This is a genomic window from Streptomyces sp. Tu6071 (genome assembly GCF_000213055.1).
GTDB classification, from domain to species: domain Bacteria; phylum Actinomycetota; class Actinomycetes; order Streptomycetales; family Streptomycetaceae; genus Streptomyces; species Streptomyces evansiae.
Genome location: NZ_CM001165.1, coordinates 115,344 through 172,569, shown reverse-complemented (window position 1 = coordinate 172,569; position 57,226 = coordinate 115,344). Strand labels below are relative to the sequence as shown.

Annotated in this window: 49 protein-coding genes (1 of these 49 running past the window's edge); 25 read left to right on the top strand and 24 right to left on the bottom strand. The window is 74.4% G+C overall.

Annotation, left to right across the window (positions count from 1 at the left end; all coding sequences use genetic code 11):
• Window positions 1–210: 210 nt before the first annotated feature.
• The 4 genes from STTU_RS34815 to STTU_RS00675 all read left to right on the top strand — a co-directional run bounded on the left by STTU_RS34815 (window position 211) and on the right by STTU_RS00675 (window position 4,076).
• Window positions 211–579 (top strand): thioredoxin family protein, encoded by a 369-nt coding sequence (locus STTU_RS34815; protein WP_420713539.1) that lies wholly within the window; start codon window positions 211–213, stop codon window positions 577–579.
• 242 nt (window positions 580–821) lie between these two features.
• Window positions 822–1,607, top strand: a complete 786-nt coding sequence (locus STTU_RS00685) for an electron transfer flavoprotein subunit beta/FixA family protein (protein WP_043253652.1) — start codon at window positions 822–824, stop codon at window positions 1,605–1,607.
• Window positions 1,608–1,661: 54 nt separating this feature from the next.
• Window positions 1,662–2,624, top strand: a complete 963-nt coding sequence (locus STTU_RS00680; protein ID WP_043253650.1) for an electron transfer flavoprotein subunit alpha/FixB family protein — start codon at window positions 1,662–1,664, stop codon at window positions 2,622–2,624.
• 162 nt (window positions 2,625–2,786) lie between these two features.
• A complete protein-coding gene (locus STTU_RS00675) occupies window positions 2,787–4,076 on the top strand; it encodes a DUF6986 family protein (RefSeq protein ID WP_007818766.1) in 1,290 nt (429 codons plus the stop codon).
• Between the two features lie 31 nt (window positions 4,077–4,107).
• On the opposite strand, the gene STTU_RS00670 is transcribed toward STTU_RS00675, so the two are convergent.
• Window positions 4,108–5,145, bottom strand: a complete 1,038-nt coding sequence (locus STTU_RS00670; RefSeq protein ID WP_007818765.1) for a LacI family DNA-binding transcriptional regulator — start codon at window positions 5,143–5,145, stop codon at window positions 4,108–4,110.
• Window positions 5,146–5,284: 139 nt separating this feature from the next.
• Here STTU_RS00670 and STTU_RS00665 point away from each other — a divergent pair, with 139 nt between their 5' ends.
• Entirely contained in the window at window positions 5,285–6,229 is a 945-nt protein-coding gene (locus tag STTU_RS00665) for an ROK family protein (RefSeq protein WP_007818764.1), read from the top strand.
• A gap of 217 nt (window positions 6,230–6,446) precedes the next feature.
• Here STTU_RS00665 and STTU_RS00660 read toward each other — a convergent pair whose 3' ends face one another.
• Both STTU_RS00660 and STTU_RS00655 read right to left on the bottom strand, forming a co-directional pair.
• On the bottom strand, window positions 6,447–6,785 hold the full coding sequence (locus tag STTU_RS00660) for a hypothetical protein (RefSeq protein WP_009070967.1): 339 nt from the start codon (window positions 6,783–6,785) through the stop codon (window positions 6,447–6,449).
• 284 nt (window positions 6,786–7,069) lie between these two features.
• Window positions 7,070–7,255 (bottom strand): hypothetical protein, encoded by a 186-nt coding sequence (locus STTU_RS00655; RefSeq protein WP_007818759.1) that lies wholly within the window; start codon window positions 7,253–7,255, stop codon window positions 7,070–7,072.
• Between the two features lie 172 nt (window positions 7,256–7,427).
• Between STTU_RS00655 and STTU_RS00650 the strand changes: the two genes are divergently transcribed.
• Window positions 7,428–8,501 (top strand): NUDIX hydrolase, encoded by a 1,074-nt coding sequence (locus STTU_RS00650; RefSeq protein WP_007818757.1) that lies wholly within the window; start codon window positions 7,428–7,430, stop codon window positions 8,499–8,501.
• 24 nt (window positions 8,502–8,525) lie between these two features.
• Here STTU_RS00650 and STTU_RS00645 read toward each other — a convergent pair whose 3' ends face one another.
• Complete coding sequence (locus STTU_RS00645) at window positions 8,526–9,230, bottom strand: MBL fold metallo-hydrolase (protein WP_007818750.1); 705 nt, start codon at window positions 9,228–9,230, stop codon at window positions 8,526–8,528.
• Between the two features lie 163 nt (window positions 9,231–9,393).
• On the bottom strand, window positions 9,394–10,782 hold the full coding sequence (locus tag STTU_RS00640; RefSeq protein WP_007818749.1) for a dipeptidase: 1,389 nt from the start codon (window positions 10,780–10,782) through the stop codon (window positions 9,394–9,396).
• 226 nt (window positions 10,783–11,008) lie between these two features.
• Between STTU_RS00640 and STTU_RS00635 the strand changes: the two genes are divergently transcribed.
• Window positions 11,009–12,325, top strand: coding sequence for a geranylgeranyl reductase family protein (locus STTU_RS00635; protein ID WP_007818746.1), 1,317 nt, complete (start codon window positions 11,009–11,011; stop codon window positions 12,323–12,325).
• Window positions 12,326–12,409: 84 nt separating this feature from the next.
• On the opposite strand, the gene STTU_RS00630 is transcribed toward STTU_RS00635, so the two are convergent.
• Window positions 12,410–13,696: an MFS transporter gene (locus tag STTU_RS00630; protein ID WP_007818744.1), complete on the bottom strand. Its 1,287-nt coding sequence runs from the start codon at window positions 13,694–13,696 to the stop codon at window positions 12,410–12,412.
• Window positions 13,697–13,886: 190 nt separating this feature from the next.
• On the opposite strand from STTU_RS00630, the gene STTU_RS00625 reads away from it, so the two are divergent.
• Both STTU_RS00625 and STTU_RS00620 read left to right on the top strand, forming a co-directional pair.
• Window positions 13,887–14,546, top strand: a complete 660-nt coding sequence (locus STTU_RS00625; protein WP_043256939.1) for an alpha-ketoglutarate-dependent dioxygenase AlkB family protein — start codon at window positions 13,887–13,889, stop codon at window positions 14,544–14,546.
• A 66-nt stretch (window positions 14,547–14,612) separates the two neighbouring features.
• The gene (locus tag STTU_RS00620) at window positions 14,613–15,896 is read left to right on the top strand and encodes an ROK family protein (RefSeq protein ID WP_007818739.1); all 1,284 of its coding nucleotides are present in this window, start codon (window positions 14,613–14,615) and stop codon (window positions 15,894–15,896) included.
• Window positions 15,897–16,073: 177 nt separating this feature from the next.
• Here STTU_RS00620 and STTU_RS00615 read toward each other — a convergent pair whose 3' ends face one another.
• On the bottom strand, window positions 16,074–16,592 hold the full coding sequence (locus STTU_RS00615; protein WP_009070991.1) for an ATP-binding protein: 519 nt from the start codon (window positions 16,590–16,592) through the stop codon (window positions 16,074–16,076).
• 535 nt (window positions 16,593–17,127) lie between these two features.
• Between STTU_RS00615 and STTU_RS00610 the strand changes: the two genes are divergently transcribed.
• Window positions 17,128–18,315 carry a PLP-dependent cysteine synthase family protein gene (locus STTU_RS00610; RefSeq protein ID WP_043253647.1) on the top strand — a complete coding sequence of 396 codons (1,188 nt, stop codon included), beginning with the start codon at window positions 17,128–17,130 and terminating at the stop codon, window positions 18,313–18,315.
• 183 nt (window positions 18,316–18,498) lie between these two features.
• On the opposite strand, the gene STTU_RS00605 is transcribed toward STTU_RS00610, so the two are convergent.
• On the bottom strand, window positions 18,499–19,311 hold the full coding sequence (locus STTU_RS00605) for a DeoR/GlpR family DNA-binding transcription regulator (protein WP_007818735.1): 813 nt from the start codon (window positions 19,309–19,311) through the stop codon (window positions 18,499–18,501).
• A 403-nt stretch (window positions 19,312–19,714) separates the two neighbouring features.
• Between STTU_RS00605 and STTU_RS00600 the strand changes: the two genes are divergently transcribed.
• Window positions 19,715–22,183, top strand: coding sequence for a hypothetical protein (locus tag STTU_RS00600; protein ID WP_007818729.1), 2,469 nt, complete (start codon window positions 19,715–19,717; stop codon window positions 22,181–22,183).
• Window positions 22,184–22,364: 181 nt separating this feature from the next.
• Here the strand turns inward: STTU_RS00600 and STTU_RS00595 are convergent, their stop codons facing one another.
• The 5 genes from STTU_RS00595 to STTU_RS00575 all read right to left on the bottom strand — a co-directional run bounded on the left by STTU_RS00595 (window position 22,365) and on the right by STTU_RS00575 (window position 28,665).
• Window positions 22,365–24,812 carry a right-handed parallel beta-helix repeat-containing protein gene (locus STTU_RS00595; RefSeq protein ID WP_007818728.1) on the bottom strand — a complete coding sequence of 816 codons (2,448 nt, stop codon included), beginning with the start codon at window positions 24,810–24,812 and terminating at the stop codon, window positions 22,365–22,367.
• A 156-nt stretch (window positions 24,813–24,968) separates the two neighbouring features.
• A complete protein-coding gene (locus STTU_RS00590) occupies window positions 24,969–25,574 on the bottom strand; it encodes a hypothetical protein (protein ID WP_043253645.1) in 606 nt (201 codons plus the stop codon).
• A gap of 81 nt (window positions 25,575–25,655) precedes the next feature.
• A complete protein-coding gene (locus tag STTU_RS00585; protein WP_043253642.1) occupies window positions 25,656–26,504 on the bottom strand; it encodes an MOSC domain-containing protein in 849 nt (282 codons plus the stop codon).
• 211 nt (window positions 26,505–26,715) lie between these two features.
• Window positions 26,716–27,186 (bottom strand): DUF6643 family protein, encoded by a 471-nt coding sequence (locus STTU_RS00580; RefSeq protein ID WP_043253640.1) that lies wholly within the window; start codon window positions 27,184–27,186, stop codon window positions 26,716–26,718.
• Window positions 27,187–27,495: 309 nt separating this feature from the next.
• On the bottom strand, window positions 27,496–28,665 hold the full coding sequence (locus STTU_RS00575) for a glycosyltransferase (protein ID WP_007818723.1): 1,170 nt from the start codon (window positions 28,663–28,665) through the stop codon (window positions 27,496–27,498).
• A gap of 329 nt (window positions 28,666–28,994) precedes the next feature.
• Between STTU_RS00575 and STTU_RS00570 the strand changes: the two genes are divergently transcribed.
• The 7 genes from STTU_RS00570 to STTU_RS00535 all read left to right on the top strand — a co-directional run bounded on the left by STTU_RS00570 (window position 28,995) and on the right by STTU_RS00535 (window position 37,441).
• A complete protein-coding gene (locus STTU_RS00570) occupies window positions 28,995–29,777 on the top strand; it encodes a glutamate racemase (RefSeq protein ID WP_007818722.1) in 783 nt (260 codons plus the stop codon).
• Window positions 29,778–29,860: 83 nt separating this feature from the next.
• A complete protein-coding gene (locus STTU_RS00565) occupies window positions 29,861–30,448 on the top strand; it encodes a hypothetical protein (protein WP_007818721.1) in 588 nt (195 codons plus the stop codon).
• Between the two features lie 84 nt (window positions 30,449–30,532).
• Complete coding sequence (gene lnt / locus STTU_RS00560; protein ID WP_007818719.1) at window positions 30,533–32,131, top strand: apolipoprotein N-acyltransferase; 1,599 nt, start codon at window positions 30,533–30,535, stop codon at window positions 32,129–32,131.
• 99 nt (window positions 32,132–32,230) lie between these two features.
• Window positions 32,231–32,740 (top strand): NUDIX hydrolase, encoded by a 510-nt coding sequence (locus STTU_RS00555; RefSeq protein ID WP_007818718.1) that lies wholly within the window; start codon window positions 32,231–32,233, stop codon window positions 32,738–32,740.
• A gap of 4 nt (window positions 32,741–32,744) precedes the next feature.
• On the top strand, window positions 32,745–33,761 hold the full coding sequence (locus tag STTU_RS00550; RefSeq protein ID WP_007818717.1) for a helix-turn-helix transcriptional regulator: 1,017 nt from the start codon (window positions 32,745–32,747) through the stop codon (window positions 33,759–33,761).
• An 852-nt stretch (window positions 33,762–34,613) separates the two neighbouring features.
• Window positions 34,614–36,566, top strand: a complete 1,953-nt coding sequence (locus STTU_RS00540) for a S53 family peptidase (protein WP_043253638.1) — start codon at window positions 34,614–34,616, stop codon at window positions 36,564–36,566.
• Window positions 36,567–36,703: 137 nt separating this feature from the next.
• Window positions 36,704–37,441 carry an SDR family NAD(P)-dependent oxidoreductase gene (locus STTU_RS00535; protein WP_007818714.1) on the top strand — a complete coding sequence of 246 codons (738 nt, stop codon included), beginning with the start codon at window positions 36,704–36,706 and terminating at the stop codon, window positions 37,439–37,441.
• Window positions 37,442–37,574: 133 nt separating this feature from the next.
• Here the strand turns inward: STTU_RS00535 and STTU_RS00530 are convergent, their stop codons facing one another.
• Window positions 37,575–39,395 carry a hypothetical protein gene (locus STTU_RS00530; protein ID WP_043256933.1) on the bottom strand — a complete coding sequence of 607 codons (1,821 nt, stop codon included), beginning with the start codon at window positions 39,393–39,395 and terminating at the stop codon, window positions 37,575–37,577.
• A gap of 313 nt (window positions 39,396–39,708) precedes the next feature.
• On the opposite strand from STTU_RS00530, the gene STTU_RS32550 reads away from it, so the two are divergent.
• A complete protein-coding gene (locus tag STTU_RS32550; RefSeq protein ID WP_043253636.1) occupies window positions 39,709–40,122 on the top strand; it encodes a tyrosinase family oxidase copper chaperone in 414 nt (137 codons plus the stop codon).
• Window positions 40,123–40,158: 36 nt separating this feature from the next.
• Window positions 40,159–41,025: a tyrosinase family protein gene (locus STTU_RS00520; protein ID WP_007818708.1), complete on the top strand. Its 867-nt coding sequence runs from the start codon at window positions 40,159–40,161 to the stop codon at window positions 41,023–41,025.
• A 142-nt stretch (window positions 41,026–41,167) separates the two neighbouring features.
• Here STTU_RS00520 and STTU_RS00515 read toward each other — a convergent pair whose 3' ends face one another.
• The gene (locus STTU_RS00515) at window positions 41,168–41,455 is read right to left on the bottom strand and encodes a chaplin (protein ID WP_007818707.1); all 288 of its coding nucleotides are present in this window, start codon (window positions 41,453–41,455) and stop codon (window positions 41,168–41,170) included.
• Window positions 41,456–41,733: 278 nt separating this feature from the next.
• On the opposite strand from STTU_RS00515, the gene STTU_RS00510 reads away from it, so the two are divergent.
• From STTU_RS00510 to STTU_RS00500, 3 genes are read left to right on the top strand one after another with little or no spacing between them, the layout of a single operon-like run.
• Entirely contained in the window at window positions 41,734–42,300 is a 567-nt protein-coding gene (locus STTU_RS00510) for a (2Fe-2S)-binding protein (RefSeq protein WP_010270244.1), read from the top strand.
• Window positions 42,297–43,307, top strand: a complete 1,011-nt coding sequence (locus STTU_RS00505; RefSeq protein WP_007818705.1) for an FAD binding domain-containing protein — start codon at window positions 42,297–42,299, stop codon at window positions 43,305–43,307. The genes STTU_RS00510 and STTU_RS00505 overlap by 4 nt, the downstream gene beginning before the upstream one ends.
• Entirely contained in the window at window positions 43,304–45,412 is a 2,109-nt protein-coding gene (locus tag STTU_RS00500) for a xanthine dehydrogenase family protein molybdopterin-binding subunit (RefSeq protein ID WP_043253634.1), read from the top strand. Before STTU_RS00505 ends, STTU_RS00500 begins: the two co-directional genes overlap by 4 nt.
• Window positions 45,413–45,476: 64 nt before the next feature.
• Here the strand turns inward: STTU_RS00500 and STTU_RS00495 are convergent, their stop codons facing one another.
• The 8 genes from STTU_RS00495 to STTU_RS00460 form a co-directional block, all read right to left on the bottom strand.
• Window positions 45,477–46,874: an NADP-dependent succinic semialdehyde dehydrogenase gene (locus STTU_RS00495; RefSeq protein ID WP_007818702.1), complete on the bottom strand. Its 1,398-nt coding sequence runs from the start codon at window positions 46,872–46,874 to the stop codon at window positions 45,477–45,479.
• 115 nt (window positions 46,875–46,989) lie between these two features.
• Complete coding sequence (locus STTU_RS00490; protein ID WP_007818700.1) at window positions 46,990–47,457, bottom strand: NUDIX domain-containing protein; 468 nt, start codon at window positions 47,455–47,457, stop codon at window positions 46,990–46,992.
• A gap of 54 nt (window positions 47,458–47,511) precedes the next feature.
• Window positions 47,512–48,870: a hypothetical protein gene (locus tag STTU_RS00485; RefSeq protein ID WP_007818699.1), complete on the bottom strand. Its 1,359-nt coding sequence runs from the start codon at window positions 48,868–48,870 to the stop codon at window positions 47,512–47,514.
• Window positions 48,871–48,932: 62 nt separating this feature from the next.
• The gene (locus STTU_RS00480) at window positions 48,933–50,975 is read right to left on the bottom strand and encodes a TIM-barrel domain-containing protein (RefSeq protein WP_007818698.1); all 2,043 of its coding nucleotides are present in this window, start codon (window positions 50,973–50,975) and stop codon (window positions 48,933–48,935) included.
• 63 nt (window positions 50,976–51,038) lie between these two features.
• Entirely contained in the window at window positions 51,039–51,875 is an 837-nt protein-coding gene (locus tag STTU_RS00475) for a carbohydrate ABC transporter permease (RefSeq protein WP_007818696.1), read from the bottom strand.
• Window positions 51,876–51,878: 3 nt separating this feature from the next.
• Window positions 51,879–52,841 (bottom strand): carbohydrate ABC transporter permease, encoded by a 963-nt coding sequence (locus tag STTU_RS00470; RefSeq protein WP_007818695.1) that lies wholly within the window; start codon window positions 52,839–52,841, stop codon window positions 51,879–51,881.
• 44 nt (window positions 52,842–52,885) lie between these two features.
• On the bottom strand, window positions 52,886–54,004 hold the full coding sequence (locus STTU_RS00465; RefSeq protein WP_007818694.1) for an extracellular solute-binding protein: 1,119 nt from the start codon (window positions 54,002–54,004) through the stop codon (window positions 52,886–52,888).
• A 434-nt stretch (window positions 54,005–54,438) separates the two neighbouring features.
• Window positions 54,439–55,401, bottom strand: a complete 963-nt coding sequence (locus tag STTU_RS00460) for a LacI family DNA-binding transcriptional regulator (RefSeq protein ID WP_234019350.1) — start codon at window positions 55,399–55,401, stop codon at window positions 54,439–54,441.
• A gap of 361 nt (window positions 55,402–55,762) precedes the next feature.
• Here STTU_RS00460 and STTU_RS00455 point away from each other — a divergent pair, with 361 nt between their 5' ends.
• Window positions 55,763–56,038: a hypothetical protein gene (locus STTU_RS00455; protein ID WP_370684160.1), complete on the top strand. Its 276-nt coding sequence runs from the start codon at window positions 55,763–55,765 to the stop codon at window positions 56,036–56,038.
• 27 nt (window positions 56,039–56,065) lie between these two features.
• Here the strand turns inward: STTU_RS00455 and STTU_RS00450 are convergent, their stop codons facing one another.
• Window positions 56,066–56,722, bottom strand: coding sequence for a hypothetical protein (locus STTU_RS00450; RefSeq protein WP_010270271.1), 657 nt, complete (start codon window positions 56,720–56,722; stop codon window positions 56,066–56,068).
• Window positions 56,723–56,977: 255 nt separating this feature from the next.
• On the opposite strand from STTU_RS00450, the gene STTU_RS00445 reads away from it, so the two are divergent.
• A protein-coding gene (locus STTU_RS00445) for a type 1 glutamine amidotransferase domain-containing protein (protein WP_007818686.1) crosses the window boundary here: on the top strand, window positions 56,978–57,226 show its start. 447 nt of this gene lie beyond the right edge of the window; the window shows 249 of its 696 coding nt (coding positions 1–249); it begins with the start codon at window positions 56,978–56,980; its stop codon lies off the right edge, out of view.

Below are 57,226 nucleotides of genomic sequence, written 5' to 3'. Positions count from 1 at the left end.
CCATGCGCGACACGCGGGAGCGGACGCGTTCGAGGCCCCGGGAATCGGTCGCGGGTGACGCGTGCTGAGAAAGTGACAGGGCAGAACGGGGGCGGGGCCGATGACGAGGGAAGGCGGCGCGACGCACGTGCGGGAGCGGGACGGCGAGGGCGAGAGCGTGGGGGAGCCGGGGGCGGTGCGGCGGAGACCGGTGCTGGGGAGCCGGGTGCCGTGGAATCCGGTGCCGTGGGCTCGGGTGCCGTGGGGAACGGGCCCGCGCAGGACTGGGCGCGCGTGTTCGCGAGCGGCGCTCTGGGGGACGTACGGCTGGGGGAGCGGGCCACGCTCGTGCAGTTCTCGACCGCCTTCTGCCAGCCCTGCCGGGCGACGCGCCGCGTGCTCGATCAGGTCGCCGGGCTCGTTCCCGGCGTCGCGCACGTGGAGATCGACGCCGAGGACCACCTCGCCCTCGTCCGTACCGCCGGTATCGAGGCGACGCCCACCGTCCTCTTCCTGGACGCCTCGGGCCGCGAGGTGCGCCGCGCCGGCGGGGCCCCGCGCCGCGACCAGGTCCTCACAGCGCTCGCCCGGATGCTCTGAGGCGGGGTCTTCCCTTCGAGTGGCGTCGGTGTGGCGTGGGTACCGGATCGCTGCGAGACCCGCGCGGCGTTGGCAAGGTCACAGCACAAAGCGCTTGCTCAGCGGGCAGGCTCTTTGTGTACTACTGGTGAGTAATATTTCGGTCGGAGCGCCCGTCGCCCCAGCCGGGATTCGCCACTTCAGGCGCCTATGCTGCGGGCAGGACGCAGCCGAGTAACCGACGATGCAGTAGGAGAGCCGGCGTGAGCTTGAGGATCGTTGTCTGTGTGAAGTACGTGCCGGATGCGACGGGGGACCGGCATTTCGCTGGTGACCTGACGTTGGACCGTGAGGATGTGGACGGTCTGTTGTCGGAGTTGGACGAGTACGCGGTGGAGCAGGCGCTTCAGGTCGCGGATGCGGCTGATGAGGCGGAGATCACGGTGGTGACGGTGGGTCCGGAGGACGCGAAGGACGCGTTGCGCAAGGCGTTGTCGATGGGTGCGGACAAGGGCATTCATGTCGAGGACGACGGTCTGCACGGTTCGGATGTGTTCGGTACGTCGTTGGTGCTGGCGAAGGCGGTCGAGAAGGCCGGTTACGACCTGGTGGTGTGCGGGATGGCGTCGACGGACGGGACGATGGGTGTTCTTCCGGCGTTGCTCTCGGAGCGGCTGGGGGTGCCGCAGGTGACGTTGTTGTCCGAGGTGTCGGTCGACGGTGGTGTGGTGAGGGGGCGTCGTGATGGTGACGCGGCGTCGGAGATGTTGGAGGCGCGGCTTCCGGCGGTGGTCTCGGTGACGGACCAGTCGGGTGAGGCGCGGTATCCGTCGTTCAAGGGGATCATGGCGGCGAAGAAGAAGCCGGTGGAGTCCTGGGATCTGGAGGATCTGGGGATCGAGGCCGAGGAGGTCGGTCTCGGGGGTTCGTGGACGGCGGTGGAGGGTGCGGCGGCGCGTCCGGCGCGTACGGCGGGGACGATCGTGACGGATGAGGGGGAGGGCGGCAAGCAGCTGGCCGAGTTCCTCGCGGGCCAGAAGTTCATCTGAGCCCCTCTGTCGCTGAAATCCCTCTCTCTTCTCTCGCACGCAGGAGTGCATGTCATGGCTGAAGTACTTGTTTACGTCGATCACGTGGGCGGCGCAGTGCGCAAGCCCACGCTGGAGCTGCTGACCCTGGCCCGTCGCCTGGGCGAGCCGGTCGCCGTCGCCCTCGGTGCGGGCGCCGCGCAGACCGCTGCCACGCTGGGTGAGCACGGTGCGACCCGGGTGCTGACCTCCGAAGCGTCGGAGTACGCGGATTACCTGGTGGTCCCGAAGGTGGACGCGCTCCAGGCCGCCGTCGAAGCGGTCTCCCCGGCCGCCGTTCTCGTCTCCTCCTCCGCTGAGGGCAAGGAGATCGCCGCGCGCCTGGCGTTGCGTATCGGCTCCGGCCTGATCACGGACGCGGTGGATGTGGAGGCCGGTGTGGACGGGCCGGTGGCGACGCAGTCGGTGTTCGCGGCGTCGTTCACGACGAAGTCGAGGGTGTCCAGGGGCGTTCCGGTGATCACCGTGAAGCCGAACTCGGCCCCGGTGGAGCCGGCTGCGGGTGCGGGTGCGGTGGAGGAGCTGGCGGTGTCGTTCTCGGAGCAGGCGTCGGGGACGAAGGTGACGTCGCGGACGGCGCGTGAGTCCTCGGGTCGTCCGGAGCTGACGGAGGCGGCGATCGTGGTCTCGGGTGGTCGTGGTGTGAATGGTGCGGAGAATTTCGCGTTGATCGAGGCGTTGGCGGATTCGCTGGGTGCGGCGGTGGGTGCGTCGCGGGCGGCAGTGGACGCGGGCTGGTATCCGCACAGTAATCAGGTGGGGCAGACGGGTAAGACGGTGTCTCCGCAGCTGTATATCGCTTCGGGTATTTCGGGTGCGATTCAGCATCGTGCGGGGATGCAGACGTCGAAGACGATCGTGGCGATCAACAAGGACGAGGAGGCCCCGATCTTCGAGCTGGTCGACTACGGCGTGGTCGGTGACTTGTTCAACGTCGTCCCCCAGCTCACCGAAGAGGTCAACACCCGCAAGGGCTGAGTCCCACCGGGGTTCCACGGCCCCGCGTCCCGTCAGGCGGACGCGGGGCCGTCCCCGCACCACCACCGGAGGGGCGGCCGGACCCCCGGCGGGCGCCGTTGACTCCCTCGTACGGGCCCGCTTACCTTCCCTCAACAGATTGTTGAGGACGGGAGACGGCGCATGGACCCGCGGGAGCCGGTACGCAGCACGCTCGGGACGCACGCCGCGAAGGAGGTCGCGGACCTCCTCGCCCCCGTCGACGCCGAACTGGCACGGCGTTACCCCGGCGATCCGGGCACCCGGCAGCCTGTGCACACGGTGTACGTGCCCGCCGACGTATTCGGGGCGGGCACCGTCCGTACGTGGGGCGACGAGGCGCTCGCCGCGCTCGACGCCCACGCGCCCGACGCCGCCTCGCTCGCCGCCGCCGTGGGCCTCGCCCCCGCGCTCGCCGCCGAGGTGTACCCGCGCGTGCGCGCCAAGCTCCGCGCCGAGCCCGTCGAGGACCTGCGGATCGACTTCGAGGACGGGTACGGGGTGCGGCCCGACGCCGAGGAGGACGCCGACGCGCTGCGCGCCGCGCACCTCGTCGCCGCCGCGTGCGCCGCCCCCGACCCCGCCCGCGTCCCCGCCCGGATCGGCATCAGGATCAAGTGCATGGAAGCCGCCGTGCGCGAACGGGGCATCCGCACCCTCGACCTCTTCCTCACCGCGCTCCTCGACGCCGCGCCGCGCCTGCCCGCGCGCCTCGTCCTGACGCTGCCCAAGGTCACGTACGCCCCCCAGGTCACCGCCATGGCACGCCTCCTCGGCGCCTTCGAGGAGGCGCGGGGGCTCGCGCCGGGCGGCATCGGCTTCGAGATCCAGATCGAGACCGCGCAGTCCGTCCTCGGCCCGGACGGCGCCGCGACCGTCGCCCGCATGATCGACGCCGGGCAGGGCCGCGTCACCGCGCTGCACTACGGCACCTTCGACTACAGCGCCGCACTCGGCGTCAGCGCCGCGCACCAGTCGCCCGACCACCCCGCCGCCGACCACGCGAAGGCCGTCATGCAACTCGCGGCGGCGGGAACGGGTGTGCGGCTCTCGGACGGCTCCACCAACGTCCTGCCGGTCGGCCCCGCGGAACAGGTGCACGCCGCCTGGCGACTGCACCACCGCCTCGTCTCGCGCGCCCTCGCCCGCGCCTACTACCAGGGCTGGGACATGCACCCCGCCCACCTGCCGACCCGCTACGCGGCGGTCTACGCCTTCTACCGCGCCGACTGGGAGCGCACCGCGGACCGCCTGGCCGCCTACGCCGCCCGCGCGAGCGGCGACGTGCTCGACGAGCCCGCGACCGCCCGCGCGCTCGCCGGGCACCTCCTGCGCGGCGCCGACTGCGAAGCGCTCGGCATGGACGAGATCACCGCGCGCAGCGGACTGGGCAGGGAACGTCTCGAAGCGTTCGCGGGGCGCCGGGGAGCCTGAGTCTCACCCTTCACCGAAGGGTGAGACTTTCTCAGAGCGCCGGCGGCAGCTCGCCGGAACCGCGCGGGATGAGCCGCGTCGGCAGGACGAAGCGCTCCGCCTCGTGCGCCGCTCCGTCGAGGCGTCCGAAGAGCCGCTGCGCCGCCGTACGCCCCAGCTGGGCGGCGTCCTGCGCGACGACGGTGACCCCTGGATCGAGGAGGTCGGCGAGTTCGAAGTCGTCGAAACCGACGAGCGCCACCGGCCGCACGCGCTCCGCCAGCACCCGGACCACCGTCACCGTCACACGGTTGTTCCCCGCGAAGACCGCCGTCACGGGCTCGGGCCCCCCGAGCATCGCGTGTGCCGCGTCCCGTACCCGCTGCGGATCGGTCACGCCCAGCGAGACCCACTCCGGGTCCGGCGTGATGCCCGCCTCGGCGAGCGCGGCCCGGTAGCCGCGCAGACGCTCGGCGGCGGTGTGGATACGGGGCATGTCGCCGATGAAGCCGACGCGCCGGTGCCCGTGGGCCAGCAGGTGCCGCACCCCCTCGCGGGCGCCGCCGAAGCTGTCCGACAGCACGACGTCCGCCTCGATGCCGCCCGCCGGGCGGTCCACGAAGACCGCCGCCATCCCGGCCGCGATCTCCGGCTGGAGGTAACGGTGGTCGTCACCCGCGGGGATGACGACGAGCCCGTCCACGCGCCGCGCGCACAGCGCGAGCGCGAGTTCCCGCTCCCGCTCGGGGTCCTCGGCACTCGACCCGTTGATGAGCAGGGCGCCGTGCGCGCGCGCCACCTCCTCCACCGCGCGGCTCAGCGGCCCGTAGAAGGGGTCGGCGAGATCCTCCAGGATGAGACCGACGCTCGCCGTGCGGCCCTTGCGCAGCACCCGCGCGCTGTCGTTCCGGCGGAAACCGAGCGCCGCGATCGCCTCCCGCACCCGTCGCTCGGTGTCGGGGGTGACGCCCGGCTCGTCGTTCACCACCCGCGAGACCGTCTTGAGTCCCACGCCCGCCCGCGCCGCGACATCCTTCATCGTCGGGCGGTTGCCGTAGCGCGGGGCAGGTCGGCGGGTGGTCTGTGCCACGAGAGGGTCCTGTCTGGTCGGGAGTCCGTGGCGTTGAGCATAGAACCTAGACAACGTTGTCAGTCCGGGGAGAGAATGATCGGGGACAGAATGACCCTCGCCCTGTCTCCTCGCTTTCACCAGGAAGATACGGACTCCTATGCACACGGACCTCGTCGCCGCGCTCGACATCGGCGGCACCAAGATCGCCGGCGCCCTGATCGACGGGCGGGGAGGCATCCTCGCGCGCGCCCAGCGGCCGACGCCCGCCAAGGAGGACGGCGAGACGGTCATGGGTGCCGTGTCCGGGGTCCTCGGCGAACTCAGGAAGGCGTCCGACTGGGACGCCGTGCGGGCGGTCGGGATCGGCAGCGCGGGGCCCGTGGACGCGAGCGAGGGCACCGTCAGCCCGGTCAACGTCGCCGCCTGGCGCGGCTTCCCGCTCGTCGCGCGCGTGCGCGAGGCGACGGGGGACCTCCCGGTGACTCTCGTCGGGGACGGCGTCGCGATCGCCGCGGCCGAGCACTGGCAGGGGGCGGCGCGCGGCCACGACAACGCGCTGTGCATGGTCGTCTCGACCGGCGTCGGCGGCGGACTCGTCATCGGCGGCCAGGTGCACCCGGGGCCCACGGGCAACTCCGGGCACATCGGTCACATCAGCGTGGACCTCGACGGGGACCTGTGCCCGTGCGGGGGCCGGGGCTGCGTCGAGCGGATCGCGAGCGGCCCCAACATCGCCCGCCGCGCCCTCGCCGACGGCTGGGAGCCCGGGACGGACGGCGACGCGACCGCGGCCGGGGTCGCCGCCGCCGCGCGCGCGGGCGACCGGATCGCCCGCGCCTCCTTCGACCGCGCGGCGCAGGCGCTCGCCGCCTCGATCGCCGCGACGGCGACACTCGTCGAGATCGACATCGCCGTCATCGGCGGCGGCGTCGCGAAGGCGGGGGACCTCCTCTTCACGCCGCTGCGCGCCGCGCTCAAGGAGTACGCGACGCTCTCCTTCGTCCAGGGCCTGGAGGTCGTCCCCGCCCAGATGGGCACGGACGCGGGTCTCGTGGGCGCCGCGGCGGGCGCGCTGCGGCACTTCGGCGGCACGGGAGCCTGAGCGGCAGGGGCCGGAGCAGGAGGGGACCGAGCGGTACGGGGCCGAGCGGCCGGTACCGGGACGGGCGTAGGGCCGGGGCCCGTACCGGGACGGGCGTGGGGCGGGCCCGCCACGCCGCCGCACGTGGCTCGACCGGACGTCGAGGCATGACTCGACCGGACGGTGAGAGACGCTTCGACGGGAGGCCGGGACATCCGGCCCCGGCTCCCCGGTTCCGTCAGCGCGTGCTCGTCGGCAGCGCCTCCTCGGTGTCGTGACGGGCCGCCACCTCGTCCATGTCCACCGGCGCGGGCATCCCGAGTTCGGCGTGGACCCGCTGGTAGATGCCCTGTTCCAGGAGCGGGGTCTGGATGTGCTGATAAGGGGTCGGGCCGACGAGCGGCGTGATCCGCTTGATACGGCTCACGAGCCAGTCGCAGCGCATCGACCAGTAACCGTTCACTGCTCCGTGCCGCGCGTCGTCGAGGTCCCGCCACAGATGGGCGAGTTCCTCCTGAAGCGCTGCGCTGAGCGGGCCGGTGCCGATGCCAAGGGGCGCGTCGGGAACCTGAGACATGGTGCGTCCTCGCGTTGAAAGGGAACAGTCCGCGAGGGACAGATTGCCGTGCGTGAGGGCCGTTCGGGCGATATCGGAGAAAACATCCGCCTCCCGTGGGACACGCGGTACGGTCGTGACCGCCGCGCCGACCAGGGCACACGCCCGGAGCGCGACGCGCGCCCCGTGGCGTGCGCCGGTGCGCCCCCGCGCTTCCACTCGCGCCCCGCACACCGCTCCACGCCCCCTGGGGGCGCGCACATCCGGGTCGTGACCCCGCGCGCCCCTCCGGCCCGCGCCGTCCGTCAGGCCGCGAGCGTCCCGGCCGCCTCGCCCGTCTCGACCACCACGAGGTAGTCGTCAGAGGCGAGATCCATGACGACCGTCGCCGCCCTGCCCGCCGCCCGTTCCCGCGCCGCCCGCTCCTCCGCCGGCCAGCTGCCGCGCGGGCCGCCCGCCGGGAAGCGATCCAGTACCTGTGTGTGCGTCATGGCGCACCTCCGCCCGTGAGCCGTGCCCTTGTCCGTCCGTGCCAAGGCGTATGCCCCCGAAACGGGTCGTCACCCGCCGCCGCGTGCCCCCGCGCGGGTGGTTGCGCGCGCGGGGTTTTCGCTCCTATGCGGACCGGGCAAGCCACAGGGGGCCACGAAGAGAGGGGGGACCGTGATCGTCTGGATCAACGGGGCGTCGGGTGCGGCGGTGCGGGCGGTGGCCCGCGAGGTGTCCGCCGTCCTGGCGGACAGCACGCTCTTCGACCCGCGCGACCTCCTCGCGCGGCTCCCGGTGCCGCCGCCCGAGGGGAGCGATCCGCTCGACCTGCCGCTGTGGCGCCGTCTGTTCGTCGAGACGGCGGCGGCGCTGCTCGACGAGATGGGCGGCGTGCTCGTGGTGCCGCTGCCGCTGTACGCGCAGGAGCGGCGCGACCACCTCTTCGGCCGCCTCGCCTCGCGCGCGATCGCTGTGCACCATGTGCGGGTCGAGGCTGACGAAACGATCCTGCACGCGTGGGCGGAGCCGGTACGGACCGAGACGGTACGGGTCGAAGCGGCGCAGGGGGACCACCTCGCCACCACGGCGACGCGCACCCGCCCCGCGAGCGTCAACGGCACCGCGACACCGGCCCGTACGACTGCCTACGCGACGGCGCTCGCGGAGTGGCTCGCCGCCGACGCCCACCCCCTCCCCGCCGACCCGGGCGGCCCGCGCCCCACGGCCGAGGCGCTCGCCGGACTGCTCGCCTCCGGAGCCCTGCCCGCCTGCCCGATCGTGCAGACCGCCGAACCCACCGCCGAAACCCTCGCGGCGGGGGTGCTCCTCTTCGACGAGACCGGCCGCTTCCTCCTCGTCGACCCGACGTACAAGCCCGGCTGGGAGTTCCCCGGCGGCGTCGTCGAACGCGGGGAGGCGCCCTCGCTCGCGGGCCTGCGCGAGGTCGAGGAGGAGACGGGCATCAGGCTGCGCGGCACGCTCCACCTCCTCGTCGTCGACTGGGAACCCCCGGCGCCCCCCGGCTTCGGGGGCATGCGCCTCCTCTTCGACGGCGGACGCCTCCCCGAAGCGGCCCACGCCTCACTGGCCCTCCCGGGCCCGGAGCTGCGCGACTGGCGCTTCGTCACGGAGGAGGAGGCGGCGAAACTCCTCCCCCCGGTCCGCTACGCGCGGCTGCGCTGGGCGCTGCGGGCAAGGCGCACCGGGACGATCGCCTACCTGGAACGCGGAACCCCGCTGACGGACTGACCCAGGGCCCCCGCGATTCGCCCCCTACAACTCCCCGTCCCGCTGCGCCGCGCGCACCAGTGCCGCCGCCGCGCCCTCCGTCACCGTTTCGCCGTGCCCCGGGCACAGCACCTCCGGGGCCAGGACCGACAGGCGCCGGAGGGAGGAACGGGCCGCCTCGCGGTCGATGTGGAAGACGCCGAGGCGGACCCGGTCCGTCACCGCGACCGAGTCGCCCGTGAACAGGACGCCGTGCAGCGGCAGATGGACCGCGATGCTGCCCGGGGTGTGGCCGGGCGTGTGCACGATCCGCGCGCCGCCGCCGAAGGGGAGCGGGTCGCCGTCGTCCACCAGCCGGTCCACACGCGTCGGCGGGGCGGGCGGCAGACCGCGCGTCGCCTCCCAGATCGGCAGCTCCTCCTCGATCAGCACCGGTGGCGGCAGCGGCGTCTCGTGGCGTACGTACGGGGCCTCCCAGCGGTGCGCGACCACCTCGGCCCCGTACGCGCGGGCCAGCTCCGCCGCCCCGCCGCAGTGGTCCTCGTGCGCGTGCGTGAGCACGACGCGTTCGAGACGGGCGGGGTCGAGCCCCAGGCCCCGTATGCCCTCGGCGATCCGCTCGCCCGCGCCCACCGGGCCCGCGTCCACCAGGGTCAGCGCGCCGTCCCCGTCCCGCTCGTGCCACAGATACGCCTGCCCCACCGCGAAGCGGAAGACGTGCAGGCCGGGCCGTATCGTCAAGGTTTCCATGCCCCGAACGTGCGCCACCCGGCCCGGCTTCACACGCCGCTACGCTCAGGGCTGAGCGCCGGGCACGGGCACGGAACAGCCCCGCACCGCCCGCCCCACGCAGGCGAGGCGGCGCCGCCCGCCCCGTGGGCGCGCGGCGCCGCCTCGCCGCATACCCCTCAGCTCACCGCCCGTCCGTCGCGTACTCCGTCAGGAAGACCGCCTCCGCGACCGCCAGCCGCTCCAGCTCCCGCGGCGACACGCTCTCGTTCGGCGCGTGGATCTGCGCCTCGGGCTCGCTCAGCCCGATGAGCAGGATCTCCGCCTCCGGGTACAGCCCCGCCAGCGTGTTGCACAGCGGGATCGAGCCGCCCTGCCCCGCGTACTGCATCTCCTCGCCCGGGTACGCGACGGCCATCGCGCGCGCCATCGCCCCGTACGCCGGGCTCGTCGTGTCCGCGCGGAACGGCTGGCCCTGGCCGACCTGTTCCACCGTCACGCGCGCGCCCCACGGCGTGTGCCGCTCGATGTGCGCCGTCAGCAGCTCCGTCGCCTTCACCGCGTCCTGCCCCGGCGCCACCCGCAGACTGACGAGGGCGCGCGCCGCCGCCTGCACGGACGGCGTGGCACCCGAGACCGGCGGGCAGTCGATACCGAGCACCGTCACGGCGGGCCGCGCCCAGATCCGGTCGGAGACCGTTCCCGAACCGATCAGGTCGACGCCGTCGAGGACCTTCGCGTCCGCCCGGAAATCCGCCTCGGCGTACTGGAGTCCGTCCCACTCCGCGTCCGCGGCGAGCCCGTCGACGGCCGTCGAGCCGTCCTCGGCGCGCAGCGAGTCCAGGACGCGCACGAGCGCCGCGAGCGCGTCGGGCGCCGCACCGCCGAACTGGCCCGAGTGCAGGTTCCCCGCGAGCGTGTCGACCGAGACCCGCACCATCGTCATGCCGCGCAGCGTGGTCGTCACGGTCGGCAGGCCCACCCGGAAGTTGCCCGAGTCGCCGATGACGATCGTGTCGGCGCGCAGCAGTTCGGGGTGTTCCTCCGCGTACCGCTCCAGGCCGCCCGTGCCCTGCTCCTCGGAGCCCTCGGCGATGAACTTCACCGTGACGGGCACACCGCCGTTCGCCTTGAGGGCGCGCAGCGCGAGGAGGTGCATGAGGGCGCCGCCCTTGCAGTCGGCCGCACCGCGCCCGTACCAGCGCCCGTCGCGCTCCGTCAGTTCGAACGGCGGTGTCCGCCACGCCTCCTCGTCGAGCGGAGGCTGGACGTCGTAGTGCGCGTAGAGCAGCACCGTCGGCGCGCCCTCCGGGCCCGCGAGCCTGCCGTACACCGACTGGGTGCCGTCCGGCGTGTCGAGAAGGGCGACGTCCTCGAAGCCCTCCGCGCGCAGCGCGTCCGCGACCCAGCGCGCCGCGCCCTCGGACTCGGAGCGCGGGAACAGCTCGAAATCGGCGACGGAACGGAAGGCCACCAGCTCCGCCAGTTCCTCCTGGGCGTGCGGTATCAACGAGGCGACGGACTCCGCGAGCGGGTTCGCTGCGGCGGATTCGGCCGACGGATTCGGCGACATGGGCACCCTCCAGGGGACTGCGACGTTGTAGCGGTAGCACCGGGTTCTCCGTACAGTCCCGTAAGGGACTTCACGGACATCCCGACGGCTCGCGCGCGGGTGTGTGCACGGCGAACGATCTCTCGATACTCCCACAGCCGGACCACCTGCCGCCCGGCCGTAGGATGCCCGGGAAACCGGGGTCACGCACAGCAGTCAACAGCGGGATGGGGAGCGGAAGCACATCGTGAGCAGCGACAACACAGCTCAGGACTCGGCGGCCACCTCACGGGTGTGGGACGTGGTGGTGGTCGGCGCGGGTCCCGCCGGAGCCTCGGCGGCCTACGCGGCGGCCGTCACGGGGCGGCGCGTCCTGCTCCTCGAAAAGGCCGGGCTGCCGAGGTACAAGACGTGTGGCGGCGGCATCATCGGGCCCTCCAGGGACAGCCTGCCGCCCGGCTTCGACCTGCCGCTCCAGGACCGGGTGCACGCCGTCACCTTCAGCCTCGACGGCAAGTACCAGCGCACCCGCAAGGCCAGGCACATGCTCTTCGGCCTCGTCAACAGGCCCGAGTTCGACCTCGGGCTCGTCGAGGCCGCGCGGGAGGCGGGCGCCGAACTGCGCACCGGGGCCGTCGTGCAGCGCGTCGAGCAGCACGGCCCCGCGGTGCCCGACCGGCGCACGGTCGCGCTCGTCCTCCAGGGCGGTGAGACGCTGCTCGCGCGGGCGGTCGTCGGCGCGGACGGCAGCGCGGGCCGGATAGGAGCGCACGTCGGCGTCAAGCTCGACCAGGTCGACCTGGGCCTCGAACTGGAGATTCCCGTGCCCGAGACCGTCGCCGCCGACTGGAAGGGCCGCGTGCACATCGACTGGGGCCCGCTGCCGGGAAGCTACGGCTGGGTCTTCCCGAAGGGGGACACCCTCACGGTCGGCGTCATCTCCGCGCGCGGCGAGGGTGCGGCCACCAAGCGGTACCTGGAGGACTTCGTCGGCCGCCTCGGCCTCGCGGGCTTCGAACCGAAGGTCTCCAGCGGTCATCTGACGCGCTGCCGCACTGAGGACTCGCCGCTCTCGCGCGGCCGGGTCCTCGTCGCCGGTGACGCGGCGGGGCTCCTGGAGCCGTGGACCCGCGAGGGCATCTCCTTCGCGCTGCGCTCTGGCCGTCTCGCGGGCGAGTGGGCGGTACGGGTCTCCGAGGCGCACGACGCGGTCGACGCCCGCCGCCAGGCCCTCAACTACGCCTTCGCCATCAAGGCCGGGCTCGGCGTCGAGATGGCGGTCGGCCGCCGCCTGCTCGGCATCTTCGAGCGCCGCCCCGGCCTCTTCCACACCGCGCTCACCACCGTGCGCCCGGCGTGGAACGCCTTCGCGCGCATCACGCGCGGCTCCCTCACCCTCGCCGAACTCGTCCGCAACCACCCGCTCGCCAACCGCGCCCTCCAGCGTCTCGACCCGCAGCCGAGGAAGCGCGGCGCCTCCGCATCGGGCCGCGAGCCGAACCCTGCCGCCGACGCGGCACCGGAGGAGACCCCGGACGGGACGGGGGCGGGCGCGCGGGGCTGACGCGGGATGGGGCGACCCGGCTCGTCCCGCAGGAGGGCGGGCCGGGTCGCCCGCGGGGGCTCGTGGCACCCGGGCCCGCGGGGCTCAGGCCGTCTCCGCCGCCGCCTGTGGCGCGGGGGCCTCGCCCGCCCGCCGCGTCGTCCACGCGACGACACCCGCCAGCGCCGCGAGGACCGAGACGCTGAGGAGCGCGGTCGGCAGCGAGAACCAGTCGGCCATGAACCCGATGACCGGGGGGCCGAGGAGAAGACCGCCGTAGCCGAGCGTCGACGCGGTGGCCACGCCCGAGGGGCCGGCGATGGTGCCCGCGCGGCCGATCGTGGCCGGGAAGATGTTCGCGACGCCGAGGCCCATGACGGTGAAGCCGACGAGCGCGAGCCACAGCGTCGGCGCGAGCGCGGCGATCAGCATCCCCGCCGCGGAGACGAACGCGCCGCCCACGACCGTGGTGGTCGGGCCGATCCGTTCGAGGAGCGTCGTTCCCGAGAGCCGCCCGATCATCATGGCGAGCGCGAAGAGCGAGTACCCGGCCGAGGCCGTTCCGGCGCTCGCGTCGAGGTCCTGGTCGAGGTGGAGCGCCCCCCAGTCGGCCATCGCCCCTTCCCCGTACGAGGAGCAGAGCGCGACCACGCCGAGGATGACGACGACCCCGGTGATCTTGCCGTGCGCCGGGGCCTTCGCGGCCGTGCCGCCGGACGGCTCCGCCAGGCCGGCCTCCGGGGCGAGTTTGGCGGGGCGGGACGGGGCGGGGGTGCCGGGGGCGCGGTGCCGCAGCAGGGTCGGGGTGGTCGCGGCGGTCACGAGGAGGCCGATCACCGCGAGCATCGCGAGGTGCCAGGAGGGGGACAGGTGCGAGGCGACGAGACCGCCGAGACCCGCGCCGAGCATCCCGCCCAGGCTGAACGCCGCGTGGAAACTCGGCATGACGGGGCGTCCGAGGGCGTTCACGAGGTCCACGGCCGCGCTGTTCATCGCGACGTTGATACCGCCGTACCCGATCCCGAAGACGAGCAGCACCGCGCCGAGCGACCAGGCCGTGTGCATGTGCGGCGGCAGCGCGATCGCGAGCGAGACGAGCACGGCGCACACGGCCGTGACGGGGTGGTTCCCGAAGTGCCGGCACGCGCGCCCCACGAGCGCCATCGTCACGATCGCTCCGGCCGAGACCCCGAGCAGGGCGAGGCCGAGCGCGCTCGCCGACGCGTGCGTCTGCTCCTTGATGGCCGGGATGCGCACCACCCAGCCCGCGAAGACGAAACCGTCGAGCGCGAAGAAGACGGTGATCGCGGCGCGCAGCCGCAGGAGGGAGCCGGGGGAGCCGTCGGCGACGACGGTGCGCGCGCGGCCCGAGCGCGTACCTACTTTGTTCAATAGCGACACAAAATCAGCGTACGGGGGGTGCGGGCGGCTCACAAGGGGTGCAGAGGGGCGCATCGCGGGGGGCGTGCGGCGGTACGCGCCGGGGTGGGCCCGCTCCCGGACACCGCGCCACCCACCCGCCTCCCCCTCGGCCCATTGCGGAGCGGACCCGCTGTCGTACCCGGGTGCGAGCATGGAGTTCATGGCCACGCTCCTGCCGCGCTCCCGCACCACGCTCGCCCCGGGCGCCGTCCACGTCCCGGACTGGCTGCCGCCCGAGAGCCGTCGCGCGCTCGTCGAGGCGTGCCGGGACTGGGCGCGCGGACCCGTGCCGATGCGCAGGGCGCGGCTGCCGCGCGGTGGTGTCATGTCGGTGGACAGCCTGTGCCTCGGCCGCCACTGGCTCCCGTACCGCTACAGCCGCACCGCCGACGACGTCAACGGCGCCCCCGTCCTGGCACTGCCCGCCTGGCTCGCCGACCTCGGCCGCCGCGCGATCGCCGCCGCGTACGACGACGAGGAGGCCGCCGCGCGGTACGAGCCGGACGTCGCCCTCGTCAACCACTACGGACCCGGCGCCACGATGGGGATGCACCAGGACAAGGAGGAGCGCGCCTCCGCGCCCGTCGTCTCGCTGAGCATCGGTGACACGTGCGTCTTCCGCCTCGGCAACACCGAGACGCGGGGCAGGCCGTGGCAGGACATCGAGCTGGAGTCCGGGGACCTCCTCGTCTTCGGCGGCCCGTCCCGCTTCGTCTACCACGGTGTCCCCAAGGTCCGCCCCGGCACCGGGGACCCGGGCGACGGCCTGGCCCGGGGGCGGCTCAACCTCACGCTGCGCGTGACGGGCCTGCCCGGCTGAGCGCGGGGCGGTAGAGCACAGGTGGGGCGGGGTGCGCGGGTGACAGGGCATGACAGACTCGCCGACATGAACGGCAAGGAGGCAGCGGCCCGTACCCCGGACGACGCGCGGGTGGACGGCGCCGCCGCGGGACGTGCCCGGGGCGAGCGGACTCCGGGGGAGCGGACCCGGCTGGAGCGCGGACGCGGCGCGCTCGGCCCCGCGCTCGAACTGGTCCACACCGGTCGCGCCCCCACCCGCGCCGTCCTCACCTCCGCGCTGGGGGTCACGCGCGCCACCGCGGGCGCTGTGGCCGCCGAGCTGGAATCGCTCGGGCTGATCAGGGTCGACGCACGCCCCGCGGCCCCCGCGGGCTCGCACGGCCGCCCCTCCCACCGGCTCGCGCTCGACCCGGAGGGCCCTGTCGTCCTCGCCGCGCAGGTGCACGCGGACGGCTACCGCGCCGCCCTCGTCGGCCTGGGCGGGCGGCTCGTCGCGACCTCGCCCGGCTGCGAGATGGTCGGTGCCGATCCGGCGGACGTGCTCGGCTCCGTCGTCGCCGCGGGCCTCGCGCTGCTGCGCGACACCGGAAGACGCTGCGTGGGCGCCGGTCTCGCCGTGCCGTCCGCCGTCGCCGAACCCGAGGGCACGGCGCTCAACCCGCTGCACGTCGCCTGGCCCGCCGGTGCCCCCGTAGGCGACATCTTCGCCGCGCAGGTGCGCGCCGCGGGCCTCGACGTCCCCGCGTTCGCGGGCAACGACATCAACCTCATGGCGCTCGCCGAGCACCGCCACGGCGCCGGGCGCGGCGCCCGCCATCTGCTCGTCGTCGCGACCGGCCACCGCGGCGTCGGGGGCGCGCTCGTCGTGGACGGGCGCCCCCACACCGGCAGTTCGGGACTGGCCCTGGAAGTCGGGCACCTCGTCGTACGGCCCGGGGGACACCCCTGCTACTGCGGCTCGCGGGGCTGCCTCGACGTCGAGACCGATCCGCGCGCCTTCCTCCTCGCGCTCGGCCGCACCCCCGGCGACTCCCAGCTCCGCGAGGCGCAGGACCTCGTCACCGCGCACGGGGAGGACCCCGCCGTGCGCGCCGCCGTCGAAACGCTCACCGACCGCCTCGGCCTCGGTCTCGCGGGCCTCGTCAACATCCTCAACCCCGACCGCATCCTCCTCGGCGGCCTCCACCGCACACTCCTCGCGGTGGCACCCGAGCGCCTGCACGCCGTGATCGCGGACCGCAGCCTGTGGGGCCGCAGCGGCAGCGTCCCCGTCCTCGCCACCGCCCTCGACCGCGGCAGCCTCGTCGGCGCCGCCGAACTGGCGTGGCAACCGGTCCTGGACGATCCCCTGGCCGCGCTGAACGGCTGAACCGGAGCGCCCATGCCCTCGCGGGTGGCGGTCGGACGGGGCCGATGCGTGCGAGACCGGCTCCTGACCCGTCAGAACGGCGCGCGCGGCACGGAGTTGGTCCGGGCTCCGGCCTGTGCGCCGCGGTCGAGAGGCGGATCGCGGGGCACAGGTCCGGAACGGGCGGGCGGAACTCTCTCAGCCCACTCCCACCGCCCGCACCCCCCGCCGTCCCGCGCGCTCCTCCGCCCGCACCTCCGCGAACGGTTCCGCGCCCGCCCCGTACCGGCGGTGCGGCGTCACGGCGGGGGCCGGGGCCGCCTCCTCGGCGGCGGCGAGCGTGAACCACACGACCTTGCCGCGCTCGTCGGGGCGCACGCCCCAGCTCTCGCTGACCGCCGCGACGAGCGCGAGGCCGCGTCCGCACGTCTCCGTGTCCGGCGCCCGGCGCAACTCGGGGAACTTCGGGTCGCGGTCGCGCACCGAGACCGTGAGCACCCCGAGCAGGAACTCGATCTCGACGGAACAGGTCTTGTCCGGTTTCGCGTGCCGGTGCACGTTGGTGAGCAATTCGGTCACCCCGAGGGTCGCCTGGTCGATCAAGGCGTCGAGATGCCAGTAACGCAACTGGGCGGACACGATTCTGCGGACCTGACCGATCCGCGACGGCAGGGCCTGAAGCTCCACCGCGCAGTGCCTGCTGGGCTGGCTGATCACGGCTGTCACTCCCCGAGGTGAGTCCGGAAGAAGACGATGCTCGCGGCCGGCGGTTCGCACTCCCGCCGACGTACAGGGGGACCGGTACGGCGGCTGGTTCACAGCGTCATCGCCGGTGGACCCAGAGTGAGGTGTGTCCAGGGTGACCCGGGGCAACCGCCCCCGCAACTCGTCGCCACGACCCGTACCACCACTCGCCCCCTCGCAGAACGCGCGGCGAGCCCCGTCGGCTGTGGCCACGGGGCGCGCGTCCGTGGTGCAGTCTGCACGGGCCCGAGGCCCCGCACCAGGGCCCGGCACCCCCACCGGGAGCGCGCGCGGGCGCACCCGTACGCCCCTCGACGAGCCCCCGCGCGCACCGCCGACGTCCCCGTGAGCCCGTCGTGCTCCCACCCGCAGAGCGTGTGCCCCCAAGCTTGTGCTTCGGCCCCTCAAAGAGGTGTTTATGCAGGTGAGAAGTGGTGCGAGGAGGTCTAGAATCGGGCCTCATCAGCCCGCGCGCGGCCTCCCGCGCCCATTCCACTGGAGCGGCGTCGTGCCCACCCCCGAGCAGAACCGCCCCGGCCCCCCGGCGCACACCCCCGACGCCCCGGCGCGCACCCCCGAGGTCCCGGCCCGCACCCTCGACGCCGACCGGAGCGATCCCTCCTACCGGGCCTGGCTCAAGGAGGCCGTCCGGCAGGTGCAGGCCGACGCCAACCGCAGCGCAGACACCCACCTCCTCCGCTTCCCGCTCCCCGCCCACTGGGACGTGCATCTCTACCTCAAGGACGAGTCCACGCACCCCACCGGGAGCCTCAAGCACCGCCTCGCCCGCTCGCTCTTCCTCTACGCGCTGTGCAACGGCTGGATCAGGCCGGGGGCGCCCGTCGTCGAGGCGTCCAGCGGCTCCACCGCCGTCTCGGAGGCGTACTTCGCCCGCCTCATCGGGGTCCCCTTCATCGCCGTCATGCCCCGCTCCACGAGCCGCGAGAAGTGCCGGCTCATCGAGTTCCAGGGCGGGCGATGTCACTTCGTCGACGATCCCCGGACGGTCTACGCGGAGTCGGCCCGGCTCGCGGCGGAGACCGGCGGCCACTACATGGACCAGTTCACGTACGCGGAACGCGCCACCGACTGGCGCGGCAACAACAACATCGCCGAGTCGATCTACCAGCAGCTTCGCGAGGAGCGCTACCCCGAACCCGCCTGGATCGTCGCCACGGCGGGCACCGGCGGCACCTCGGCGACCCTCGGCCGCTACGTGCACTACATGCGCCACGACACCCGCGTCTGCGTCGCCGACCCCGACTTCTCCTGCTTCTACGAGGGCTGGACCCAGCACGACCCCGGGGCGGTGAGCGACCGCGCCTCGCGCATCGAGGGCATCGGACGCCCCCGGATGGAACCGAGCTTCGTGCCCGGCGCCGTGGACCGCATGATGAAGGTGCCCGACGCCGCGAGCATCGCCGCCGTGCGCCTCCTCGAACGCGTCCTCGGCCGGAAGGCGGGCGGCTCCACGGGGACCGGACTGTGGAGCGCCCTGCGCATCGTCGCCGAGATGGTCGCGCACGGCGAACGCGGCAGCGTCGTCACCCTCCTGTGCGACCCGGGCGAGCGGTACCTCGACAAGTACTACGCGGACGAATGGCTCGCCGCGCAGGGCCTCGACATCACCCCGTACACCGCGACCCTGGAGACCTTCCTCGCGAGCGGTACGTGGCCGAGCGGCCCGGCGAGCTGAGCCGAGCGATCTCCCGCAAGGGCCCCGGGAGGCGGTGACGGACTCGTGCGGCGCCCGTCTTCCGTTTGGACCCCGGGCCGCCCGCCTTCCGTCCGGGCCCCGGGCCGCCCGCCTTCCGTCCGGGCCCCGGGCCAGTCCGCGTCCGGGAGGGGGGCCGTGGGCCGTCGGCGCCGACTCCGTGGCTCAGACCACGGGCGGGGCGTCCGCCACCAGCACCGCTTCCACCCGCTCCGCCAGCTCCTCGCGTGCCTCCCGCGGCAGGCCCTCGTCCGTCACCACCGTGTCCACCGCGCTCAGCGGCGCGAAGGAACTCAGCCCCACCGTCCCCCACTTGGTGTGGTCCGCGACGACGATCACGCGCCGGGCCGCCGCCACGAGCCGCCGGTTCGTCTCCGCCTCCGCGAGGTTCGGCGTCGACAGTCCGGCGCGCGCGGATATGCCGTGCACCCCGAGGAAGAGCAGATCGAAGTGGAGCGAGGCGATCGCGGCGTCGGCCACCGGGCCCACGAGCGAGTCCGAGGGCGTGCGCACCCCACCCGTCAGCACGACCGTCGCCCGGCCCTGCCGCCCCTCGTGCGCCCGGTGGAAGACATCGGCCACCCGCACCGAGTTCGTCACCACCGTCAGCTCCGGCACCTCCACGAGCCGCTGGGCGAGCGCGTACGTCGTGGTGCCGCCCGAGAGCGCGATCGCCGTCCCTGGCGCGACGAGTTCGGCGGCCACGCGCGCGATGCTCTCCTTCGCGCCCTGCTCCCGGCCCGACTTCGCCTCGAAGCCCGGCTCGTGGCTGCTCGCCTCGGCGGGCGGCACCGCGCCGCCGTGCACCTTCTCCACCGCCCCCTGCCGGGCGAGCGCGTCGAGATCCCTGCGCACCGTCATGTCCGAGACACCGAGCCGCTTCGTCAGCTCGTTGACCCGCACGCCGCCGCGCCGCCGCACCTCGTCGAGGATGACGGCCCGGCGCTGCTCGGCGAGGAGGTTCAGGTTTTCGCTCACGTCCGCCCGGTCCTTCCGCTGCTGTGGTCCCCTGCCCCGTTCCGCACCGCGCGACGGAGCGTGGGGACACCCCCGCCGTGCTCCGGCGCTCCCGGCTCCCGCCGTGGCGCCCCCGTCATCCTCCCACGTCGGCGAGGCCGCCCCGGCGGGGCGGTTCCCGGCGCCGCGTCACCCGACCGGGGGACTCTGCGCCCGACCCCTTCCGGGCGGGCCCCCGCCCCGCCATGCTCGGAGGGGACATGACAGTCCCGTACGGGCCGGGACAGCCGTTCGCCGGTCACGCGGCGGGGGTACGGTACGCCGAGCGCACCCGCCCCACCCGTCCCGTACGCCACACCTTCGCCCGCCGCCCCCGTACGAGAACCCGCCCCGCCCGCCCGTCCGTTCACAGGGAGAACCGCGCGTGCAGTCCGCCCCGGGGGAGCAGCCCGCCCTCGAACTGCTGGTCCACGGAGTCGGGGGCACCACCCCCGCCGAGATGCTCGACGATCCGCACACGGTCCGCGTCGCAGGTGACGACACGGCCGCCCTCTACCGCCGCGCGAAGGACGCGCCACCGCGCGAGGAGGACGCGCCTCCCGGCGAGCACGTACCGCCACGTGCGGACGCAGCTCCACACGACGCCGCACCCCCACGCGAGGACGCCTCCCGGGCGCCCAGGCCCGAGGCGGACGCGCCCGTCCAGGAGGCGTACGTCTGGTGCAACCTCACCTCCGGAGACGCGAGCCGCGCCCTGTGGCTCCTCCTCCTTCCCTTCATGGTCGTCAACCTCGCCCACTGGATGCGCCCGCGCGCCCTGCGCCGCCCGCGTCTCGTGCGCCTGTACGGGGCGCTCGTCCGCCTCCTCGGCCTCAGCCTCACCGTCCTCCTGGTCGCCGCCGCCTGCGAGGTCGCCCTCGACCTCACCGCCTGGCAGTGCGCGGGCACCGCCGCCTGCGCCGAGGGCCGCGCCTGGCTCGGCTTCCTCTCCCCGCACACCTCACCTGGCGACTGGTGGACCCAGCCCGGCCGCCGCCTCGCCCTCGCCGCGCTCGTCCCCGCCGCGCTCGTCCTGCTCCTCTGGTTCCTCGCGCACAAGACCTGGAGCGCGTACGAGAACCAGCGACCGCTTCCCGCCGCGACGGACGACACCGGGTCCGCGCCCGACGCCGGGGCCACCGCGACGGCCCCCGCCCATGACGCGAAGGTCCCGCGCGACACGCCCGCCCTCGCCCGCCCCGGCTTCTGGTACGGCCGCCGCATCGTCGCCAGGCTGCGCGCCGCGCACACCGCCGCGGCGCTCCTCACCGTCGCCGCGGCTGTCGGCACGGCCGTCACCGCGCAGGACGCCGCGCACGACGGTCCCGTCCTCGCCGGGCGCCTCCTGTGCGGCCTCTGCGCCGTCCTCGGCGTGCTCGTCCTCGCCGCCGTCTGCCGCCGTGGCCGCAGCGAACGGCGCCTCGACCTCACCCTCGACCGCCTCACCGTCCGCGCCCTGCCACTCGCCTCCCTGGTCCTCCTCCTCGCGACCCTCGGCTACGCCCTCGCCGACCGCCCGGCCGACCGCTCCACCGGCACCCTCCCCGGGGACGCCCTCTTCCGCGTCCTCACCCTCACCCAAGGGCTCCTCGTCCTCGCCCTCGCGGCCGTCGCCGCCCTCCTGCACCGCAGCGCCCCCGACTTGCGCACAGCGCTGCGCGGCTACGGGGGCCCCGCGACCGCCCTCCTCGCCTGCGCTCTCGGCGGTGTCCTCACCGGCGGCCTCGCCCAGCGCGTCGCCGACTGGCTCGACGGCCCGGCGACCCCGGGCGAGGGTACGAGTCCGCTGCCGGGACCGCCGGTCCTGCTCTCCTGGCAGGCCGCCGTGCTCCCGCCGATGCTGCTCCTCCTGCTCCTGCTCGCCGCGAGGCTCGGCATCGCCACGTGGCGCCGCGCCCGCGCCGGAGCCGCGCGGGTCGAAGCGGACTACCCCGGCGTACGGCACGACGAGGCCCGTACCCGCGCCATCGCCCTCACCCGCGCCGCCGCCGCGCTCACCGACCGCGCGCCCGCCCTCCTCGGCCTCGGCGCGGCCGGGACCCTGCTCCTCGGCGCCGTGGCGCTCGTCGGGGCCTGGACGAGCGGCGAGGTGCCGGGGGAGGCGACGACCGGACTGCCCGCCGCCGTGCACGGTCTCGCGCAGACCTGCCAGGCGCTCGGCTCCTGGCTCACCGGACTCGCCGCGCTGCTCTTCCTCGCCTTCGGCCGCCGCGCCTACCGCGATCCGCACGCCCGCCGCACGATCGGCATCCTGTGGGACGTCGGTACGTTCTGGCCGCGCGCCGCGCACCCCTTCGCGCCGCCCTGCTACGCCGAGCGGGCCGTCCCCGACCTGACGTGGCGCATGGCGACGTGGACCGCGCGCACCGGGGGGAGGCTCGTCCTCTCCGGCCACTCCCAGGGCAGCGTGCTCGCCGCCGCCGCGGCCTGGCAACTGCCGCCGCAGGTCCGCGGCAGGATCGCCCTCCTCACCTACGGCTCCCCGCTCGAACGCCTCTACGGCCGCTGGTTCCCCGCCCACTTCGGCCCCACGGCCCTCACCGGCCTGCACACCGACGTCGACCGCTGGACCAACCTCTACCGCGCCACCGACCCCATCGGCGGCCCCGTCCGCGTCCCCGGCGTCGACCACGCCCCCCTCCGCGACCCCCTCGCCTACGGCCGCACCCCCGACGAGCCCCTCCCGCCGCCGATCCACGGCCACGGCGACTACCCCTGCGACCCCGCCTTCGCCACGGCCCGAGCCGCCCTCCTCCACCGCCTGCGCCCCACAGGCCCCGTCCCCCGCCAGCCCGACCGCGCAAGCACGGCACCGGAGGAGGCGGAGCCCACCGGAGGCGCGGCCGGCGCCTGACCGGCGGCCCGCCCGTAGGGGAGGGGGGGGAGCTACCGGGGAACGGGCACGAAGGCCGCCTGCTCGCGTGCCCCACGTGAGCCGTGCCGCACGTGAGCGATGGCTTCGGCAACACAGCCGGACCTTCAGGAAACCCCGGCCCCTCGGGAAACCCCGAACTCTCGGGAGAGCCCCGGCCCCCTCACCTCAACTCCGGCAGGTCCTCCGGGTACAGCAGCGTCAGGTCCGCCGTGTCCGGGCTCGGGAGCTGCGCCACCCGCCCCGCGTGGCGTTCGACCATCGCCTCGAAGGTCTGGCGGGCCGTGCGCCCGTTGCCGAAACCCGCGTCCTTCGGGATCGCCGTGAAGTACTTCAGGAGCGCTTCGCCGGTGCCCTCCGCCAGCTCGTACTCGTGCTCCTCGGCCTGCTGCTCCACGATGCGCAGCAGCTCTTCCGGGCCGTAGTCCCCGAAGGTGATGGTCCGTGAGAAGCGGGAGGCCACACCCGGGTTGACCGCGAGGAAGCGTTCCATCTCGGCCGTGTAGCCGGCGACGATGACGACGACCTCGTCGCGCTGGTCCTCCATGAGCTTGACCAGCGTGTCGATCGCCTCGCGCCCGAAGTCGCGCCCCGAGTCCTCGGGCGAGAGCGCGTACGCCTCGTCGATGAAGAGCACCCCGCCCTTCGCCCGCCCGAACGCCTCCTGCGTGCGGATCGCCGTCGAGCCGATGTGCTCGCCGACCAGGTCCACGCGCGAGACCTCGACGAGGTGCCCCTTCTCCAGGACCCCGAGCGCCACGAGGATCTCCGCGTACAGGCGCGCCACCGTCGTCTTGCCGGTACCGGGGGAGCCGGTGAAGACGAGGTGGCGGCGGGCCGATGCCGCCTTGAGCCCGGCGGCCTGGCGCCGTCTGCCCACCTCGATCATGTCCGTCATCGCGCGCACCTCGCGCTTGACGCTGTCGAGCCCCACGAGCGCGTCGAGCGCGGCGAGGACGTCCTCGGGCGTACGCGCGGGCCGTTCCTCCCCGGCCGTGCCCTCCGGAGCCGTCGTCCCCTGCCGAGGCGCGGGTACGCCGCCGAGCAGCCCGACCGGGGCCGTCTCGCGCACGAGCGTCTCGCCGCCCACCGGCGGCAGCACCGGGGCCGTCGCGGCGGGGGCGGCCGGGGCCGCCGCGCTCTCGTCGCTCGCGCAGTCCTCGACGACCGGACTGCCGCCGTTGCCCTCCGCGATCTCGTAACCGCCGCGCGCGCACCGCTCGGTGCGGCAGCGCCGCAGCGTCGTGCGGTCGCCGCCGATGAGGTGGAAGCCGTACCCCGCGCTGTCGCTCACCTTGCACGACGTGAACGTGCCGCGCCCGTCGGCCGACACGTAGAACCCCGACTCGGCGGCCCCCGTCACGGTGCACCGCTCCACCGCGGGATCGGCCCCCTTCGTGACGATGACGCCGGTCTGCACGTCCGCGACCGCGCAGCCGCTCAACGTGCCGCCGCTGCCGTGGTCGCGGAACCAGGCGCCCGTCGACGCCTTCGTGATCCGGCAGTCGTCGAGCTGGGCGATCGCCCCGTCGCTCACCGAGACCGCCGTGTTGCGCACCTGCGCGAGGTCGCTGTCGACGACGTCGACGCGCGAACCGCGGTCGAGGACGAAGAGCGCGTCCGGCACGTCGTGCACCCGGCAGGAGTCGAGCACCGCCGTCGCGCCGTCGCTCACCCACACCGCCGGGTAGTCACCGGTCGAGTCGTGGATCTCGCACTGGTTGGCGTCCACGCGCGTGCCCGGGTCCCACACCGACAGGCCGTTGCGCCCGAAACGGCTGACGGAGGAACGGGTGAGCGTCAGGACCGAGCGCGAGCGCAGGTCCACCGCGTTCTCCGGGATGTCGTGCAGGCGGCAGTCGGCGAGCGTGAGCACCGCGTCCGTGTCGAGCGTGACGCCGTTCGCCGTCGTACGGTGCAGCGCGCAGTCCGTCAGGTACGCGGTGCCGCGCTGGCTGAGCTGGAGCGCCGAGCCCTTGATCTCGTAGATCTCGCAGCCGATCGCCTCCAGGCCGCTGCCCTCGCCCGTCACGGCGAAACCGGCCCCCGAGGCGTGGTGCACCCGGCAGCGCTCCAGGCGCGGGTGCGCCCCGTCCCGCACCACGATCCCCGACTGCCCCGCCGCGACGACCTCGCAGTCCTCGAAGATGCCGCTCGCCCCGGCGAGCACGGCGATCCCGAGGCCGCCCGCGTTGTCGACCGTGACGGCCCGGACCGTGGGCCGTGCCCCGCCGCGCACCTCCAGCCCCACGGCGGACCGCGTCATGATCCGCAGGCCCTCCAGCTCGGGCGCGCTGTCCTCGACGAGGACGGCGGGCACCGCCGAGTCCTGCCCCTCGATGTGCAGTCCCTGGACGAGCGCGGCGCCGCGCACGGTGAGCGGGATGCCGTCCGTGGGCGCGATCCTGACCGGACCCGCCGCGTTGTCCACGGCGCGCAGCGTCACCGCCTGCCGTACCACGAGGTTCTCCCGGTACGTCCCCGGGCCGATGCTGAGGACGTCGCCGTCCCCCGCGGCCTCCAGGGCGGCGGAGAGCGAGGCGTACTCGCCCGTGCGGCGCCGCCACCGCGACGTACCGGTGTGCGTCACCTGGACCGTGCCCTGTGCCATGTGCTGCTGTGCCCCCACCTCGTGCGTACGCGGGAAGTATGACGCGTGTCCTGCGGACCGGCGCGCGGTCCACCGTAGCGTGTGAGGACAGCGGGAGTTGACCGTGTCCGGGCCCACGCCACCGGCACGTGCCCGGCCCGGCTCGGCGTGCGCCCGTCAGCTCCCCGTGCCCGCGCGCCCCCAGTCCGGGCCCGTGCGCCGCCACTCCCGTTCCCAGGCCACGAGCCGGGCCCGGCGCAGCCGCCACACCAGGACCCGCCGCCCGCCTTCCAGGAGCACGACCGCCGCCGTGCCCGCGCCGACTCCCGCGAGGAAGGCGTGCGCCTCGGCGCTGGCCACGTCGAGCGGACGGGGCATCAGGCGGCCTCGGGCGTCGGTCCACACGGGGAAGGTGTCGCCCCTGCGCGGCGCGGCCAGCGCGGCGTTCGCGAGACCGGCGCGGCGCACGCCGTCCGGGCCCGTCCACACGGCCCGTACCCGCACCTCGCCGACCCGCCCGGCGCCGGTCTCGGGGTCGGTGTCGAAGTGCGTGCCGCGCTCGGGGCCCAGCACCGTCGCGGTCACCCGTACCCGGTCGTGGCGCTGCTCCGCCACGGTCCGCAGGAGCGCGGTGCGCGTGTGCGAGGCCGCCTGCACCCCGGCGACGGGGACGAGGAGGAGGAGCAGCAGGGCCGTCACCAGGCCCGCCCAGCCCTCGATCCGGTCGCTCGCGCGCCGCAGCGGATTGTGCCGCCAGGTCCACAGCCCCAAGATGGCTCGCACGACGCGCCACCCCCTTTCCCGCAGGCGCCGCCCGGCGCCCGCGGTCCGCCCCCGCCGTACCCGTTCCCGGCGGGCAGCAGGCTATGCGACCGCCCCCGCGCCGCCCGCGCCGACCACCGTCAGCCGGTCACCGACTCGCACCGAACCGGCCGACTCCGGTACGAGGTTCATGCCGAACATCGCCTTGCCGTCCCGTCTGCGGTGCCGCGCCAGGGTCCGCAGCGGTTCCTTGCCGCGCACCGCCGTGGCCTGGTCGACGGTCGTCACGACGCAGCGCCCGCACGGCTTCGTCACCCGGAAGAGGACCTCGCCGATCCGCACCCGGCCCCAGCCGTCCTCGGCCCAGGGCGCGCTGCCCGAGACGACCAGATTGGGCCGGAACCTGCCCATCGGCACCGGGCCCTCGGCGCTCGGTCCGTCCGCGGCGATGAGGGAGTTGAGGGCGTCCAGCGAGGACAGGCTCGTGAGCAGCAGCGGGTAGCCGTCCGCGAGGCTCACGGTGTCGCCGGGGCGCGCGTACGCCGGGTCCACGGGGCGCGCCGACGCGGGCGCGCCGAGGTGCACGAGGCGCACGGGACGGCGGAGGTACGAGGTGCACCACGCGGACGCGGTGTCCGCCGCCGGGACGACCTCGACCTTGTTGCGGAACAGCTCCACGACGACGCTCTCCCCGGCGGGGACGGGCACGTGGCAGGGAGCGGGGCCGCCCGGACCGTTGAGCACGAGGCTCCCGTCGTCCCTCCTGCGCACGTCCAGCAGCGCGAGACGCGGTTCCTCACGCTGAGTCAGCTGACGCCCCTCGCCGTCCACGAGCATCCAGCGGCGGTCCCCGGCGAGACCCCAGGGCTCGACGACGGCCTCGGAGACGTCGAGGGCGCGGGCCGCCTTGAGCGGGTGGATGTGGACGGAGACGAGTGAGACTGCGGGCATGGGCGACATTTTCCCACCGCTCGCGCGCGGCCTTCCGGCCCGGGCGGGGCACGGTTCGCCGCCGCGCGGGGCACGGTTTCGCGGCGCGGGAGGCTTCCGCCGCCGCGGGGCTCGCCCCTGGCCCGTACGCGAGACGCCCGGCACCGCGCGCCGCGTGGGCGGCCCGGTGCCGGGCGTCCCGCTTCCCGGACGGATGCGGCCGGCGCCGCGCTCAGTACGGCCGGTAGGGGCCGCTCTGGTAGGGGTCCTGGTACGGGGCGGGCGCGGGTTGCTGCGGGCGCGGGGCCGTGGGGCGCATCGCCTCGTACCCCGTCGCGGGCTGCGGCGCGGGCCGGTAGCCGCCCTGTTGCGGGACCCCCGGGTAGCCGCCGCGCTGCGGCGCGGGCTGCTGCGGGATGTACGGCTGCGGCGCGGGCGGCATCGGTGCCATGGGCTGCTGCGGCGGCTGGCCGTAGTACGCCGTGGGAGGCGGGGACACGGGGGCGGGCGCGGCCGGCAGGGCGGGCAGCGCCGGGGGGAGCGCGGGCAGGGAGCTCCCGCTCGGCTCGTACAGGGACGGCACCCGGATCGGCGCGATCTGCGGTGTGCCCCGCTCCGCTACGAGCGAGTCGTAGATCGGAGTGTCCGGGAAAGACGGCGCGGAATAGTAGCCGCTGCCGTAGGTGGGGCGGGGGGAGGTCATGGCACATAAGTTAAGCCCACGATGTGCTGGTTGGGGAGACCGATAAGAAGGTTGTTTTGTGCGTCCCTGTCGGGTCCCCGCCCGCAATGCGATCGAAGGCGACCAAATCGGTCATCAGATTGCCTAAACTTCACGTGAATTGCATGTTCCCACGGCGTTACCCGGGGTTCGTCCGGCGCGTCGTGGAACCTCGCCGGGCCCTGGTTCCGCGGGGGCGTTCACCCTTCTGGAGACCGGGCGCCGACGTGCCCCGACCCGCCAGCGGGGCACGTACGACAAGAGCCCGACACCCCCGCCGCGAAGGGGAGTTCAGCCCTCTCCCGCCTCCACCGCCTCCGGCGCCGCGTACGTGCGGCCCTTCCATGCCGCGCCCCGGCCCCGGTAGTGCTCCACCGCCGAGTCCACCGTCATCAGCAGGTAGAGGAAGGCCGTCACGGGCAGCAGCGGCGCGAGCCACCACGGCTGCCGGTAGTAGCGCAGCATCGGCAGGTACGTGCCCGCCATGACGAGCCAGGCGAGGCCGCCCGCGAGCGCCGTCCCCGCGTGGCCCGCGAGCAGCCCGGCCGCCAGGGCGCACGGCGGGACGAGGTAGACGAGCGCGAGGCCGAGCACGGTGCCGAGCAGGACCAGCGGGTTGTGGCGCAGTTGCGCGTACGCGCTGCGCGAGATCATCCGCCACAGGTCGCGCAGCGCGGGGTAGGGCCGGATGCTGTCGACGTGGTCGGCGAGGCCGAGCCAGATACGGCCCCCCACGCGCTTGACCGCGCGCGACAGGGCGACGTCGTCGATGACGGACTGGCGGATCGCGTCGGGGATGTCCGCCGCCTCCGCCGTGCGCGTGCGCAGGAGCACACAGCCGCCCGCGGCCGCCGCCGTCCGCGAGGCGGCCTTGTTGACCCTGCGGAAGGGGTAGAGCTGCGAGAAGAAGTAGACGAATGCGGGGACCACCATCCGCTCCCACGCGCTCGCGACCCGCAGCCGTGCCATCTGCGAGACCATGTCGAGGCCCGCGCCGTCCGCCGCCGCCACGAGACGGCGCAGGCTGTCCGGCTCGTGCGCGATGTCGGCGTCCGTGAGGAGCAGGAACTCGGGCGCGCTCTCGCGGGCGAGCGCGATGCCGTGGCGCATCGCCCACAGCTTTCCCGTCCATCCGCGCGGCGGCTCGCCCGGCGAGACGACCCGCAACGGCAGCGCTCCCGGGCGTCGCCCCAGCTCGCGCGCCAGCTCGCCCGTCCCGTCCGTGCTGCCGTCGTCGACGAGCACGACCTCCGCGCGCCCCGGGTACTCCTGCGCGAGCAGCGAGGGCAGGCTCAGCGGCAGCACCTCCGCCTCGTCCCGCGCGGGGACGACGACCGCCACCGAGGGCCACCGCTCCGGTTCCCCGCCGGTCCTCGGCAGCCGGACGTCGGTGCGCCAGAAGAAGCCCTGGGCGAGCAGCATCCACACCCAGGACACGAGGGACAGAACGGCGATCCACATGACGGCACTCACGCGCGGCAGTCTGCCACCAGCGGGGGAGGGGCACGGGGCCGGACATGCGGGCGGAGGCAGGGAGCCCCGGGACGGCCCCGCGACGCGGTGTGCCGGGGGCGGGCGGCGCTTTCGCGGGAGCGGGTGGCAGTGCTTTCGCGGGAGCGGGAGAGAGCGCCTTGGCCGAAGGCCGCCCCGCAGCAGCGGCCGGTACCGTCCCCGACGGCCGCCCGCAGGAGCGGCATACGCCTCCGCCCACGCCCCGCGCGGCAACGCCGCCGCCGCCCCCGCCACCGTCGTCCGCGGGGAAGCGTCACCCCATGACATAAAGTGGCCGGGTGAAGATCGCGCTCCTCGATTCCGGTATCGGCCTGCTCCCCGCCGCCGCCGCGGTACGCGGCCTGCGGCCCGACGCGGACCTCGTGCTCTCCAGCGACCCGGCCTCGATGCCGTGGGGGCCGCGCACCTCCGAGGACATCACCCGCCTCGCGCTCGGTGCCGCCGAGGCCGCCGCCGCCCTTGAGCCCGACGCGCTCGTCATCGCGTGCAACACCGCCTCGACGCACGCGCTGCCCGCGCTCCGCGCCCGCTTCGAGGACACCTTCCCCGTCATCGGCACCGTCCCCGCGATCAAGCCCGCCGCCGCCTTCGGTGCCCCCGTCGCGATCTGGGCCACGCCCGCCACGACCGGCAGCGAGTACCAGCGCCGCCTCATCGCCGAATTCGCCCCCGGCGGCAATGTCACCGCGGTGGCCTGCCCCGGGCTCGCCGACGCCGTGCAGCACGCCGACGAGGCCGCGACGGAGGCCGCGATCGCCGACGCCGCCGCCCGCACCCCCGCCGGGGTCCGCGTCGTCGTCCTCGGCTGCACCCACTACGAACTCGTCGGGGCCCGTATCGCCGCCGCGCTCACCCGCCCCGGCGGGGCCGCGCCCACGCTCCTCGGCTCCGCCCCCGCCGTCGCCGCGCAGGCCCTGCGCCGCGCCGCGGGCGGCCCCCCGGACCTCACCCGAACGGGCGAGCTGACCGTCCTCCTCGGCGGCGTCGAGGAGCCCCTGCCGCCGGAGGCGCTCGCCTACGCCGAGGGCCGTCTCCTCGCCGGGGTCGGCGCCGCCCGCTGAATCCGCCCGGTGTGGCCGGTTCCACCGGACGCACCCCTGCGCGGGGGCCTCCCCGGGCGCGGATTCTGAGTACGCTCGGCGCCATGAGGCATCCACCCCATGACGACGCGCCCACGGGCCCGGCGGACGCCGGTGCCCACCCCGAGGTCTGGACGGGTACCGCGACGAACCGCGTGCAATGGGTACTCGCCCTCGCCGGTGTCGCCTGCGTCGCCCTCGGCATCGCCCTCGCGGTCAACTCCACCTGGACCTCCGGCGTCGCCGCACTCGCCATGTCGGTCGTCGGCTGCCTGCTCGCCGGGCTCCTCATCCTCTTCGGCACCCTCGCCTTCGTGAGCGTCGCCGTGCGTGTCGACCACGCGACCCTCGAAGTCCGCTGCGGGCACATCGGCGTACCCCGCCGCAGCATCCCCCTCGCCCACGTCGTCGAGGCCGACTTCGCGCCCGCCGTCACCCCGCGCCAGTGGGGCGGCTACGGCTACCGCTGGCGACCGGAACTCGGCACCGCCGTCGTCGTACGCCGCGGCGAGGGAGTCGTCCTGCGCCTCGGCGACGGCCGCACCTTCACCTTCACCGTCGACGACGCCGAATCCGCCGTCCACGAGATCCGCAGACGACTCCACCTCTACGGGACCCACGGCGGCCCCGGCCAGGCACCCGCCGGAGCGTGACCCGGGCGGACGCGCGACGCGCCCTCCCACCCGAGACCCACGCCACAGGGCCACCTCCCGCCCCCCGGCCGTAAACTCCGGAGCGTGACCGTCACCCTTTCCCCACCGGACGAAGCCTCGCCGCCCGCCCCCGCGTCCCGGGGCGGGCGGCGACTGCTGCGCCTCGTGCCCGCCGCCGGCGCCGTCCTCGCCGGCGTGCTCCTGTACCTGAGCTTCCCGCCCCGTACGGTGTGGTGGCTCGCGCTCCCCGCCTTCGCCCTGCTCGCCTGGGTCCTCCACGGCCGGAGCTGGAAGGCGGGACTCGGCCTCGGCTACCTCTTCGGTCTCGGCTACTTCCTCCCGCTCCTCGTCTGGACCGGCGTCGAGGTCGGCTCCGGACCCTGGCTCGCGCTCGCCGCCGCCGAAGCGGTCTTCGGCGCCCTCGTCGGCGCCGGGATCGCCCTCGTCTCACGGCTGCCCGCCGCGCCCCTGTGGGCCGCGGCGCTCTGGACGGCGGGCGAGGCCGCCCGCGCCCGGGTCCCCTTCGGCGGCTTCCCCTGGGGCAAGGTCGCCTTCGGCCAGGCCGACGGCGTCTTCCTGCCGCTCGCCGCGCTCGGCGGCACGCCCGTGCTCGGCTTCGCCGTCGTCCTGTGCGGCTTCGGCCTGTACGCGGCCGGGCGGGCGCTGTACGAGCGCCGCGCGCGCGGCGTGCTGCCCCGCGCCGCCGCGCTCACCGCCGGTCTCGCCGTCCTCCTGCCCCTCGCCGGCGCCCTCGCCTCGCGCGCGCTCGTCTCGGACGAGGCGGAGGCCGGCACGGCGCGGGTCGCCGTCATCCAGGGCAACGTGCCCCGCGCCGGCCTGGAGTTCAACGCCCAGCGCCGCGCCGTCCTCGACTACCACGTCAAGGAGACCAAGCGGCTCGCGGAGCGCGTGGACCGCGGCGAGGTCAAGCGACCCGACTTCGTGCTGTGGCCCGAGAACTCCTCCGACATCGACCCCTTCCGCAACCCCGACGCGAGCGCCGCGATCGACAGCGCGGCGCAGGCGATCAAGGCCCCGATCTCGGTCGGCGCCGTCGTCGAGAAGGACGACGGCAAGCTCTACAACGAGCAGGTCCTGTGGCTCCCGGGCAAGGGCCCCACGGCGACGTACGACAAGCGGCAGATCCAGCCCTTCGGCGAGTACCTGCCGATGCGTTCCCTGCTCCACAGGATCAACGACTCCTGGACGACGATGGTCGCCCAGGACTTCAGCCGCGGCACCGCCCCCGGCGTCTTCACCATCGACGGCACCCGCGTCGGCATCGCCACGTGCTACGAGGCCGCCTTCGACTGGGCCGTGCGCGACACCGTCACCCACGGTGCCGAGCTGATCTCCGTGCCGAGCAACAACGCGACGTTCGACCGCAGCGAGATGACCTACCAGCAGCTCGCCATGTCCCGCGTCCGCGCCGTCGAGCACAGCCGCAGCGTCACCGTGCCCGTCACCAGCGGGGTCAGCGCCGTCATCCGCCCGGACGGGGAGATCGTTCAGCGCACGGGCATGTTCGTGCCCGCGACGCTCGTCGACGACGTCCCGCTGCGCACCTCGGAGACCCCGGCGACCCGGATGGGCATCGCGCCCGAGACGGCACTCGTCGTCGTCGCGGCCGGTGGCCTCGCCTGGGCGATCACCCGCGGCGTGCGCGGGCGCCGCGCCGCCTGAGCCCCGGTCCGGGCGTCCCCCCGGCCCCGTCCGCGTCAGCGCGTGAGCCCCCGCCCGGTGCGCGGGCTCACGCGCGGCGCCTCCCGATAGGGTCGGGCCATGCCCACCCCGGAATTCATCCTCGGCCTGCGCCAGAAGATCGGCCAGGACCTTCTCCTCCTGCCCGGCGTCAGCGGTGTCGTCCTCGACGAGGCGGGACGCCTCCTCCTCGGACGCCGCGCCGACACCGGCAGATGGAACCTTCCCGCAGGGATCTGCGAACCGGACGAACAGCCCGCCGAGACCATCGTCCGCGAGGTCCAGGAGGAGACCGGGGTGCACTGCGAGGTCGAACGCCTCGTCCTCGTCGAGACCCTCAAGCCGATCGCCTACCCCAACGGCGACCGCTGCCAGTTCCTCGACCTCACCTTCCGCTGCCGTGCCACGGGCGGCGAGGCGTTCGCCGCCGACGAGGAGTCCCTGGAGGTCGGCTGGTTCGCGCTCGACGCCCTCCCGCCCCTGGAGCGCTTCTCCCTCCTCCGCATCGAGCGGGCGCTCGGCGAGGAGGAGTCCGCGTGGTTCGCGCGCACCCAGGCCGAGGTGGACGACCGGAACACCGCGGCGCTCTGAGCCGATGCGCGCCGCCCGCCTCCTGCGCATGGCCCTGCTCGTCCAGTCCTCGCCCGGCCTCACCGCCGCCGCGCTCGCGCGCGCCCTGGAGGTCTCCGAGCGCACCGTGATCCGCGACGCGCAGGCCCTCCGGGAGGCGGGCGTCCCGGTACGGGCGGAGCGCGGGCGGGCCGGCGGCTACCACCTCGCCCCCGGGCACCGCACGCGGCTCACGAGCCTGCACCCGACCGAGGCCGAGACTCTCTACCTCGGCGGACTGCCCACCGCGCTCGCCGACCTCGGCCTCGGCCAGGCCGCGGGCACCGCGCGCCTCAAGCTCGCCGCCACCCTGCTCCCCTCGCTGCGCGCCGCCGCCGAGTCCTCCGTGCGCCGCTTCCACCTCGACGCCCCCGCCTGGTTCAGCGAACCCGCCGCGCCCCCGCTCCTCCCCGCCCTCGCCCGCGCCGTGTGGGACGACCGCACGGTCCGCCTGCGCTACGCCCGCCCGGCGCGCGAGGACCGCCCCGCCCGCACCGTCGCCCGCGTCTACGAGCCGTACGGCCTCGTCCTCAAGGCCGGGGTCTGGTACGTGGTCGGGCGGGTCCCCGGCGAGGGCGCGCGGACCGCCGCGTGGCGCACGTACCGCGTCGAACGCGTCACCACGCTCGAACCGTGCGAGCCCTTCGTCCGCCTGGCCTCCTTCGACCTCGCCACGCACTGGCGCGCCGAGGCGGAGCGCTTCGCCCGCGCCCTGCTGCGCACCCCCGTCACGCTGTGCCTGACCCCCGAGGGCCTGCGCCGCCTCCCCACCGCGCTCGGCCCCGCGAGCACCGATGGACTGATACCCGGCCCACCGGCCCCGGACGGCCGCGTCACCGTCACGGTCCCCACCGAGTCCGAGGACGTCGCCTTCGAGCAGCTCGCCCCCCTCGGCGCCGACGCCGAGATCCTCGCCCCGCCCACCCTGCGCGCCCGCTGCGCGGCCCACGCCCGCGCCTCGGCGGAGCGCTACGGGACCGGCGCCGAGGCGTCCGCACCGTGACAGGGGCTCAGGACGCGGCGCCAGGGCGCCCGAAGAGCTCCCTCAAGTCCGTGGCGGTAAACCCCGGTGCCTCCCACGCCGCGAAGGGGCCACGCCGTGTGGCGCGCGAAGTCGAGGGCGCGGTCCGCCCAGCGGCGCGGCGGACGGTCAGGTCGGCCGGGGAGACGGCCACGGCGGCGGGGACACGCGTGACGCGGCGGGTCAAACCCCGGTCGTACTCCCAGGAGGGCAGGAACGAGGTGGAGTTCGTGTCCGTGAACCAGTGCAGCGACGCCTGCGTCAGGGCGTCGTCGTCGCTCGTCCGCGTCCGCGGCTCCCCGCCGCGGTCCGTCCAGGCGCGGTACTTCTCCACGATCCGGGCGAGCAGCCCGGCGGGGGAGTCCGCGAGAGCGGGGCTCGGCGTGAGCGGGCGCGTGCTCTGCTCGTGCCGGCAGCCGCCGTGAAGGCGTCGCGGGAGGTGCCGCCGTGGCCCGAGGGCTCGGCGAGGGGGCGAGCGCAGGTAGTGCGCCGGGGTGCCGTCGATATCGGCGAAGTGCGAGAGCGGTGAGTTGAGTTCGGCCTCGTGCGCGCGCCAGTCGAAGCCCTTCCGGCCGGGCCCGGGGCAGGCGGGCGGCGCGTGTACGGAGGGGCGTGCGGGGCGGGGTGAGGTGGGGTACCGGTGCTGGAAAGGGCGTCATGTCCCTTTGTGATGTGCCCACTTGGGGAGCGCTTTGGTGTTGCCGTGGTCCGCCTTTGGCACTTCCCAGACCAACGCATGGACCCCACGTGAACACTTGATCGACAGAGTGAACGGTGCGTGCGGCCGTGTCCTGGAAGACCGCACCTCATCCCTCCGTCACCCCAGGGGGTTTCATGAGACCTGTTCGTCCCCGTTCGCGCGCCGCGATGCTGCGGGCCGCCGCGCTGCCGCTGGCCGTCGGGTGCCTCGCACTCGCCGTTCCCGCGGCCTCCGCCGACTCCGGCCACGCCGTGAAGCGCCAGACGCTCGCCGGGCTCACCCCGCACTGGGCCACGGGCTCCGCCGACCGCGGCGCCCTGTCCGCGGGCAAGCAGCTCACCGTCCGGGTCTACCTGGCCGGGCGTGACGCGGCGGGCCTCGCCCGCTACGCCACCCAGGTCTCCGACCCCTCCTCGCCCGCCTACGGCAAGTACCTCACGCCGAAGCAGACGCGGGAGCGCTTCGGCGCCGACGCGCACCAGATCAGCGAGATCACCTCCTGGCTGCACGGCGCCGGGCTCCAGGTCGCCGACCGGGACCAGAACTACCTCACCGTCACCGGCCGGGCCTCCGCCGTCGAGCGCGCCTTCTCCACCAAGCTGCACAACTACGCGCGTAGCGGCCACACCTACCACGCGCCGCTCTCGACCCCGTCGGTGCCGGCCTCGCTCGACGGCGCCGTCCTCACCGTGACGGGCCTCGACAACGCCCCGCACAAGGCGCGCCACGACGAGACGCTGCCGCCGCCGGACGCCGTCTTCCGCAACGCCGGGCCCTTCTCGACGTACTTCGGCTCGAAGACGAACAAGAAGCTGCCCTCGGCCTTCGGCTCGAAGGCCCCGTACGCCGTCAAGGGGTACACGGGCAAGCAGCTCCGTGCCGCCTACGGCGCGGGCAAGGAGACCGGCAAGGGCGTCACCGTCGCGATCACCGACGCCTACGCCTCGCCCACCATCGCCGCCGACGCGAGCCAGTACGCCAAGCGCAACGGTGACAAGAAGTTCCGCAAGGGCCAGCTCACCCAGGTTCTGCCCACGGACTACGACAGCACCGAGGAATGCGGCGCCTCCGGCTGGTACGGCGAGGAGACCCTCGACGTCGAGGCCGTGCACGCCGTCGCCCCGGACGCCGACATCGTCTACGCCGGTGCCGCCTCCTGCTACGACGACGACCTGCTCGACTCGCTCAGCAAGGTCGTCGACGGGCGCCTCGCGGACATCGTCTCCAACTCCTGGGGCGACCTGGAGTCGAACGAGACGACGGCCAGTGCCGCCGCCTACGACCAGGTGTTCCAGCGCGGCGCGGTCGAGGGCATCGGCTTCTACTTCTCCTCCGGCGACAACGGCGACAACGTCGCGTCGAGCGGGACGAAGCAGGTCGACATGCCGACCAACTCCGCCTGGGTGACCGCGGTCGGCGGGACCTCGCTCGCGGTCGGCAAGGGCGACAAGTACCAGTGGGAGACGGGCTGGGGCACCCAGAACGCCCCGCTCTCCGCCGACGGCGACTCCTGGACCGGCTTCCCCGGCGCCTACACCTCGGGCGCGGGCGGCGGCACCAGCAAGCTCGTCGAGCAGCCGTTCTACCAGCGCGGTGTGGTGCCCGGGAAGCTCGCGAAGGCGAACGGCAAGCAGGCCATGCGAACCATCCCCGACATCGCGGCGGTCGCCGACCCGAACACCGGTTTCCTCGTGGGCCAGACGCAGACCTTCCCCGACGGCTCGCTCCAGTACGGCGAGTACCGCATCGGCGGGACCTCGCTGGCCGCGCCCGTCGTCGCCGGGGTGCAGGCCCTCGCGCAGCAGGCGCAGCACGGTGTCCCGATCGGCTTCGCCAACCCGGCGATCTACGACCGGTACGGCACCTCGGCCTACCACGACGTCACCGACTCCCCGCTCGGCAAGGGCAAGGGGCTCGCGGTCGTCCGCACCGACTACGTCAACAGCTACGACGACAGCGACGGGACGAGGACGACCCTGCGTGTCCTCGGCAAGGACGCCTCGCTCAAGGCGGTCCCCGGCTACGACGACGTCACCGGCGTCGGCACCCCGGCCGGCGGCTACCTGAAGTCCTTCCGCAGGCGCTGAACCCGCGCCGAGCCCCCTCCCCGGCTCGGTGCCCCCGCCCGGCCCCGGTACGCCCCGCGCGTGCCGGGGCCGGGCGTCTTGGCAGGTGGTGCCCCGTCTAGGGTGAGGGTCACAGCGAGCGAGCCCCTGGAGGAGCCATGTCCCGTCAGCAGGTCACCGTGGTCACCGGCGGCAGCCGGGGGATCGGCGCCGCCGTCGTGGCGCGGCTCGCCGACGAGGGCCACCACGTCGCGGTCGGTTACCACGCGGGCCGCGAGGAGGCCGAGGCCGTCGCCGAGGACGCGCGGGCGCGGGGCGTGAAGGCCGTCGCGATCGGCGGGGACACCGCCGACGAGGCCGACGTCGAGCGGCTCTTCGACGAGGCGGCCGGCGCGCTCGGCCCGGTCACCGGGCTCGTCAACAACGCGGGTGTCAGCGGCCCGATCGGCAGGCTCGCGGACGCCGACGCCGCCGGGATGCGCCGCGCACTCGACGTCAATGTCCTCGGCTGCCTGCTGTGCGCGCGCCGTGCCGTGCGCGACTGGGAGCGCGACGGCATCCAGGGCGCGATCGTCAACATCTCCTCCGGCGCCGCGACGCTCGGCTCGCCCGGCGAGTTCATTCACTACGCGGCGAGCAAGGCCGCCGTGGACGCGCTCACCATCGGCCTCTCCAAGGAGGTCGGCCCCTCCGGCATCCGGGTCAACTCCGTCGCCCCCGGCGCCGTGGTGACCGACTTCCACCCCGACCCGGAGCGCCCGGCGCGGATGGCCGCCGGGGTCCCGCTGCGGCGCATCGGTGAACTCTCCGAGATCGCCGCCGCCGTCGCCTGGTTCCTGTCGCCCGAGTCCTCGTACGCGACCGGGGCGATCCTGCGGGTGACGGGGGGCCGCTGAGCGCGGCCGGTACGCGCCGGATCGCTCGGGCCCCGTACCGCCGTCCCTGCCACGACACGGGCCGGGGCCCGGTCACCGTCCGGCGAAGGTGACCGGGCCCCGGCTGTCCTCGGGGCGGTGGGTGCCGGGCCGCTTATGGCCAGGACACCACCTGCGAGGGGATCGTGTCGGTGCCCGAGGTGGCGCCGCCGACATCGTTGATGACGTGGTTGTACTGGCCCATGCCGCCGAGCGAGACGACGAGCAGGTCGTGGAACTTCACGCCCGGGTTGGCCGGGGCCTGGAAGCCGTTGTCCTGCTGGATCGAGGGATCGGCGGTGAAGTTGCAGTAACTGCCGAGCCCCCAGCCCTCGTGGGTCCGCACCGAGTCCGCGACCTTGTACGCCGCGAAGCCCTTCGTGGCGCCGTCCTGGACCGCGGCCTGGTTCGGGGCGTCGTACGCCTTCTCGTTCTGGAAGAAGATCGTCCGGCCGCGCTCGCCGTTCCACAGCACGTCGTACTTGTTGAAGTGCTCGACGAACAGGCCCGTCGCGAGGACGTCGTCGCCGTTCACCGTGAACCCGTAGTCCGCGCGGTTGGTCTCCCAGCCGACCCCGTCGCCGTGGTCGGCCCGCCAGATCCAGGTGTGGTCGATGATCGTGTCGTCACTGTTGATCACCATGCCGTTGTCCGCCTTGCCGGGACCGGCGCCGCCGACCCGGATGAAGACGTCCTGGAGCGAGGTGGGGTTCGCCGCGTGGTCCGTGTGCGTCCCCTTCGTGCCGACCTCGACGAGCGTGTCCGACTTGGTGGTGCCCGCGTCCACGAGGAGACCGGCCACCTTCACGCCGTCCACGTCGCCGACGCGCAGCGCCGTCGCGCCGCCGTCCGGCACGATCGTCGCGTAGCCGAGGCCCAGCACGACCGTATTGGGCCGGTTGATCTCGATGGGCTTGTCGACGTGGTAGATCCCCGGCGTGAAGAGCAGGTGCAGGCCCTGCTCGACCGCCTGGTTGATCGTGTCGGCGCTCGTACCCGGCTTGACCACGTAGAACTGGTCGAGCGAGAGGGACTCGCCCGCCGGGTTGCCCCCCTCCCAGGTGGTGCCGCGCGCGTTCTCGCGCTTGGCGGGGACGAACACCTTGTAGTCGTTCCCGTCGAGGTAGAGGAACGGCTTCTCGCGCGAGACGGGCGTCGAGTCCAAGGTGGTGTACGGCGGCTCGGGGAAGGACTGCGCCGGAGCGCCGTTCACCCCCGAGAACACCATGTTCCACACGCCGTTGGTCCACCCGCCGACCGAGCTGTCACGCGTGTACCACTGCTGCTGCGAGTACGGGCCGACCTCGCCGTCGATCTTGCTGTCGGCGATGTAGCCGCCACTGGCCCAGCCGTACCCGTCCGGCGCGAGGTTGAGCCCGCCCTTGACGTGCATCCGGCGGAACGGCGCGGCCTGCGCGACGGCCCAGCGGTCCGTGCCGTTGACCGGGTTGAGCGCCAGGTTCTCCGCCGAACGCCAGAAGTTCTGCGTGGCATTGCCGTTGAACCAGCCGGCGTCCACGGTGACATCACCGTTGAAGGTGGTGTCGTCCGGGCTCAGGCCGAGCCCGGATATCGAGGTGTAGAAGCCGAGTTGGACATTGAGATTGTCATACGTGCCGGGCTTGAACAGGAGCTGGTAGCGCCCGTCGCCGAACTGGGCGGACTCCTGCTGCTTGAAGATCGTGTCCACCTGACCCTGGATATCGGGGGTCGAGGGGTCGAAGACCTTCACGTTCGGGCCGAGATCCCCGCCGCCGGGCAGGTCCGCGGCCGTCGCCTGCCCCGTGGGCGCGAGCAGGAACAGCGGCGTGAGCAGGGCCGAGACGGCGGTGAGCACGGTCGCGCGGCGCCGGCCGCGCGAACGGGTGGACCCGGCGGTTCTGTGGGGAGAACCGGTGGGGGGATCGGTGCGGGACTTCGTGGGGGGAAAGGGCATGTGCGCCACTCCAAGGGTCGTGGACCGTGCGTGACGATGCTTCACCGATGTTACGAACACGTCAAGTCCTGTGCACGGATAGGTTTTTGACCCCTCGCTGCCTTCAACTCCTGTTTCCGGATTCCTTGTTATCGAGGGCGACTCACCGGGAATTGCGCGCTTTCGCGGCCCTCCTCGCCCCCCTCCCGCCTTCGGCTTCTGACCGATGAAGCCGTACGGCCGAGCAACCGCCCCGCGCACCGCTCGTTGTCCCCAGCGGGCGGCCCCCCGCCCCGACCAGCACACTCGACGACGAGGACGGAGCCCCACCCGTATGGCCGCACTCACCCCCCTCGAAAACGCACCGCTCCCCGAAGCCGCCCCGCCCGCACCCCCCGTACCTCCGGCCCCACCGCGCCCCCGCCGCCGCGGCGTCCTCGGCGCCCTGCTCGCGCTCACCGGGCTCGCCGGGACCGCCGGCGCCCTCACACCGCTCCTGCGCACCTCCCGGGAGAACACCGCCACGGGTGCCGGCGCGACCGAGACGTACCGGGGCAGGCACCTCGCGTACGGCCCCGACTGGGCCACGATCGACGGCCGCGCCCTGCACCTCATGCCCCGCGCGGACGGCGGCTTCATCAGCTCCGTCGACCACTTCACCTCGTACCCCAGCACCCGGGCGGCGGCGCGCGCCGCCGTCGACGAACTCGGCGGCGCCCGGCTCAGCACCCCGGCGTACGGCGCCTGAGACGCAGGCAAGCGACCCGCAGGAGGGACCGCCCCGATGACGTACACCCGCAAGAACCAGCGCGACCTGAGCGCCGCCGAGCGCGAGCGCTTCGTCGCCGCCGTGCTCGCCCTCAAACGCTCAGGACGCTACGACGACTACGTCCGCACCCACATCCGCTACTACACCTCCGACGGCGCGAAGGGCCTGCGCGCCGCCCACATGACGCCCTCCTTCCTGCCCTGGCACCGCAGGTTCCTCCTGGAGTTCGAAGACGACCTGCGCGAGATCGACGGACGCGTCACCGTCCCTTACTGGGACTGGACGAAGGACCGCACCGCCAAGGCCGCGCTGTGGCGCGAGGACTTCCTCGGCGGCGACGGACGCGGCTCCGACCAGCAGGTCACCACCGGCGCCTTCGCCCACGCGCACGGCGACTGGACCCTCACCGAGTCCACCGACGACCGCCCCTACCTGCGCCGCGCCTTCGGCCGCCCCCAGGACCCCATGGACCTCCCCACCCCGCAGGACCTCGACGAGGCCGCCTCCGACACCACGTACGACTCCTCGCCCTGGGACTCCACCGCCCCGCGCGGCTTCCGCAACAAACTGGAGGGCTGGGGCAGCGGCCGGGGCAACGCCCGCTGGCGCAACCACAACCGCGTCCACCGCTGGGTCGGCGGCACGATGCTCAGCGGCGCCTCGCCCAACGACCCGGTCTTCTGGCTCCACCACGCCTTCGTCGACCTCGTCTGGTCCCGCTGGCAGCGGGCCAACCCCCGCTCCGGCTACCTGCCCGACCGGCCGCTGCCGCTCGGCAACTCCCAGCGGGGCCGCGTCCCGACCCTGGAGGACCCCATGCCCCCGTGGCGCGTGAAGCCCTCCGAACTGCTCGACCACAGCGGGATCTACCGGTACGCGTGAACGCCGCGCGGCTGGCGCGCGGCGGACATGCGGCGGCCCCGGGGCGCGAGCGCGCCCCGGGGCCGGTCCTCGTCACGAGCGGGTGCCGACCGGATCGCACGGGTGCCCGGTCGGCCCGCCGTCACCGCAGGGGCCGGACGGCTCAGTTGCCGTAGCCCTCGTCGCCGTAGCCACCGTGGTCGTGGCCGCCGTCGACGTTGGCGCAGGTGTTGCCGAACGCCGGGTTGAGCAGACCGATGACGTCGATCGTGTTGCCGCACAGGTTCACGGGGATGTGGACCGGGACCTGCACGGCGTTGCCCGACAGGACACCCGGGGAACCGGCGGCCAGGCCCTGGGCACCGGCGTCGGCGGCGGCGAGGCCCGCGCCGGAGGCGACCAGGGCACCCGTGCCCGCGAGAACGGCGGCGGTCTTCGCGATACGCGACATGTCTGTATTCCTTCCAAGAGGCAGCGGCCACACCCCGTGACCGCTGTGCCCTCTCCAACGCGCGTGCCCACGACGGGTCACGCTCCGCGCCGTCACGTGTGGCAGTCGGGTGACGGGACCCGCTCCCGCCCGTGCCCGGCGGGCCCCCGGGCCCGTACCACCGCAGTCTTGACCCCGCGCCACGACGCGCGGACCACCCCGTGACCAGGCGCGGGACGCCCGAGCCCGTGGCGGCCCGCCGGACGCCCGCCCGACCGCCTCCCCAGGAAAGGAAGCCCGTGCCCCAGCCGGAGAACACCCCCGCCGAGCCCCGCTTCAGCGCCGAGAGCCCCCACCACTCGGACCTCACCCTCCGTGTCAACGGCACCGTGTACGACGTTCCCGCCCTCGACCACCGCACCGCGCTCATCGACCTGCTGCGCGAACACCTCGGCCTCACCGGCACCAAGAAGGGCTGCGACCACGGCCAGTGCGGCGCGTGCACCGTGCTCGTCGGCGGACGCCGCGTCAACAGCTGCCTCGTCCTCGCCGTCACGTGCCAGGACGCCGAGGTCACCACCGTCGAGGGCCTCGCGGACGGGGAACGGCTCCACCCGCTCCAGGAGGCGTTCCTCGCCCACGACGCCTACCAGTGCGGCTACTGCACCCCCGGACAGCTCTGCTCCGCCCTCGGCCTCCTCGCCGAGGCCGAGGCCGGACACCCCTCGCTCGTCACCCCGCCCGGACGCCCGCCCGGACCCGTACCGCTCGACGACGCCGAGATCCGCGAACGGCTCAGCGGCAACCTGTGCCGCTGCGGCGCCTACCCGCACCTCGTCCGCGCCGTCGCGGAGGTCGCCCGGTGAAACCCTTCGGCTACGTCCGCGCCCGCACCGTCCCCGAGGCGATCGAGGCCCACACGAGCGCACCCGCGGCGCGCTACCTCGGCGGCGGCACCAACCTCGTCGACCTCATGAAACTCGGCGTCGAGACCCCCGCGACCCTCGTCGACATCAGCGCCCTGCCCCTCGACACCGTCGAGGACACCCCCGGGAACGGCCTGCGCGCCGGCGCGGGCGTCCGCAACAGCGACCTCGCCGCGCACCCCCGCGTCCGCGCCGACTGGCCCGTCCTCTCGCAGGCACTCCTCGCGGGAGCGTCCGGGCAGCTCCGCAACGCCGCCACGACCGGCGGCAACCTCCTCCAGCGCACCCGCTGTCCCTACTTCCAGGACCTCGCGCAGCCCTGCAACAAACGCGCCCCCGGCACCGGCTGCGCGGCGCTCACCGGGCACAGCCGCGAACTCGCCGTCCTCGGCGCCTCCCCCTCCTGCCTCGCGACCCACCCCTCGGACATGGCCGTCGCCCTCGCCGCGCTCGACGCCGAACTGACCGTCGCGGGCCCCGGCGGCACCCGTACCCTCCCCGTCACCGAACTCCACCGCCTGCCCGGCGCGCACCCCGAACGCGACACGACCCTCGCCCCCGGCGAACTCATCACCGCCGTCACCCTGCCGCCAGCCACCGCCGGGGCCCCCTCCGCCTACCGCAAGGCCCGCGACCGCGCCTCCTACGCCTTCGCCCTCGTCTCCGTCGCCGCCGTCCTGCGCCTCGACCCCGACGGCACCGTGCGGCAGGCCAGGCTCGCGTTCGGCGGCGTCGCGCCCCGGCCCTGGCGCGCGCTGCGCGCCGAGGACGTCCTCACCGGGGCGCGCGCCGACGAGGAGACCTTCCGCCGCGCCGCGGACGCCGAACTCGCCCAGGCCGCGCCCCGCCCCGACAACGCCTTCAAGGTCCCCCTCGCCAGGGAACTCGCCGTCGCCGTCCTCGCCGACCTCGCCACCGCCCAGACCGCCCCGGAGCCGCAGCCGTGAACACCCCCGCCCCCGTCCTCGGCACCGACGTCCCCCGCGCCGAGGGCCGGGCCAAGGTCACCGGGACCGCCCGCTACGCCGCCGAGCACCTCCCGCCGCGCCTCGCGTACGCCTGGCCCGTCCCCGCGACCGTCGCCTCCGGACGCGTCACCGCCGTCCACGACACCGAGGTCCTGCGCCTGCCCGGGGTCGTCGCCGTCCTCAGCCACGAGAACGCCCGCCGCCTCGCGACACCCGACGACCCCACGCTGCACGTCCTCCAGGACCCGCGCGTCCCGCACTTCGGCTGGTACGTCGCCGTCGTCGTCGCCGAGACCCTGGAAGCCGCCCGCGCCGGGGCCCTCGCCCTGCGCGTCACTTACGAGACCGACCCGCACGACGTGGAACTGCGCCCGGGACACACCGGCATCTACCGCCCGCACGACGCGAACGGCGGCAATCCCACCGACCGCGAGCGCGGCGACTTCGCCGACGCCTTCGCCACCGCTCCCATCCGCGTCGACCGCACCTACCGCATCGCCCCGCTCCACAACCATCCCATGGAGCCGCACGCGAGCGTCGCCTCGTGGGAGGCGGGACGACTCGTCGTCCACGACAGCAGCCAGGGCACCAACGCCGTCCGCACCGCCCTCGCCACGCTCTTCGGCATGCCGGAAGAGGACATCACCGTCCACTCCCCGCACGTCGGCGGCGGCTTCGGCTCCAAGGGCACCCCGCGCCCGCAGCCCGTCCTCGCCGCGCTCGCGGCGCTGCACGTCGGGCGGCCCGTCAAACTCGCCCTGCCGCGCCGCCAGTTGCCCGCCGTCGTCGGGCACCGCGCCCCGACCCTGCACCGCGTGCGGCTCGGGGCCGCCGAGGACGGCACGCTCAGCGCCCTGGCCCACGAGATCATCACGCACACCTCGCGGATCAAGGAGTTCGTCGAACAGGCCGCCGTGCCCGCCCGCGTCATGTACACCTCGCCGCACAGCCGCACGACCCACCGCGTCCTGCCCCTCGACGTCCCCAGCCCCTCCTGGATGCGCGCCCCCGGCGAGGCCCCCGGCATGTTCGCACTCGAATCGGCCATGGACGAACTCGCCGAGGCCGCCGGGATCGACCCCGTCGAACTGCGGGTCCGCAACGAGCCCGACGCGGAGCCCGACTCGGGACGGCCCTTCAGCAGCCGCCACCTCGTCGAGTGCCTGCGCGAAGGCGCGGAACGCTTCGGCTGGCACACCCGCGACCCGCGCCCCGGCGCGCGCCGCGAGGGACGCCTCCTGCTCGGCACCGGCGTCGCGGCGGCGACGTACCCGGTCCTCGTCTCCCCCTCGACGGCCGAGGCCACCGCGCGCCCCGACGGCACGTACGCGGTACGGATCAACGCCACCGACATCGGCACGGGTGCCCGCACCGTCCTCGCGCAGATCGCCGCCGACGCGCTCGGCGTCCCGCTCGACCGCGTCGCCCTCGCCCTCGGCGACAGCGACCTGCCCCGCGCCCCGCTCGCGGGCGGCTCGTCCGGCACCGCCTCCTGGGGCTGGGCCGTCCACCAGGCGTGCACGGAACTCCTCGAAGCCCTCGGCGGGTTCGACGGCTCCGTGCCCGCCGAAGGGCTCACCGTCGCGGCCGACACGACCGACCTCGCGGGCGCCGAGTCCCCGTACGCGCGGCACGCCTTCGGCGCCCACTTCGCCGAGGTGCAGGTCGACACCGTGACCGGCGAGGTGCGCGCCCGGCGCCTCCTCGGCCACTACGCGGCGGGCCGCATCCTCAACTCGCGCACCGCCCGCTCCCAGTTCAGGGGCGCCATGGTCATGGGCCTCGGCATGGCCCTCACCGAGGGCAGCTCGCTCGACCCGGCCTCGGGCGCCTTCGTCGAGGCCGACCTCGCCGCCTACCACGTACCGGCCTGTGCCGACACGCCGAACATCGCGGCGGACTGGCTCGACGAGGAGGACCCGCACCTCAACCCCATGGGCAGCAAGGGCATCGGCGAGATCGGCATCGTCGGCACCGCCGCCGCCCTCGCCAACGCCGTCCACCACGCGACGGGGGTCCGCTTCAGGGACCTGCCGCTCACCCCGGACAAGATCCTCGCGGGGCTGGCGGGGGAGGGCGACTGACGAGGTACACGCGAGGGGCGCCCCGGCAGACCCGGGGCGCCCCTCGCGTATCGCCGGGGACCTCTCAGTCCTCCGGCCCCTCCCACACCGTCGTGACGTTGCAGAACTCCTTGATCCCGTGCCCCGCCAGCTCGCGCCCGTACCCCGAACGCTTGACGCCGCCGAAGGGGAGCGCCGGGTGCGAGGCCGTCATGCCGTTGAAGAAGACCCCGCCCGCCTCGATGTCCCGCACGCAGCGCTCCTTCTCGGCGGCGTCCCGCGTCCACACGTTGGAGCTGAGCCCGAACGAGGTGTCGTTCGCGAGGCCGATGCCCTCGTCCAGGCCGGTGAAGCGGTAGAGCGTCGCGACCGGCCCGAAGGTCTCCTCGCGGTGGATGCGCATCTCCGGGGTGATGTCCGCGAGCACCGTCGGCTCGTAGAACCAGCCCGCCGGGCGGTCCTCCGGCCGCTTCCCGCCGGTCAGGACGCGCGCGCCCTTCGCGACCGCGTCGTCCACCAGCTCCTCCAGGTCCGCGCGCCCCTGCTCGCTGGAGAGCGGCCCCACGTCCGTGTGCTCGTCCATCGGGTCGCCGACCCTCAGCGCCGCGACGCCCGCGACGAAGGCGCGCGCGAACTCCTCGTACGCGTCCGTGTGCACGAGGAACCGCTTCGCCGCGATGCACGACTGCCCGTTGTTCTGCACGCGCGCCGTCACCGCCGTGCGCGCCGCCGCCTCGACGTCGGCGGAGGGCAGCACGAGGTACGGGTCGCTGCCGCCCAGCTCCAGGACCGTCCGCTTGATCTCGTCGCCCGCGATCGCGGCCACCGAGCGCCCGGCCGGCTCGCTCCCCGTGAGCGTCGCCGCCTTCACGCGCGGATCGCGCAGGATCGCCTCGATCGCCGACGAAGGCACCAGGAGCGTCTGGAAGGCGCCCTCGGGGAAACCCGCGCGGCGGAAGAGATCACCCAGGTAGAGCGCGGTCTGCGGGACGTTCGACGCGTGCTTGAGCAGCCCCACGTTCCCCGCCATCAGGGCGGGCGCGGCGAAGCGCACGACCTGCCACAGCGGGAAGTTCCACGGCATGACCGCGAGCACGACGCCGAGCGGCCGGTACACGACCCGCGCCGCGCGTGCCCCCGAGTCCTCGACGTCCCGCTGCTCGGGGTGCTCGTCCGCGAGCAGCCCCTCGGCGCGGTCCGCGTACCAGCGCATCGCCTTGACGCACTTCGCCGCCTCCGCGCGCGCCGCCGCGTACGTCTTGCCCATCTCCAGGGTCATCGTCCGCCCGATCTCGGCCTCCTCCTTCTCCAGGAGATCGGCCGCGGCGCGCAGCAGCCGCGCGCGCTCGGCGAAGGACGTCGTACGGTACGTGGCGAACGTGCGGTCCGCGAGGGCGAGCCGCCGTTCCACCTCGTCCCCGGACAAGGCGTCGAACGTCCGGACCGTCTCGCCGTCGACCGGGTTCACCGTCGCGATGGGCATGGCTCTCCTCCTGGCAGGTACTCGTCCACTCCCACGCTCGCGCGCCTGCGACAGGCGTGCAAACGGGGCCGTACGGGACACGTGCCCCGCGTGCCGCGCCGAATGCCCCGCCGCCTCAGCCCAGGTGTTCCAGGAGCCGGTCCACGAACGCCCCCTGCGCCTTCACGAGCTTCCCGCGCGCCTCCTCGGGGGCGAACCAGCCCACCCGGTCCAGCTCCGGGAACTCCTGGCGGCGCCCCGAGCGCGGCGGCCACTCCATCGTGAACGTCCCCGGGCGCAGCGCCGCCGGGTCGAAGTCCCCGCCCACGGCCCACACCTTCACGTGCTTGCCGCCGCTCTGCCGGATCTCGCCGAGCGACGTGTAGGGGCCCGGCGGGGGCGGGGCGCCCAGCTCCTCGGTGAACTCGCGCACCGCCGCGTCGAGCGGCGCCTCCTGCTCGGTGTACTCGCCCTTCGGGACCGACCAGGCCCCCGCGTCCTTGCGCGCCCACAGCGGCCCGCCCATGTGCCCGAGCAGCACCTGGAGGCCCGCGTCGTCGGTCGTGCGGTGCACCAGCAGGCCCGCGCTGCGTCGAATCGCCATGCGCCCAGTCTCGTGCCGGGGGCCGCGCCGCGCACGGCCCCCGGCACGGAGACCTCAGCCTGTGACGCTCACGCTGAAGGCGTCCTGCCCCGACTCCGGGCGCAGCGGCAGCGTGACGCTGTCCGTCCCGGCCGGGACGTCCGTCGTGCTCACGGTGACCGGCGCGTCGAGCGGCGCCGTGTCGGGTATGCGGCGCACGGTGACGGTGACGCTGCCGAGCCGCGCGAGGCCCCGCAGCGTCAGGTCCGTGTCCGCGGCACCGCCCGAGGGCGCCCCGAGGAGCACTCCGGCCGAGCGCGCCCCGGCGTGCACCGCGGCCACCGCGTCGAACGGACCGTCCGCCGCGGTGCGCGCGTACACGCCGTCGAGCTTCGCGTACGCCTCGTACACCCACCACTGCCCGGTCCTGCGCAGTGCCCCCGAGCCGTCCCGCATGAGCACCCCGTCGAGCGTTCCGGCGGCGCAGCAGTCGTCCCAGATGGCGTGCGAGGCCGAGGGGATGCCGGAGGCGGCGAGGCGTGCCAGGTACCACGCCTGGTGCCCGGCGTGCTGCTCGTCGGCGTGCAGGTACTCGTTCATGCCGAGCGCGACGCCGTCGAGCCCGCGGGCGGCGAGCAGCCCGCGCGCGCTCGCCGCGTCCGCCACCGGGTCCTGGCTGAAGTGCCAGTTCAGGATGTCGGGCACGGTTCCCGCCGCCTTCGCGTGGTGCAGGAAGGGACCGAGGTTGCCCGCGCTGTAGTCCCACAGCGAGGGACCGACGAGCGGCATCCCGGGCAGCTCCTCGCGCAGCACACGCACCGCCGTGTCCCACATCCCGTAGTACTGCTCGGTGTGGAAGCCCGGCGGGAAGAACGCCCCGGCGGGCTCGTTCCACACGTCGAGGCGCACGTCGAGCCCCGAGGCGCGCACGTCCCGGGCGAGCCGCCGCAGGAACGACTCCCAGTTCCCGCAGTCGCCGCCCGCGCAGGGGTAGACCGTGTCGGGCGCCTGCGTCGTGTCCGCGCCCCACACGTCGCTCACGAGGAGGTCGTACGTGCCGTGGTGCGGCGCCGTGGTGAGCCGCCGCGCCTGCGCGAGCGCGGAGGTGATCCGGCGCTGGTAGCCGGGCCCGGCCGTGTAGCCGTCCCCGGCCCAGCCGCCGCCGTCGAGCCGCGCCCCGCCGCCGCGCCCCGACGTGGGCTCCAGCGGGGCGAGGAGGTCGTCGCCGGGACCGCTGCCGTCCTCGGTGAGGCCGTACAGGAAGCCGGAGCCGACCCCGGTGACGGGCCCGGAGGTGTCGGCGAGGTCGACGGTGACGGAGTGCGGCGCCGCCGAGGCGGGGGAGCCGGGGCCGAGCGCGCAGGCGGTGAGCAGCGTCACCGCGCCGAGCGCCCTCAGGAGGTGGTGCCTCGTCCGTGCGGGTGTGGGGGACACGTCGTGCTCCTTCGGTGGGGGCCCGCCCGGCGGGTGCCGGACGGGGGATCAGGGGGTACGGGTCACGCGCCGCGGACCGCGTCGAGCACCGGGTCCGCCCCGGCCCGTACGAAGACGGGGACGCGCTCCAGCGGCGCCTTCGCCGTCACCGTCGTCCCGCCCGCGTGGGTCTCGCCGCTCGCCGCGTCCGTCCAGTCGGCGCCCGCGGGCAGGTAGACCTCCCGCTCGCGCGCCCCGAGCCGCGTCACCGGCGCGACGAGCAGGTCCGGGCCGCAGAGGAAGCTGTCCTCCGCCTCCCAGGCGCGGGGGTCGGAGGGGAAGCCGAGGAAGAGCGGGCGGAGCAGCGGCAGGCCCGTGTCCGCCGCCTCTTCGAGATGTGCCGCGAGGTAGGCGGCGAGGCGGTGGCGCAGGCCGAGCTGGGCGCGCAGGATCGCGTACGCCTCCTCGCCGTACGACCACAGCTCGTTGGGCCCGCCGCTGTGCCCGGCCGAGAAGGCGCCGCGCGGCTCGCGGTGGCCGTGCATGCGGAGCAGCGGGCAGAAGACGGCGAACTGGAACCAGCGCACGAGCAGTTCGCGGTACGCGGGGTCCCCGGGGTCGCCACCGTGGAAGCCGCCGATGTCCGTCGTCCACCACGGGATGCCGCTCAGCCCCGCGCTGAGCCCCGCGCGGATCTGCGCGCCGAGCGCCGCGAACGTCGCGGGGATGTCGCCCGACCACAGCGCGGCGCCGTAGCGCTGACTGCCCGCCCACGCGGAGCGCACGAGGGACACCGTCGCCTCGCCGTGCGCCGCGTCCCCGGGGCGCCGCGCGTTCTCGGCCTGCGTGTGCTCCCAGAAGCCGCGCACGTGCGCGAGGGGGTAGAGGTTCGCGACCGCGCGGCCCTCGCCCGCCGCGTACCGCAGGTGCGCGTGCTGCTCGGGGAAGATCTCCGGCTCGCAGGCGTCGAGCCACCACGTACGGAAACCGAGCGCGTAGTAGTTCTCCCTGACCCGCTCCCAGACGTAGGCGCGGGCGCGCGGCTCGGTCGGGTCGTAGAACGCGACGGGCAGCTCGCGACCGCCGAAACCGGCGTCGGGGAACGAGTGGTGGAAGGGCTGGCCCTGCGCCGTGCCCACGAGCAGCCCCCGCTCCCGCATCGGGGCGAAGTTCTCGCTCAGCGCGTTGACGGAGGGCCACACCGAGAGCAGCGGGCGCACCCCGAGCGAGGCGAGTTCGGTGACCATCGCGGCCGGGTCGGGCCAGTCGGCGGGGTCGAAACTCCAGTCGCCCTGGTGCCGCCAGTGGAAGTAGTCGACCGCGACGACGGAGAGCGGCAGGCCCCGCTCGTGGTACGCGCGCACCACCGACAGCAGCTCCTCCTGCGTGCGGTAGCGCAGTTTCGACTGCCACAGGCCGAGCGCCCACGCGGGGAGCCGGGGCGCGTGCCCGGTCGCGTCCGCGTAGTGCGCGAGGAGCGCGGCGGGGTCCTCGCCCGTCGTGACCCAGTAGTCGAACTGCTCCGCCGCGTCCGCGACCCAGCGCGTCCCGTTCGCCGCGAACTCGACGCGCCCGACCGCCGGCTGGTTCCACAGCAGCCCGTAGCCGCGAGAGGAGAGCACGAACGGGATCGAGACCTCGCCGTTGCGCTGCACGAGGTCGAGGACCAGGTGCTTGTGGTCGAGCAGGCCGTGCGTGTGCTGCCCGAGGCCGTACAGGCGCTCGTCCTCGTACGCGGCGAAGCGCTGCTCCAGACGGTGGTGGACGCCGTCGACGGGCGTGAACTGGCGCGGGCCCGGCCAGGCGAAGTGCCCGCGCCGCTCGCGCAGCAGTTCGCCGCCGCCCGTGCGGTGGAAGCTCAGCAGCCCCTCGGCGTCGAGCCGCACGGTCAGCGCCCCGACCGTGAGCGTCGCCGAGCCGTCCGGGTGGTCGACGCGCTGCGCCGCGACCCGCTCCGGCCCGTCGAGCAGCGCCCCGGGCAGGTCGTGCGCGACGGCGTGCCGCGCGGCCCGCACCCGGACGCTGTCGGCGCCCCAGGGCTGGACGAGGAGGGTGTGCTCGGCGCTCGTCCAGGAGAGCGCGGGGGTGCCGCCGGGGGCGGGGGTGAGAGAGCCGTTCAGGGACAAGACGGTCCTTCCGCGCGGCCCGCGCGGGGCGGCGAACAGGTGCGGTGGAGGGGAGGCGGCGGGTCAGTCCTTGACCGCGCCCGAAGTGAGTCCCGCGGCGACGTGCCGCTGCGCGACGACGAGGAGCACGGCGGCGGGGAGCGAGGCGATGACGGCCGTGGCCATCACCGAGTTCCAGCTCGTCGTGTTCGTCCCGGCGCCGATGTAGTCGTAGAGACCGACCGTGATCGGCTGCCACGTGCCGGAGTCGGGAGTGAGCGTCGTGGCGAACATGAAGTCGCCCCACGCGAAGAGAAAGGTGAAGAGCCCGGCGGTGACGAGCGCGTTGCGCGCCATGGGCAGGACGATCGTCACGAAGGTACGGACCGCGCCCGCGCCGTCGAGCGCCGCGGCCTCCACCAGCTCCCCGGGCACCGAGGTCATGAAGGCGCGCAGCACGAGCACGGCGAAGGGCACGGCGAGCGTCGAGTCCGCGAGGATCAGCGCGAACGCCGAGTCGAGCAGGTGGGCCGGACCGAAGATCTCGTACAGCGCGTTCGCCATGACGATCCCGGGCACGAGCTGGACCACGAGCAGCACGCTGAGCAAGCCCTTCCCGCCCGGGGCGCGCAGGAGTGCGAGCGCGTACGCGGCCGGGGCGGCGATGAGCAGCGTGAGCGCCGTCGCGCCGAGCGCCACCACGAGCGAGGCGAGCAGGTGCCCGCCCTGCTGCGCGAAGGCGTCCCGGTAGCCGTGCAGCGTGCCCCCGAGGGGGAACCACAGCGCGGAGCGGCGGGCGAGCTGCTCATTGGTCTGGAAGGACGCGTTGACCATCCAGTACAGCGGGAAGAGCATCACCGCGACGATCAGCAGGGCGAGGACCGTGCGGACGGGGGAGCGGCGGCCGGTGAGGGTGGTCATGGGTCACTTCCGTCCGGGCGCGGTGTGGTCCTCGGCGCGCATCGACCGCAGGTAGAGGAGGGCGAAGGCCGTCGCCACGACGATGAGGAGGTTCCCCGCCGCCGCGCCGAGACCGAACTGCGAGAGCCCGCCGAAGGAGAGCTGGTAGCCGTACGTCGTGACGGTCTGCGTGGCGTTCGCCGGGCCGCCCTTCGTCATCACCCAGATGACGTCGAAGACCTTCAGCGTGTAGACGAGGCCGAGCGTCAGCACGACCCCGATCACCGGGCGCAGTTGCGGCAGTGTGATGTACCGGAACCTGGCGACGGGTCCGGCCCCGTCGAGCGCCGCCGCCTCGTAGAGCGCGCCGGGGATGGCCTGGAGCCCGCCGTGCAGGATCACCATGTTGAACGGCACGCCGATCCAGATGTTGCACAGCAGCACCCCGGCCATCGCGTACCCCGGGTCGTTGAGCCAGGGCACCGGGTCGTCGACGAGGCGCAGCGCGAGCAGCACCTGGTTCACCACGCCGTTGCTCGTGTCGAGCATCCACCGGAACACCGTCCCGGCGACGACGAGCGGCAGCAGCCACGGCACCAGGAGCAGCGAGCGCAGCACCCCGCCGAGCGGGAAGGACCGCCGGAAGAACTCGGCGAGCCCGAGGCCGATGACGAACTGGGCGAGCAGCGAGACGACGACGAACACGAGCGTGTTGCCGAGCGTCTTGTGGAAGACCGGGTCGTCGAACAGGCGACGGTAGTTGGCGAGCCCGTTCCAGGGCGCGTCCCCGCTGTACACCGACCGGATGCCGTAGTCCTGGAAGGACAGCAGCAGGTTCCGCGCGAGCGGGTAGAGGAAGAACACCGCCGTGTGGACCACGACGGGGACGAGGAAGGCGAGCCGCAGCAGGAACGACCTGCGGACCTTCCCGGTCCGCCCGCTCGTGGTGCCGGGCGCGGTACGGGGCTCGCTCAGCGCGTACGCCATGTCAGGCCCCCGGAGCGGGGCGGGCACCCGGCGCGGCCACGTGCTCATCGGCTCGCCTCGGCCTGCGCGGCGGCGAGCGCGGCGGACGGGCTCCTCTGCCCGGCGAGCGCGGCCTGCACGGCGGTCCAGAGCGCCTGCGAGGCGGCCGGGTACGTGGCCCCGAGCTTCGCCGTCCGCCCCCGCGCCCCCGCGATGCCGTCCACGAAGGGCTTCATCTGCGGCTGCTCGGCGGCGAGTTCGGCGGCGGCGCTCTTCGCCGCGGGGACGTACTGCGTCAGCTTCGACCACGTGAGGCTGTTCTTCTCGTTCACCATGCAGGAGATGACCTCGGCGGCCTTGCGGGACTTCTCCGCGCCGTTGTTCCCGGCCGCCCACACCTCGCCGCCCAGTGCCCCCGACGGCGTGCCGCCCTTCGCCGGTACGGGCATCGGCACGACGCCGTAGTCCGCCTCCGACATCCCGGCCTTCTTCAACTGCGGGAGCTGCCAGGGCCCGTTGACCATCATCCCGAGCGAACCGTTCGCGAACTGCTCCTGCACGTTCGCCTGCGTCCAGCTCAGCACGTCCTTTGGTGCCGCGCCCTCCTTGACGAGCGTGTCCAGGAAGGTGAGGGCCCGCACCGCCTCCGGCGAGTCGAGCTTCGACAACTCGGCCCCCGCCGAGAGGAAGAACGACTCGAACTGGAAGCTGCCCTCCTCGGTCGCGGGAACCGCGAATCCGAGCCCGTGCCGCTTGCTCGACGTGAGCTTCTTCGCGGCCTTCCCGAGCGCGTCCCACGTCGTGGGCGGGGTGAGGCCCGCGTCCGCGAGGAGCTTCTTGTCGTAGTACAGGGCAAGGGAGTTGGCGCCCGGGGCGACCCCGTACAGCTTCCCCTCGTACTGCCCGGCCGCGACCACGTTCTCGTACAAGCCCTCCGTCCTGAGCCCCGCCGCACCGAGGTCGGTGAGCGCGCCCGTGGCCGCGAGCTGCTGGAGATCGGGGTTGTCGAGGAGCACGAGGTCGGGCACGGCGTGCGAACCGGCGAGCTGGATGAGCCTCGTCCGCAGGTCGGGCACGATCTTGCGGCGCACCGTCACCCCGGCCTTCCTGCCGCAGGAGTCGAGGAGCTTCGGCAGCGCGCTCATCGTCGGGTCGGTGTTGTAGCAGTCCATCTCGGTCAGCACGAGCCGGCCCCGAGGAGTCCTTCGCCGCGGAACCGCCGCCGTCCCCGCCGCACGCGGCCAGGAGCGCGGTGGCGGTCGCCGTCGCGGTGGTGAGCAGCGCGAACCGGCGCGCGCGGTGGGCGGTACGGGGCGTTCTGCGCGGTGTACGGGACATGGCGAGGTCCTCTCGGGGGCACGGCGACGGAGCCCGTCGCGGAGGGACGGGCGAGTGGGGCCGCGCGTGCGGTGGGCTGGTGGGCCGCGAGGCGCGGTGGTGATGCGCGTGCCCGCGGCCCGCTGGTACGGGCGGCGGCGCGCGGACGCGGGCATGCCGGGGGGCATGGGGACGCGGGAAAGGGAGTGACGTGGTGCCGGTGACCGTTCCCCGGTCGGGCGGCGTGCCGGGGGAGCGGTGGTACGCGTGCGCGGGCGCCGCGGGCGGGGCCCGGCGTGGGTCAGGCGGAGGCGGGGGCCGGGCCCTCGGTGCCGCGCGGGAGGAAGGGCGGGCTGAGCAGGACGTGGGCGAGCGCCTCCTCGGGGTGGGTGACACGGCGCAGCAGGGCCTCGACGGCGTTGCGCCCCATCTCGGCGGTGGGCACGTCGGCGCCGCCGATCTGCGGCTCGTGGGCGCGGGCGTGCTCCTCGGACGTGACGGCGAGCAGCGAGAGGTCGCGGGGCACCACGACCCGCGCGGACCGCAGGGCGGCGACGACGCCGTCGAGCGCGCGCTCGTTGACCGTCACGATCGCGGTCGGCGGCGGCACCAGGGTGCCGAGCAACCGCCGTGTCACCTCGGCCCCCGACTCCTCCTCGTCCTCCGCGCAGACCGCCGTCCCGCGCAGGTCGTGCGCGACGACGGCCTTCTCGAAGGCGTCGAGTGCCCGGAAGGCGGGCCCGTACTCCCGGTCGAGGAGCCGCTGCGGACGGTTGATCAGGGCGATCCGCTCGTGCCCGAGCGCGGCGAGCCGTGTCACCGCCTCGGTCACGAGCCCCGCGTAGTCGAGGTCGACCCAGCTGTGCGCCTCCTCGGCCCCGGTCCTGCCGATCGTGACGAACGGCAGCCCCTCCTCGGTGAGCCGCGCGACCCGGCTGTCGTGGAGCATCGTCTCCATCACGATCACGCCGTCCACCCTGCGCTCCCCGACCATCCGGTCGAAGGCGCTCTCGTGCGCCTCGCCGCTCGGCGAGAGCAGGACGTCGTGGTCGTGCGCCGCCGCCGCCTCGGCGACCGCGCCGACGAAGCGGAGCTGCTCCGCGACCAGGTGCTCGCTCGTGGGCGGGATGACGAGACCGAAGGTCCGCGTGGAGCCGTGGGCGAGGGCCCGTGCCGTGGCGCTCGGACGGTAGCCCGACTCCTCCACGACCCGCATGACCCGCTCCCTGATCGCCTCGGACACCTGCCGCTTCCCGCTCAGCACGTACGAGACCGTGCTGCGCGAAACCCCGGCCCTGCGAGCGATCTCGCCGATGTTCACCACAGCCTCCTGACGACGGTGTCCTGACGGTGCGTGAGGTGAAGGTACCGCTGCCCCGGAGCGAACTGCCGTGCCCCGGGGACCACTTCGTGCGAACCGGTTCGCGAACCGGTTCGCAACGCATTACAGACAGGTTTCGCCGGGCCGTCAAGATCCCGTGCACGAAGTTTCTCCGGGGCATGTCCCCGTGGCCCGGGTACGCGCGCTAGGGGCCGGCGCCTTCCGTTCGCGCGGCGGCTGTACGGGGCGCGGGTCTGGCGCGGCGCCCCGCCTCCCGCGCGCGGCCGTCCTACACTCCGGGCCCATGACATCGATGCCGGGCGATCCCACGTACACCGTCGTCCTCAAGCCCCAGATCACCGACGAGGCTGGGCACCTCGACCACGGAACGGAGCTGCGCCGCGCGGTCGTCCGCCCGACGGGCGCCGAGGGCACGAGCGGCTATCCGCGCTTCGCGGGCGAGGGCGTGGAAGCCGACATCAACCCCGAGAACCACGCGGTCGAGGCGGTCACGGTCGACAACGAGGAACTGCCCATCGGGTGGGTGGCGGAAGCGCTGCCGGGGGAACGGCGGGTCTGAGGCGGGGCACGGGGACCGCCCCGCTCCTCACCGTCCCCACACCCTCCTCCGCAGCCACCACACCAGCGCGCCCACACCCCCCGCCGCGACGAGCGCGAGCCCCGCCCCGAAGGCGCCGGGCGAGTCCCGCTCCGCCTTCGCGCTGCCGCCGAGCCCGCCCCGCACCCCGCCCTTCGGCATCTCCCCGGGCACGCCCGCGGGGGACTCCGCCATCCCCGCGTCCGCGTACGGGTCCACGGGCGACGCGCTCGCCGCCGCCGACCCGCTCGGACGCGGTACGGGGGAGTCCTTCGCGCCCGTGCCCTCCGGCTCGGGCGTCACGGCAGGGGACGGCACGGGCCCCGGCACACGCACCGCGGCCCCGCTCAGCCGCGTCCCGTCGGCGCACCGCACCCGCGCCACGTACCGCCCGTCGTCGACCGCGAGCCACGAGGCCGTACGGGCGCGACCGCCGGGCGCCAGGTCCACCGCGTAGCCCGCGTCCGCCGCGCCGCGCCCCACCGGGACGAGGGTCGCCGTGCCGCCCCGGGGGCACGCCGAGGTCGTGAGCCGGACCGTCGAGCCCTGCGCGCGGACCGTCACGGGGTCCCGCACCGGGGCACCGTCGGCGTGGGCGCCGGGAGTGAGCGTCAGCAGGGCGCAGGCGCCCAGCACGGTCGCTGTCAGGGAAGTCGCGCAAGGCATGGGGACCGTCCTCGGGCGCTGCACGGCGGCGCCCGGTCGGGCGCGCGACGGGAGGACCGTGCGGGCCGCTGCCCAGCCCACGTCCGTGCCGTCCCGGCCGCACCCGCGCGGCCCCCGGGCTGCCGCCGCGCAGGTGAAGACCTCATCCGTCCGGCCCAGCCCCGCCGGGACCGGGGCGCCCGCGCGGGCAGGGACCCGGTGACCCGTACCGGCCGGGGCACACGAACCCCCTGACCCCTCACCAAGGAGCCCCCCATGCCCACGATCCTCTTCGTCCTCACCGGCACCGACCACTGGACCCTCGCCGACGGCACCCGCCACCCCACCGGCTTCTGGGCCGACGAGGTGGTCGCCCCGTGGAACCTGTTCACCGAGGCCGGCTACGAGGTCGAGGTCGCGACGCCCGGCGCCGTCGTGCCGACCGTGGACGCGATGAGCCTCGACCCCTCCTTCACGGGCGGCGCGGAGGGCGCGGCACGGCTGCGCGCGGCGCTCGACACGATG

Coding starts and splice junctions, on each gene's coding strand:
- STTU_RS00555 (WP_007818718.1), top strand. CDS start 32,231: ATGCCCACCCCGGAATTCATCCTCGGCCTGCGCCAGAAGATCGGCCAG.
- STTU_RS00580 (WP_043253640.1), bottom strand. CDS start 27,186: ATGACCTCCCCCCGCCCCACCTACGGCAGCGGCTACTATTCCGCGCCG.
- STTU_RS32550 (WP_043253636.1), top strand. CDS start 39,709: ATGGCCGCACTCACCCCCCTCGAAAACGCACCGCTCCCCGAAGCCGCC.
- STTU_RS00550 (WP_007818717.1), top strand. CDS start 32,745: ATGCGCGCCGCCCGCCTCCTGCGCATGGCCCTGCTCGTCCAGTCCTCG.
- STTU_RS00490 (WP_007818700.1), bottom strand. CDS start 47,457: ATGGCGATTCGACGCAGCGCGGGCCTGCTGGTGCACCGCACGACCGAC.
- STTU_RS00595 (WP_007818728.1), bottom strand. CDS start 24,812: ATGGCACAGGGCACGGTCCAGGTGACGCACACCGGTACGTCGCGGTGG.
- STTU_RS00625 (WP_043256939.1), top strand. CDS start 13,887: ATGGCCACGCTCCTGCCGCGCTCCCGCACCACGCTCGCCCCGGGCGCC.
- STTU_RS00655 (WP_007818759.1), bottom strand. CDS start 7,255: ATGACGCACACACAGGTACTGGATCGCTTCCCGGCGGGCGGCCCGCGC.
- STTU_RS00620 (WP_007818739.1), top strand. CDS start 14,613: ATGAACGGCAAGGAGGCAGCGGCCCGTACCCCGGACGACGCGCGGGTG.
- STTU_RS00680 (WP_043253650.1), top strand. CDS start 1,662: ATGGCTGAAGTACTTGTTTACGTCGATCACGTGGGCGGCGCAGTGCGC.
- STTU_RS00565 (WP_007818721.1), top strand. CDS start 29,861: ATGAGGCATCCACCCCATGACGACGCGCCCACGGGCCCGGCGGACGCC.
- STTU_RS00585 (WP_043253642.1), bottom strand. CDS start 26,504: ATGCCCGCAGTCTCACTCGTCTCCGTCCACATCCACCCGCTCAAGGCG.
- STTU_RS00675 (WP_007818766.1), top strand. CDS start 2,787: ATGGACCCGCGGGAGCCGGTACGCAGCACGCTCGGGACGCACGCCGCG.
- STTU_RS00640 (WP_007818749.1), bottom strand. CDS start 10,782: ATGTCGCCGAATCCGTCGGCCGAATCCGCCGCAGCGAACCCGCTCGCG.
- STTU_RS00475 (WP_007818696.1), bottom strand. CDS start 51,875: ATGACCACCCTCACCGGCCGCCGCTCCCCCGTCCGCACGGTCCTCGCC.
- STTU_RS00645 (WP_007818750.1), bottom strand. CDS start 9,230: ATGGAAACCTTGACGATACGGCCCGGCCTGCACGTCTTCCGCTTCGCG.
- STTU_RS00665 (WP_007818764.1), top strand. CDS start 5,285: ATGCACACGGACCTCGTCGCCGCGCTCGACATCGGCGGCACCAAGATC.
- STTU_RS00520 (WP_007818708.1), top strand. CDS start 40,159: ATGACGTACACCCGCAAGAACCAGCGCGACCTGAGCGCCGCCGAGCGC.
- STTU_RS00495 (WP_007818702.1), bottom strand. CDS start 46,874: ATGCCCATCGCGACGGTGAACCCGGTCGACGGCGAGACGGTCCGGACG.
- STTU_RS00575 (WP_007818723.1), bottom strand. CDS start 28,665: ATGTGGATCGCCGTTCTGTCCCTCGTGTCCTGGGTGTGGATGCTGCTC.
- STTU_RS00540 (WP_043253638.1), top strand. CDS start 34,614: ATGAGACCTGTTCGTCCCCGTTCGCGCGCCGCGATGCTGCGGGCCGCC.
- STTU_RS00470 (WP_007818695.1), bottom strand. CDS start 52,841: ATGGCGTACGCGCTGAGCGAGCCCCGTACCGCGCCCGGCACCACGAGC.
- STTU_RS00530 (WP_043256933.1), bottom strand. CDS start 39,395: ATGCCCTTTCCCCCCACGAAGTCCCGCACCGATCCCCCCACCGGTTCT.
- STTU_RS00515 (WP_007818707.1), bottom strand. CDS start 41,455: ATGTCGCGTATCGCGAAGACCGCCGCCGTTCTCGCGGGCACGGGTGCC.
- STTU_RS00535 (WP_007818714.1), top strand. CDS start 36,704: ATGTCCCGTCAGCAGGTCACCGTGGTCACCGGCGGCAGCCGGGGGATC.
- STTU_RS00660 (WP_009070967.1), bottom strand. CDS start 6,785: ATGTCTCAGGTTCCCGACGCGCCCCTTGGCATCGGCACCGGCCCGCTC.
- STTU_RS00450 (WP_010270271.1), bottom strand. CDS start 56,722: ATGCCTTGCGCGACTTCCCTGACAGCGACCGTGCTGGGCGCCTGCGCC.
- STTU_RS00455 (WP_370684160.1), top strand. CDS start 55,763: ATGACATCGATGCCGGGCGATCCCACGTACACCGTCGTCCTCAAGCCC.